Annotated in this window: 29 protein-coding genes, 2 pseudogenes and 1 CRISPR repeat array; of the genes and pseudogenes, 15 read left to right on the forward strand and 16 right to left on the reverse strand. The window is 61.6% G+C overall.

Annotated features, from left to right (window positions below; genetic code table 11):
• Nucleotides 1–436 (forward strand): annotated as a pseudogene (locus B9A12_RS17415) (hypothetical protein); the annotation flags it as partial.
• Nucleotides 437–1,124: 688 nt separating this feature from the next.
• Here the strand turns inward: B9A12_RS17415 and B9A12_RS15425 are convergent.
• Nucleotides 1,125–2,546, reverse strand: a complete 1,422-nt coding sequence (locus B9A12_RS15425) for an alanine/glycine:cation symporter family protein (protein ID WP_084058995.1) — start codon at nt 2,544–2,546, stop codon at nt 1,125–1,127.
• 109 nt (nt 2,547–2,655) lie between these two features.
• Nucleotides 2,656–4,089: a dihydrolipoyl dehydrogenase gene (gene lpdA / locus B9A12_RS15430; RefSeq protein WP_084058996.1), complete on the reverse strand. Its 1,434-nt coding sequence runs from the start codon at nt 4,087–4,089 to the stop codon at nt 2,656–2,658.
• A gap of 353 nt (nt 4,090–4,442) precedes the next feature.
• Here lpdA and B9A12_RS15435 point away from each other — a divergent pair, with 353 nt between their 5' ends.
• The 8 genes from B9A12_RS15435 to ald all read left to right on the forward strand — a co-directional run bounded on the left by B9A12_RS15435 (nt 4,443) and on the right by ald (nt 12,293).
• Nucleotides 4,443–4,886: an Lrp/AsnC family transcriptional regulator gene (locus tag B9A12_RS15435; RefSeq protein WP_084058997.1), complete on the forward strand. Its 444-nt coding sequence runs from the start codon at nt 4,443–4,445 to the stop codon at nt 4,884–4,886.
• A gap of 14 nt (nt 4,887–4,900) precedes the next feature.
• On the forward strand, nt 4,901–6,172 hold the full coding sequence (locus B9A12_RS15440) for an aminomethyl transferase family protein (RefSeq protein WP_084058998.1): 1,272 nt from the start codon (nt 4,901–4,903) through the stop codon (nt 6,170–6,172).
• Between the two features lie 28 nt (nt 6,173–6,200).
• Nucleotides 6,201–6,608 (forward strand): glycine cleavage system protein GcvH, encoded by a 408-nt coding sequence (gcvH, locus tag B9A12_RS15445; protein WP_084058999.1) that lies wholly within the window; start codon nt 6,201–6,203, stop codon nt 6,606–6,608.
• Nucleotides 6,605–7,939, forward strand: a complete 1,335-nt coding sequence (gcvPA, locus tag B9A12_RS15450; protein WP_170920662.1) for an aminomethyl-transferring glycine dehydrogenase subunit GcvPA — start codon at nt 6,605–6,607, stop codon at nt 7,937–7,939. Before gcvH ends, gcvPA begins: the two co-directional genes overlap by 4 nt.
• Nucleotides 7,936–9,390 (forward strand): aminomethyl-transferring glycine dehydrogenase subunit GcvPB, encoded by a 1,455-nt coding sequence (gcvPB, locus tag B9A12_RS15455; RefSeq protein WP_084059001.1) that lies wholly within the window; start codon nt 7,936–7,938, stop codon nt 9,388–9,390. The genes gcvPA and gcvPB overlap by 4 nt, the downstream gene beginning before the upstream one ends.
• A gap of 106 nt (nt 9,391–9,496) precedes the next feature.
• Nucleotides 9,497–10,264, forward strand: coding sequence for a lipoyl(octanoyl) transferase LipB (gene lipB / locus B9A12_RS15460; RefSeq protein WP_084059002.1), 768 nt, complete (start codon nt 9,497–9,499; stop codon nt 10,262–10,264).
• Nucleotides 10,261–11,157, forward strand: coding sequence for a lipoyl synthase (lipA, locus tag B9A12_RS15465; RefSeq protein ID WP_084059003.1), 897 nt, complete (start codon nt 10,261–10,263; stop codon nt 11,155–11,157). Before lipB ends, lipA begins: the two co-directional genes overlap by 4 nt.
• A gap of 23 nt (nt 11,158–11,180) precedes the next feature.
• Nucleotides 11,181–12,293 (forward strand): alanine dehydrogenase, encoded by a 1,113-nt coding sequence (gene ald, locus B9A12_RS15470; RefSeq protein ID WP_084059004.1) that lies wholly within the window; start codon nt 11,181–11,183, stop codon nt 12,291–12,293.
• A gap of 51 nt (nt 12,294–12,344) precedes the next feature.
• On the opposite strand, the gene B9A12_RS15475 is transcribed toward ald, so the two are convergent.
• The 5 genes from B9A12_RS15475 to B9A12_RS15495 form a co-directional block, all read right to left on the reverse strand.
• The gene (locus B9A12_RS15475) at nt 12,345–15,518 is read right to left on the reverse strand and encodes an efflux RND transporter permease subunit (RefSeq protein ID WP_084059005.1); all 3,174 of its coding nucleotides are present in this window, start codon (nt 15,516–15,518) and stop codon (nt 12,345–12,347) included.
• 9 nt (nt 15,519–15,527) lie between these two features.
• Nucleotides 15,528–16,886 carry an efflux RND transporter periplasmic adaptor subunit gene (locus tag B9A12_RS15480; protein ID WP_170920663.1) on the reverse strand — a complete coding sequence of 453 codons (1,359 nt, stop codon included), beginning with the start codon at nt 16,884–16,886 and terminating at the stop codon, nt 15,528–15,530.
• Between the two features lie 271 nt (nt 16,887–17,157).
• Complete coding sequence (locus B9A12_RS15485) at nt 17,158–18,567, reverse strand: TolC family protein (protein ID WP_084059007.1); 1,410 nt, start codon at nt 18,565–18,567, stop codon at nt 17,158–17,160.
• Between the two features lie 529 nt (nt 18,568–19,096).
• A complete protein-coding gene (locus tag B9A12_RS15490) occupies nt 19,097–19,441 on the reverse strand; it encodes a DUF417 family protein (RefSeq protein WP_084059008.1) in 345 nt (114 codons plus the stop codon).
• A gap of 88 nt (nt 19,442–19,529) precedes the next feature.
• Nucleotides 19,530–21,302 carry an aldehyde ferredoxin oxidoreductase family protein gene (locus B9A12_RS15495; RefSeq protein WP_084059021.1) on the reverse strand — a complete coding sequence of 591 codons (1,773 nt, stop codon included), beginning with the start codon at nt 21,300–21,302 and terminating at the stop codon, nt 19,530–19,532.
• A 519-nt stretch (nt 21,303–21,821) separates the two neighbouring features.
• On the opposite strand from B9A12_RS15495, the gene B9A12_RS15500 reads away from it, so the two are divergent.
• The gene (locus B9A12_RS15500; RefSeq protein ID WP_212636974.1) at nt 21,822–22,493 is read left to right on the forward strand and encodes a TIGR01621 family pseudouridine synthase; all 672 of its coding nucleotides are present in this window, start codon (nt 21,822–21,824) and stop codon (nt 22,491–22,493) included.
• A gap of 25 nt (nt 22,494–22,518) precedes the next feature.
• On the opposite strand, the gene ada is transcribed toward B9A12_RS15500, so the two are convergent.
• The 9 genes from ada to B9A12_RS15545 all read right to left on the reverse strand — a co-directional run bounded on the left by ada (nt 22,519) and on the right by B9A12_RS15545 (nt 35,863).
• Nucleotides 22,519–23,688 carry a bifunctional DNA-binding transcriptional regulator/O6-methylguanine-DNA methyltransferase Ada gene (gene ada, locus B9A12_RS15505; RefSeq protein ID WP_084059023.1) on the reverse strand — a complete coding sequence of 390 codons (1,170 nt, stop codon included), beginning with the start codon at nt 23,686–23,688 and terminating at the stop codon, nt 22,519–22,521.
• 534 nt (nt 23,689–24,222) lie between these two features.
• Nucleotides 24,223–24,519 (reverse strand): hypothetical protein, encoded by a 297-nt coding sequence (locus B9A12_RS15510; protein ID WP_084059009.1) that lies wholly within the window; start codon nt 24,517–24,519, stop codon nt 24,223–24,225.
• A 123-nt stretch (nt 24,520–24,642) separates the two neighbouring features.
• A CRISPR array of direct repeats spans nt 24,643–25,413; the repeat unit is 37 nt; unit sequence GCTTCAATGAGGCCGAGGCAGGAAAGCCTCGGAAATC.
• 204 nt (nt 25,414–25,617) lie between these two features.
• Nucleotides 25,618–25,905 carry a CRISPR-associated endonuclease Cas2 gene (gene cas2, locus B9A12_RS15515; RefSeq protein ID WP_084059010.1) on the reverse strand — a complete coding sequence of 96 codons (288 nt, stop codon included), beginning with the start codon at nt 25,903–25,905 and terminating at the stop codon, nt 25,618–25,620.
• A 40-nt stretch (nt 25,906–25,945) separates the two neighbouring features.
• The gene (locus B9A12_RS15520) at nt 25,946–27,661 is read right to left on the reverse strand and encodes a CRISPR-associated endonuclease Cas4/Cas1 (RefSeq protein WP_084059011.1); all 1,716 of its coding nucleotides are present in this window, start codon (nt 27,659–27,661) and stop codon (nt 25,946–25,948) included.
• Between the two features lie 12 nt (nt 27,662–27,673).
• Complete coding sequence (gene csb2 / locus B9A12_RS15525) at nt 27,674–29,185, reverse strand: type I-G CRISPR-associated protein Csb2 (protein WP_084059012.1); 1,512 nt, start codon at nt 29,183–29,185, stop codon at nt 27,674–27,676.
• Between the two features lie 3 nt (nt 29,186–29,188).
• Nucleotides 29,189–30,133 carry a type I-G CRISPR-associated RAMP protein Csb1/Cas7g gene (gene cas7g, locus B9A12_RS15530; RefSeq protein ID WP_084059013.1) on the reverse strand — a complete coding sequence of 315 codons (945 nt, stop codon included), beginning with the start codon at nt 30,131–30,133 and terminating at the stop codon, nt 29,189–29,191.
• Nucleotides 30,134–30,165: 32 nt separating this feature from the next.
• Nucleotides 30,166–32,313 carry a type I-G CRISPR-associated protein Cas8g1/Csx17 gene (gene cas8g1, locus B9A12_RS15535; RefSeq protein WP_084059014.1) on the reverse strand — a complete coding sequence of 716 codons (2,148 nt, stop codon included), beginning with the start codon at nt 32,311–32,313 and terminating at the stop codon, nt 30,166–30,168.
• A 98-nt stretch (nt 32,314–32,411) separates the two neighbouring features.
• Nucleotides 32,412–34,808: a CRISPR-associated helicase/endonuclease Cas3 gene (locus B9A12_RS15540; protein WP_084059015.1), complete on the reverse strand. Its 2,397-nt coding sequence runs from the start codon at nt 34,806–34,808 to the stop codon at nt 32,412–32,414.
• A 116-nt stretch (nt 34,809–34,924) separates the two neighbouring features.
• Nucleotides 34,925–35,863, reverse strand: coding sequence for a helix-turn-helix transcriptional regulator (locus tag B9A12_RS15545; protein WP_084059016.1), 939 nt, complete (start codon nt 35,861–35,863; stop codon nt 34,925–34,927).
• 393 nt (nt 35,864–36,256) lie between these two features.
• Here B9A12_RS15545 and B9A12_RS15550 point away from each other — a divergent pair, with 393 nt between their 5' ends.
• The 5 genes and pseudogenes from B9A12_RS15550 to B9A12_RS17420 form a co-directional block, all read left to right on the forward strand.
• Nucleotides 36,257–36,442: a hypothetical protein gene (locus tag B9A12_RS15550; RefSeq protein WP_084059017.1), complete on the forward strand. Its 186-nt coding sequence runs from the start codon at nt 36,257–36,259 to the stop codon at nt 36,440–36,442.
• A 673-nt stretch (nt 36,443–37,115) separates the two neighbouring features.
• On the forward strand, nt 37,116–38,951 hold the full coding sequence (locus B9A12_RS15555) for a ScoMcrA-related endonuclease (protein WP_139796680.1): 1,836 nt from the start codon (nt 37,116–37,118) through the stop codon (nt 38,949–38,951).
• Between the two features lie 76 nt (nt 38,952–39,027).
• Nucleotides 39,028–40,050 (forward strand): restriction endonuclease, encoded by a 1,023-nt coding sequence (locus tag B9A12_RS15560; protein WP_084059019.1) that lies wholly within the window; start codon nt 39,028–39,030, stop codon nt 40,048–40,050.
• Nucleotides 40,051–40,154: 104 nt separating this feature from the next.
• Nucleotides 40,155–40,619 (forward strand): hypothetical protein, encoded by a 465-nt coding sequence (locus B9A12_RS15565; RefSeq protein WP_212636975.1) that lies wholly within the window; start codon nt 40,155–40,157, stop codon nt 40,617–40,619.
• A gap of 233 nt (nt 40,620–40,852) precedes the next feature.
• Nucleotides 40,853–41,045, forward strand: a pseudogene (locus B9A12_RS17420) (IS1182 family transposase); the annotation flags it as partial.

Consider the following 41,045-nt stretch of genomic DNA (forward strand, 5'->3'; position numbering starts at 1 on the left):
TTCGCCGCCCCCTGGGAGCACCGGGCTCCAGCCCGGTAAAGAGAATCACGCTTACAAAGGCTGGTACAGCCGGGGGTATCTGCCTCATTTGGATGCGCCGGCATTGCTCCAATCTGTTACCTTTCGCCTGGCCGATTCGTTGCCACAGGAGAGATTGCCCCAGTTGGAGCGAGAACTGGCAAACAAGCCTAAAAAGGAGCGGGAGAGGTGGAAGCGTCAGCGCATCGAAGCGTGGCTGGATCTGGGCATGGGCTGCTGCGCCTTGCGCCATCCACGTCTTGCCGCGTTGGTGCGGAATAGCCTCTTGTATTTCGACGGCTCACGCTACCGGCTGCTGGCCTGGTGCATGCCGCCGAGCTGGGGATCAGCGTGCCCGGCAAGCGTTTTTGAGTGCGAGACTATTGGGACCGATACATCCGGGATGAGCGCCACTTGAATGCGGTGATCGTTTACATACACAATAATGCCGTGCTGGGAGTGCCAGGCTCCCGCCCGGCGGTGTTTGCCGAGCTGGAGCTCGGTGCCCCTGAGATCGGGCCGCGCTCGGCTGGTGGATGTGGAGGAAAAGGAATGAGTATCTTGGTTCAGGGTGAAATGGAATTTTCCGGTGCCCAAATAAGCTACTCCTTCGCACTGTGCCGAAGCCGGATGGCATGACTTTAGGGCTCATCGCTTGCCCTGTAAAGTCCCAGAACTGATGGACACCTTTTTATGTAGAGGCCTTTCTAGTGGCCCCTACGGCCAGGCACAAGAATCCTATTTGGCCCTTCGCTCCAGGCCTTGACAACCGACTTTGGCACTGATGGGCGAAAACCGGTTTTGGCGGTTGCCCTGAGGAAAAAGCGATAGGCAAGCGGTGTGTCTGAGAGCCTTCCGATTCAAAAAAAACATTCCAAGAACATTCCGGTGGATGGGGCCGTTTCTGGGGGCATGGACGGCCTTCTCTGGATCTTCGGCAACCCCCGTCCATGGGCGAAAGGTTTCTTCCCTTTGCCGGTAGGCCGCCGGCGGGGACGGGATCATCTCCTTTGTCAAAAAGGCAGGGGCGGTTCGCCAACCGCCCCTGCGTCACCTGCCTACCGTCCCAGGGGATCCCTAGGACCGTGACATTCGGCGATCGTAACCTACTCGGCCGCCGGACTGACCACAGAGGCCGCTCTTGCTTCCACGGCCTCCACTTCTTCGTACTTACGCACCATCCGGAAGATCACCGGACTCAGCGCCAGCAGTGCGATCAGGTTGGGAAGGGCCATGAGGCCGTTGAAGGCGTCGGACAGGTTCCACACGAACTTGAGCGACGTGGTGGCTCCCACGAAAACGAGCACCACCCACATCCACTTGTAGATCTCCACCGCCTTCACCCCGGCGATGTATTCAAAGCACTTGGAGCCGTAGTAGTACCAGCCGAGGATGGTGGAAAAGGCAAAAAAGACCAGGCCGAACGAGACGATGAAGGAACCGATCCCGGGCAGGCTCTGGCCGTAGGCCGCGCTGGAAAGAGCCGCCCCGGAAAGACCGTTTTGGATGGTCATGAGGCCTTCAGGAGACATTTGCACCAGCCCCGAGAGCAGGATGACCAGGGCCGTCATGGAGCAGATGATGAGCGTGTCGATAAAGGATCCCAGCGAGGCGATCAGGCCCTGCACGGCGGGGTCATCGATCTTGGAGGCCGCATGGGCGATGGGAGCCGATCCCAGGCCCGCCTCGTTGGAAAAGATGCCGCGGGCCACTCCGAAGCGGATCACCGTTCCCAGAAGCCCGCCGCCCACCGCTTTGCCGGTGAAGGCGTTGGCAAAGATGAGGCCGAAGGCATCGGGGATGAGCGAGGCCTTCATGATCAGCACGATCAGGGAGCCCAACAAGTAGACCACGGCCATGAAGGGAACGATCTTGGAGGTCACCCGGGCGATGCTCTTGATGCCGCCGATGATCACCAGAGCCGTGGCCACGGCCAGCACGATGCCCGTGATGTAGGTGGGGATGCCCAGGGTGGATCGGACGGCGTCGGCGACCGAATTGGACTGGACCATGTTGCCGATCCCGAAGGAGGCCACGAAACCGAAAAAGGCGAAGGCCCACCCGAGCCAGCCCCAGTTGCCGCCATAGCGCTCCTGCAGGCCGTTTTTGATGTAGTACATGGGACCGCCGGACTTTTCCCCCTTCTCGTTGGTAACCCGATACTTCACCGCCAAAACGGCCTCACCCAACTTGCTGGCACCGCCCACGGAAGCGGTCACCCACATCCAAAAGACGGCCCCGGGACCGCCCGCCGCGATGGCGGTGGCCACGCCGGCGATGTTGCCCGTTCCGATGGTGGCGGAAAGAGAGGTCATGAGAGCCTGGAAAGGCGTGATGTCCCCATCTCCGCTATGCTTTTTGGAAAAGAGCAGCTTGAAAGCAAGACCAAGACGCCGGAACTGAACAAAGCGGGTTCCCAGGGACAAAACCAACCCCGTTCCCACCAACAGGACGATCATCACCGGCCCCCAGGCAAAGGAGCCCAACTTTCCTACCAAGGTTTCAATCGAATGTGCCAAGCCTTCCATGTAAATCCTCCACTGGATTTCGATTTGTCCGCCTCCGAGAGAACCACAGCCGAAGCATCCGTTCGATCGCGGATTCGTTGCCCGCTCCCAACCGGATCCACCCAGGGCCCTATCCGTGCAAGGCGCGATCCGTCGCCTTGAAGGCGGCTTCCGCCATCACCTCCGCCAGGGTGGGATGGGCATGAATGGTCCGGGCCAGGTCTTCGGCCGTCATGGCGTGGCGCACAGCCAGGGTCGCCTCGGCGATGAGCTCCGTGGCGTGGGCTCCCACCAGGTGGGCTCCCACCAGGCGGCCCGATCCCCGTTCGGTCACCAGCTTGGCCATGCCGGCCAATTCTCCCAAAACCTGGGCCTTGCCCATGGTTCTCAGCAACACCGTTTCCGAACGCACCTCCATGCCCCGTTCCAGCGCCTGGGCCTCCGTGAGTCCCACCGTGGCCACTTCCGGCCGGCAAAAGATGGCCCCGGGAACGGCATCGTAGTCCATGCGCTCCCGGCCTCCCAAGGCGCAAGAGGCCGCCACCTGTCCTTCCGCCGAAGCCACGTGAGCCAGCATGACCCGCGCCGGGCCCAGAACGTCCCCGATGGCATAGACTCCATCCACATTGGTCTGCATCGATTCGTCTGCCTTGATCCACCCCCTTTCATCCATGGCGACCCCCAGGCCGGACAGGCCAAGATCGTCCGTGTTGGGCCGGCGCCCCACGCACACGAGGATCTTGTCGCAACCGACGGTCACGGGTTCCGCCTTTTTGCCTTTGGGCGGCTCCACCAGCGGGGACGGCCCCAGCACCACGCGCAGACCGTCCCCGTCCGGACCCCAGTCCTGGACCGTACGGCCCAGGTGAAGCGCCACCTTCCGCTTCTTCATCTCCCGCTCCAGGATCTTGGAGCAGTCCGCATCCACCGACGGCAGGGGCAGCAGCCGATCCAGGGCCTCCACCAACGTCACCTTGGTGCCCAAGGCGCTTAAAATGGTGGCAAACTCACAGCCGATCACCCCCCCGCCCACGATCACCATGGAACGAGGCACCTGCGACATGCTCAGGGCATGATCGCTGGACCAAACCCGCTCCCCGTCGGGCTCCAACCCCGGAAGCCCCATGGGCCGCGTTCCCGGCGCCAGAATGAGTCGATCCCAGGAAAGCTCCTGCACCTGCCCGTCGGCCTGCTCCACGCGGGCCCGCCCCGGCCCCGTTACCCGGGCTCGCCCCGCCATCCACCGGATGTTATGATGGCGAAAAAGCGCCGCGATGCCCTTGCGCTGGTCGTCCACAACCTTCTGTTTGCGAGCCATGAGTCGGGCCAGATCCACGGCGAGAGGATCGGCAAAGATGAGACCAAACGCCGCACCATGGCGGCTCTTTTCCAGAAGTTCTGTGGCGTGCAAAAGGACCTTGGACGGGATGCAGCCCCAGTTGAGGCAGGTACCCCCCAGGTGGTCCCGTTCCACCACCGTGACCCGGGCTCCGGCCTGAGCGGCACGAACCGCCGCCACATAACCGCCGGGACCCGCTCCAATGATGAGGATGTGCTTTTCCATGAACCTCCTTCGTTGAGAATCCACGTGGGGTCGAGATACCCACGGGCGTCGGAATCATGTGCGGGAAATCCCTTGAGGAAACCTGCCGTGCGCAAGACTTCTTTTCCAGGCAGAGCCTGCTTACTCCAGGAACCGTCCAGGGTCAAGGCCTGTTTGCCCAAGATGGCCCGCGTTTTTTCTCACATACGACGTGCTCTCTTGTGCACTCTTGCCATATCGCATGTTTTTGCAATTTGATAGGGAAATTTTTCTGATTATGAAAATTTTGATTGCCTTTTTTGTGTAAATCGTAAATAGTTCCAGAGATGGTCACACGCCGTGCCACACGTGAACCCCAACGGACGCTCGAACCCATGAAAATCGACGAAACCAACCTGGCCATCATCAAGCATCTACGCCAAGGGCGAAGATCGTTTCGCAAGATCGCCGAAGCCCTGGGCCTGACGGAAAACACGGTGCGCAACCGGGTCCAGCGGCTTATGGACGAAAAGGTGTTGAGCATCACGGGCGTGGTGGATCCCGGCGCCCTCCCCGGCCATCGGCTGGTGATCGTGGGAGTCAAGCTCCACGACATGGACATGGTGGGAGCCGCCGAAGCGTTCAAGGCGCTCCGGGGCGTGGTGGCGGTGACCATCGTGACGGGCCGCTACGATCTGATGGTTCTGGTGCTTTTGAACCAGGAGTTCGACCTATTGCAGTTTTACACGGAGGAGGTTTCCAAGGTGAGCAACGTTCAATCGGTGGAAACCTTCGTGGTCTACAAGACCTTCAACATCAAGGTTCCTTACGTTCTCTGAGCAAGGAGTTTGCCATGTCCCTTAAAATCACCCCTCTGCACGACTGGCACGTGGCCCGCGGCGCGCACATGGCCGATTTCGGCGGCTATCACATGCCGGTCTGGTATCCCACGGGCGCCAAGGCGGAACACCTGGCGGTGGTCCAGGCGGCGGGGCTGTTCGACACCAGCCACATGGCGGCTGTGTCGGTGCAGGGCCCGGACGCCCTGGAGCTGTTGCAGTGGACCTTCACCAAGGATCTGGAGCGCTGTGTGGGCGCCTCCCGGGAACCGCTTTCCAAGGGACGGTGCGTGTACGGCGCTTTTCTCAATGAACGGGGCGAGGCCCTGGACGATTCCATCGTCTATCGGCTGGGCGACCAAGAGTTCCTGGTGGTGGTGAACGCCGGCATGGGCGCTCCGGTGGCGGCGCATTTGCGGGACCAGGCGGGATCGCGTTCCGTCACGATCCAAGACCTGACGGACCGAGTGGGCAAGATGGACATCCAGGGCCCCCTGGCCGCCAAGATGCTGGCCCGGCTGCTGAGTGATCCGAAGGAAGCCTTTTCGGGCATGGCCTATTTCTCCTTCAAGGGCCATTACGATCCCGAACATCCGGACGCCGCCGCGGTGACCCTCCAGGACGGCACGCCGATTCTTCTTTCCCGCACGGGATACACGGGCGAATTCGGCTTCGAGATCTTCCTGGCCCCCGAAAGGCTGGAGCCCCTGTGGAGCGCCCTGTTGGAAGCGGGCGAAAAGGAAGGCCTTCTTCCCTGCGGCCTGGCCGCCCGGGATTCGTTGCGGGCCGGGGCCGTCCTTCCCCTGTCTCACCAGGACATCGGCCCCTGGCCTTTCCGGCACCACCCCTGGGAGTTCGCCCTGCCCTACAACGAAGACAAGACCGGCTTTACCAAGGACTTCCTGGGCGCCCGTGCCCTGCTGGAGCTCCGCACCCCCGAATACACCAAGGCCTTTGTGGGCTTCGACCTGAGAAAGCTCACCGACCCCCACGATGCCCAGGTCCTGGACCCGGACGGCAACGTGGTGGGAACGGTGCTCACCTGTGTCACCGACATGGCCATCGGCCGCGACGGCGACCGTATCTATTCCATCACCAGCCCTGACAAGCCGGCGGACTTCCAACCTCGTGGGCTCAGTTGCGGTTTTGTGAAACTCTCCCAGGACCTGCCGGCCGGAACCCCGCTGGTGCTCAAGGATCGCCGCCGCTCCATCCGCGTGGTCTTGACCGACGACATCCGCCCTCACCGCACGGCGCGACGCCCCATCCAACAAATGACCGACTGAACAGGACCCAACAAGAAGGAGGTACGCCATGAAGGAAATCCATGAACTGAACCTGGCTGAAGACGTTCGCTACACACAAGATCACGAATGGGCCCGCTTGGAAGGCGATACGGTGGTGGTGGGCATCTCCGATTTCGCCCAGGATCAGCTGGGGGAAGTGGTCTATGTGGAGCTGCCCCAGGTGGGCGACACCTTCGACAAGGGGGAAGAGTTCGGTTCGGTGGAATCGGTCAAGGCCGTGAGCGAACTCTACATGCCCGTGAGCGGCGAAGTGGTGGCGGTGAATGAGGAACTGGAAGGCGCTCCCGACCTGGTCAACAAGGAGCCTTATGGGGCCGGCTGGATGATCCGGGTCAAGCCCGAGGACCCGGCCCAGATGGATAGCCTTCTGGACAAGGACGCTTACCTGGAACATCTCAAGGGGTTGGAATCATGAGGTATCTTCCGCACACACCCGAAGACGTGGCTTCCATGCTCCAAGCCGTGGGGGCCGACAGTCTGGAGGAGCTCTTTGCGGGCGTTCCCGAAACCTGCCGGAGAAAGGACGCCTGGAACCTTCCGGAGCCCCTCACCGAATGGGAACTGAACGCCCACATGGACCGCCTGGCGGCCCGCGTGGCGTCGAGCCCTTATTGGAAGATCTACCTGGGCGCGGGAAGCTACGAACACCACATCCCTGCCGCGGTTTCCTACCTTTTGGGCCGGTCGGAATTCAGCACGGCCTACACTCCGTATCAGCCGGAAATCAGCCAGGGAACGCTCCAGGGCATCTACGAATACCAGACCCTGACGGCCCGCCTGCTGGGCATGGATGTGGCCAACGCGTCCATGTACGACGGCGCCAGCGCTCTGGCCGAAGCCCTTCTCATGGCCTTTCGCATCACGCGAAAGAAAAAACGCGTGGCCGTCTCCCGGGCCGTCAGCCCGTTTTACCGGCGCGTAGTGGCCACCTACTTTGCGCCCACGGACTACGAAGTGGTGGAGCTTCCCCTGCTTGCCGACGGCACCACGGACCTTTCCGGCCTGGGCGCCATCCAGGACCTGGCCGCCGTGGCGGTGCAGTCGCCCAACTTTTTCGGATGCCTGGAGGACCTGGAGGCGGCCGGACGGGCCATCCATGAGACCGGAGCGGTCTTCGTGGCCTGTTTCAGCGAGCCGCTGGCCTTCGGGATCGTGAAGAGTCCCGGAGCCCAGGGGGCGGACATCGTTTGCGGCGAGGGGCAGAGCTTCGGCAACCCCCAGTCCTTCGGGGGACCGGGTCTGGGCATGTTCGCGACGCGCCAGGACCATGTGCGCAAGATGCCGGGCCGCCTGGTGGGGCGCACCACCGACCTGGAAGGCCGCCCGGGGTTCGTGCTCACCCTGTCCACCCGCGAGCAGCATATCCGGCGGGCAAAGGCCACGTCCAACATCTGTTCCAACCAGGGCCTGTGCGCCATGACGGCGGCCATGTACATGGCCAGCCTGGGTGGAACGGGCATCCGCGAGCTGGCCCAGCTCAACCACGACAAGGCCGAGTACCTGAAAGAGGGGCTCCTGCAAGCGGGCTTTTCGGCGCCCTTGGCCGCACCCACCTTCAATGAGTTCGTTCTCAAGGCCCCGGCCGGCTTTGGGCAGATCTGGAAGCGCCTCCAGCAGGAAAAGATCGTCGCCGGCCTGCCCCTGGCCCCGCTCTACCCCGAGATGGAAGACCACTACCTTTTCTGCGTCACGGAGACCAAGAGCCGCGACGATCTGGACGTTTTGATCAGGGAGGTTTCGTCATGACAGCATCCCAGGGCACAACCGGTCTCATCTTGAACGAGCCGCTGCTGTGGGAACGGGGCAAGCCGGGCCGCACGGCCTTTTCCCTGCCCCGGCGCGATGTGGAACGAAAGGCCCTGGACCCGCGCCACGCGGGACCGGGCCCCGACTTTCCGGACCTGAGCGAGGTGGAGGTGATCCGTCACTACACGCGTCTTTCCCAGTGGAACTTCGGCGTGGATACGGGCCTCTACCCGCTGGGTTCCTGCACCATGAAGTACAACCCCAAGACCAATGAACGGCAGGCGTCCCTGCCCGGTTTTGCCGGCGCCCACCCGCTTCTGCCCGACGAGCTGTGCCAGGGGGCGCTGGAGCTCATGGCGCACCTGCAAGAGCTGCTGGCGGAGGTGACCGGAATGGACGCGGTGAGTCTCCAGCCGGCCGCCGGGGCCCACGGGGAACTGACGGGCATGCTCATCTTCGCCGCCCATTTCCGCAACAAGGGGGAAAAGCGCACCAAGATCCTCATCCCGGACACCGCCCACGGCACCAACCCGGCCAGCTGCGCCCTGTGCGGCTTCCGGCCCGTGGCGCTCAAGTCCAACGAACGGGGTGTGGTGGATCCCGCCGTGGTCCAAGAGCTCATGGATGAAGAGACGGCCGGAATCATGGTGACCAACCCCAACACCCTGGGTCTCTTCGAGGAAAACATCCAGGAAGTGGCGGAGATCGTCCACCGAAACGGGGGCCTGGTCTACTGCGACGGGGCCAACATGAACGCCGTCATGGGGATCGTGAACATGAAGGCCATCGGCGTGGACGTGCTCCACCTCAACCTGCACAAGACCTTTTCCACGCCCCACGGCGGAGGCGGGCCCGGGGCGGGTCCCGTGTGCGTGACCCGGCAACTGGAGCCCTTTCTGCCCGTACCGCGGGTGGTGCAGGAAGGCGGAGCGTACCGGCTTTCCCAGGACTTTCCCCTGAGCATCGGCAAGGTGCATGCCTTCCACGGCAATTTCGGCGTGCTCATCAAGGCCTACAGCTACATCCTGTCCATGGGGGAAGATCTCAAGAAGGTGAGCCAGCTGGCGGTGCTCAACGCCAACTACATCAAGGAACGGCTCAAGGATGTCTTTCACCTTCCTTTCGACCGGCCCTGCATGCACGAATGCGTCTTCACGGACAAAAAGCAGCAGGCCCACAAGGTGACCACCCTGGACATGGCCAAGCGGCTCATGGACTACGGGTTCCATCCGCCCACCATCTACTTTCCGCTGGTGGTGCACGGCGCCATCATGGTGGAACCCACGGAGACGGAAACGAGGGAGGACCTGGACCGCTTCATTGAGGCCATGCGGGCCATCGCTCGGGAGGCCCAAGAGGATCCGGAGCGCGTGCGCCAGGCCCCCACCAAGCCCAAGCTGAGGAGGCTCAACGAGGCGGAGGCGGCGCGCCGGCCCTGTCTGGCGGGCTAAGCACAGATCCCCAAGCGCCACCGGGCCCCTTCACGTGCCGGCCCGGTGGCGTGAGGCTGACTCTCGGTGGGAAGGCGGCACCCCAGACTCGGAAGGAACACCGACCATGACGGCACCGTCCGAAAGGAAACCCCGGCCCTGCCGGCTGCTGGACATCCCGCTCCTGGACTACCGGGAGGCGCTGGAGCTGCAGCGCTCCCTGGTGGACGCCCGGCACACCGGGCGCCTGGACCGGGACGTCTTCATTCTGGTGGAACATCCCCCGGTCTTCACCCTGGGCCGGCGCGGAGGCCTGGAAAACCTGACGGTGTCTCAGGAAATCCTGCAGCGCCGAGGCATCCCGGTGGTTCCCATCGAACGGGGCGGAAACATCACCTACCACGGCCCGGGCCAGGCGGTGGGCTATCCCATCGTGCATCTACCCAGCGCGGGCTGGAAGGTGGTGGCCTTCGTGGAGGCCCTGGAAGAGATCATGATCCGTGCTGCGGCCGATTTCGGGGTGAGCGCCCGCCGCGACGTGCGCAACCGTGGCGTGTGGGTGCAGGACAGAAAGCTGGGAAGCATCGGGATCGCCGTTCGGCACGGGGTGAGTTTCCACGGCTTTGCGCTCAACGCCGTGGTGAACCTGGAACCCTTCGACTGGGTAAACCCTTGCGGCCTGCGGGGCGTACAGATGACATCCCTGGCACGCGAGACGGGAAGAAGGGACCTGGACATGGCGGCGGTGCGCCGCACCGTCCTCGCCCACACCGCCCGCATCCTGGGTCTGGACTTCCAGCCAGCCGATCCGGCCTGGGCACTCCGCCAAGCCCAGCCCACAACGGACACCACCTCCCCCATCATGGACCACTTACCGCAAAGGACCCGATCATGACGGCATCCCATGAGCAACAGCCCATTCGAACGCGCAAACCTTCCTGGCTCCGCCGCCGCCTGCCCTCCGATCCCGCCTACCAGCAGGTGCGCCGGCTGCTCAAACAGGGTCTTTTACACACCGTATGCCAGGAAGCCCGCTGCCCCAACCAGTTCGAATGTTTTTCCCAGCGCACGGCCACCTTCCTCATTCTGGGCGACCGGTGCACCCGTCGCTGCCGTTTCTGTGCGGTGGAACACGGTCCCACCGGCCCACCGGACCCCAGCGAGCCCCAGCGGGTGGCCGACGCCGCCGCACGCCTCGGTTTGCGCTATGTGGTCATCACCTCGGTCACCCGGGACGATCTGCCCGATGGAGGAGCGGACGCCTTCGTCCGCACCATTGGCGCCGTGAAGGAACGCCTGCCCCAAGCCCGGGTGGAGGTGCTCATTCCCGACTTCCAGGGGAGCTGCCGGGCCCTGCATCGGGTTCTGGACGCCGGTCCGGACGTACTCAACCACAATGTGGAGACGGTCCCGCGGCTCTACGAAACGGTGCGCCCCGGCGCACGCTATGAGCGCTCCCTGGAGCTTTTGGACCGATCCCGCCGACATGCCCCCCGCCTCCCCACCAAGTCCGGACTCATGCTGGGCCTGGGGGAGACGGAAGGGGAGATCGAGCGCACCCTCCAGGATCTTTTGGAGGTGGGCTGCAGCATGCTCACCCTGGGCCAATACTTGCAACCGTCGCGCCGGCACCTGCCGGTGGACCGGTTCGTTACGCCCGATGAATTCGACCATTGGAAGCACAAGGCCCTGCAAATGGGCTTTAAGGAGGTGGCCAGCGGTCCGCTGGTTCGCAGCTCCTACCATGCTCAGGAGCTCTATTCGGCCTGTTGCCAGGATGCGGAATAACAACTGAAAAAGAGGAGAAGAAAATGATTGTTGGTGTGCTCAAGGAAATCAAAGCGGAAGAAAATCGCGTGGCCATGACGCCTGCGGGCGTGGAAGTGATGCGCCACAACGGCCACACGGTCCTGGTGGAAAAGGGAGCCGGAGTGGGAAGCGGCTTTCCCGACGAGGCCTATGCGGCCGCCGGGGCCGAGATCGTGGCCACCCCCAAGGAGATCTACGACCGGGCGGACATGGTCATGCACGTCAAGGAACCCCTGCCCCCGGAATACGACCTGATTCGGGAAGGCCAGATCGTCTTCACCTACCTCCATCTGGCGGCCGATGAAGAGCTGACCCAGGCCCTCATGCAGCGCCGGTCGGTGAACATCGCCTACGAAACCATCCAGAAGGCCGACGGATCCCTGCCGTTGCTCACGCCCATGAGTGAGGTGGCGGGGCGCATGGCCATCCAGGAAGCGGCCAAGTACCTGGAAATGACCCAGGGGGGTCAGGGCATCCTGCTGGCGGGCGTGCCGGGCGTCGAACCGGCCACGGTGGTGGTCATCGGCGGCGGCGTGGTGGGAACCAACGCGGCCAAGATGGCCTGCGGCCTGGGGGCCAAGGTTTATCTGCTGGACATGAACCTCCAGAGGCTGCGCTACCTGAGCGACGTCATGCCCGCCAACTGCTTTCTGCTCATGTCCTCTCCGGCCACTATCCGGGAGCTGGCCAAGAAGGCCGACGTGGTCATCGGCGCCGTGCTCATCCCGGGCGCCAAGGCTCCCAAGCTCATCACCCGCGACATGCTGCCCACGATGAAGGAGGGCGCGGTGATCGTGGACGTGGCCATCGACCAGGGAGGCTGCTTCGAAACGTCCAAGCCCACCACGCACAAGAACCCCACCTATGTGGTGGACGGCGTGGTGCACTACTGCGTGGCCAACATGCCCGGCGCCGTGGCCAAAACCTCCACCCTGGCGCTCACCAACGCCACCCTGCCCTACGCGGTACAAATCGCCAACAAGGGCTGGAAGCGGGCCATGCAGGAAAACCAAGAGATCAAGCTGGGAGCCAACGTGGTGGACGGCAAGGTCACCTACAAGGGCGTGGCCGACGCCTTCGGCCTGGAATACGTTCCCATCGACACGTTGCTCTAACCACCCTCCCTCCTCACCCCCAGGGGCGCACCTTCGGGTGCGCCCGCCCGGTCAACGACGGCTCAGGAAGTAGAGGATGGGAACGGTCATCCGGGAAAGGAGCAGGGAAGCGACCTCTCCGGACATGAGCGCCAGGGCCAGGCCCTGAAAGATGGGATCGAACAGGATCACCCCGGCCCCCACGATCACGGCAGCGGCAGTGAGCAGCATGGGCCGGAAACGCACCGCTCCGGCGTCCACCACCGCATCCTCCAAAGGCATGCCCTCCTTCAGGCGCAGCTCCACGAAGTCCACCAGGATGATGGAATTGCGCACCACGATACCTGCCCCGGCGATGAACCCGATCATGGACGTGGCGGTGAAAAAGATCCCGAACAGCCCGTGGGCCGGCAGGATACCCACCAGGGAGAAGGGAATGGCCGCCATGATGGTGAGGGGCGTCACGAAAGACTGGAACCAGCCCACCACCAGGATATAGATGAGCACCAGCACGGCGGCGAAGGCCAGCCCCAGGTCCCGGAAGACCTCGTAGGTGATGTGCCATTCCCCGTCCCATTTCATGGAATAGCGCTCCGTGGAAAGGGGCAGGGCCGCCACGTGCCGCTCCAGCCGGTAGCCCTCGGGAAGGACCAGTTCGTCCAGTTTCTTGTTCATCTTGAGGATCGCATAGACCGGACTTTCCTCTTCACCCGCCACGTCTCCCGTCACATAGACCACGGGAAGCAGGTTCTTGTGGTAGATGCTCTTGTCTTGGATCGTTTGCCGCACCCGCACCAGCTCGCTCAGCGGGATGAGCCTTCCGGAGGCGTTGGCAATCCGCAACGAAAGCACCGGATCCAGCCTCGAGCGCTCCGCCAGGGGCAACCGGACGACGATGGGAACATCCTCCTTTTCTTCCGGCATGTGCGCCAGTCCCACGGGAGATCCGGCCACGGCCGCCGACAGCACCCGGCTCACCTGCGCCACGCTCACCCCGTTCAAGGCCGCCTTTTCCCGGTCCACGGAAAGGACCACCTTGGGCTGGTCGTCTTCCACGAACCAGTCCACATCCACCACGCCGTCCGTCTCCTGGAAGATCTTTTTCACGTGCCGGGCGATCTGGATCTGACGCCCATAGTCGGGCCCGTAGATCTCGGCCACCAGGGTCTGAAGGACCGGCGGCCCGGGCGGGATCTCGGCGATCTTCACGTTGGCGCCGTAGAGGGCGGCGATTTTTTGGATCTGGGGCCGAAGCCGCTTGGCTATGTCGTGGCTTTGCGCCTTGCGCTCCCCCTTGGGAACGAAGTTCACCTGGATGTCCGCCACGTTCGCGCTCCGGCGCAGGAAATAGTGGCGGACCAGGCCGTTGAAGTTGTGGGGCGAGGCGGTTCCCACGTAGATCTGGTAGTGGGTCACCTCGGCAGTGGCCGCCACCGCCCGCGCCATGTGTCTGGCCGCCGCAGCCGTCTCCTCCAGGGTACTTCCCTCCGGCATGTCGATGATCACCTGTAGTTCGCTTTTGTTGTCGAAGGGAAGCATCTTGACGCGCACGGCCTTGAAAGCGACTAGGCTCATGGCCGCCAACAGCAAGATCACCACGAAGACCAGGAACCCGTAGCGCGCCAGGGGCCGGTGAATGAGCGGGCGCATGACCCGGCGATATAAGCGCGTGGACCAGCTCTCTTCTTCATGCTGGGCCTCCTTTTCCCGTTTCAGCAGACGCACGCTCGCCCAGGGGGTCACCAGGAAGGCCACGATGAGAGAAAAAACCATGGCCGCCGAGGCCCCCACGGGAATGGGCCGCATGTAGGGCCCCATGAGGCCTCGCACGAACGCCATGGGAAGGATGGCGGCGATCACGGCAAAGGTGGCCAGGATGGTGGGGTTGCCCACCTCCGCCACCGCCTCCACGGCCACCTCCGACGTGGGCCGGTCCCTGTTTTCGGGCATGCGGTAATGGCGCACGATGTTTTCCACCACCACGATGGCGTCGTCCACCAGGATCCCGATGGAAAAGATGAGCGCAAAAAGGGTGACCCGGTTCAGGGTGTAGCCGCTCAGGTAGAAGACGGTCAGCGTGAGGGCCAACGTCACGGGAATGGCGATGGCCACGATTCCCGATTCCCGAAGCCCCAAGGTGAGCCAGATAAGAAACACCACAGAGACCACGGCGATGGCCATGTGAAACAGGAGTTCGTTGGACTTTTCCTTGGCCGTCTCCCCGTAGTTGCGCGTAACGGTCACATGCACGTCCCGGGGAATGAGTCGCCCCTTGAGGCCCTCCACCTTGTGCAGCACGGTTTCGGCCAGGTCGATGGCGTTGACCCCCTTGCGCTTGGCGACGGCCAGGGTCACGGCAGGCTGCAGGCCCTGGACCGGCGGGCCTGCGTAGCGAGGGCCGGTGCCGAACAGCACATAGTCGGCGGGCTCTTCCGGGCCGTCCTCGATACGGGCCACGTCCCTGAGATAGACGGGACGGCCCCCATAAACGCCCACCACCACCGATCCCACGTCCTCTGCCGTACGGAGAAAGGCACCCGATTCCACCACCACTTCCCGGTTGTCCGCAATCATCCGGCCGGAAGGATCAACCCGGTTGGAGGAAGCCAGGGCCTGGAGAAGGGCGTCGGCCGACACACGGCGGGAGGCCAGCCGGACGGGGTCCAGGAGCACACGGATCCGGCGGCGGCGGCCTCCGATGATCTTGACTTCCGAAACATCGGGCACCTGCTTGATCTGGTCGTGGAGCTGAGCGGCCACACGTCGCAGGTCGTAGTGGTCCAGGCGCTCGCTCCACAGGGTTAGAGCCAAAATGGGCACGTCGTCGATGGAACGGGGCTTGATGAGCGGGCGGGTCGCCCCCGGCGGGATGAGATCGAAATGGGCGAACATCTTCTGATTGAGACGCACGATGCTCTTTTCTTCGTCTTCTCCCACCTTGAAGCGCACCACCACGAAGGACCTTCCCGGCGACGATGTGGAATAGATGTATTCCACCCCCGGAATTTCCCACAAAAGTTTTTCCATGGGCTTGGTGATCCGCTCCTCCACTTCCTTGGCAGAGGCTCCCGGCATGCCCACAAAGATGTCGATCATGGGAACGACGATCTGGGGCTCTTCTTCCCGGGGGAGCAGCATGACAGACCCCAGCCCCAGCAGCAGGGAAGCCGCGATGAGAAGCGGCGTGAGCTTGGAATCCACGAAGGCCTTGGCCAGTCTTCCGGCTATTCCCAGATGCACGTTCATAGATCGCTCTCAGTTCCCAACCAGTCGGGCGCCGTCCACAAGGCCGGGCACGATGCGGGCGGCGATGCGCTCGCCGGCCTCGAGTCCCGAAAGGACCTCCACGGTCCCGTCCAGGTCCCGGCCCAACCGCACCAGCCGCCTGTGGACCGTTTGCTCGTCGTCCACCACGAAAACGCCGGTGAGCTGGCCACGTTCGTAGACCGCCTCACGGGGAACGCGGATAACCGATCGTTTTCCCAGCCGGAACCGGGCCCGGGCGAAGGCGCCGGACCGAAGAAGATCGGAAGGTCCCAGGACCGACGCCGAGCCGTGCGCCCCCTTCGCGGGGCTCCCCTGGCCTTTGTCCCCTTCACCTCTGGCGTTGCCCTGTTTGCCCTCTTCCTCGTCCCCTGGACCCTTGGCCACGTCCCGTTCTGCCAGATCGATCTTGACCCGGGCCGTTCGAGAAGCCGCGTCCACGGCCGGAACGATTTCCGAAACCCGGCCCATGAAGGGTTGGCGGGCCTGGGCAAAGAAGACCGGAACCGGATCGCCCCGATGCACAAAAGGCAGCACGCTTTCCGGCACATCCACCTCCAGCCGGTATCGGCGCGTGTCCTCCACGGTCACCAACGCCACGCCGGGAGCGGCCATCTGGCCCACCTCCGCCAGTTTGGCCGTCACCACCCCGTCCACGGGCGATGCGATCCGGGTGTAGTCCCAAAGGGATTTCGCCGCTTCCAAGGCGGCTTGGGCCGCCTCCTGCGCAGCCACAGCCCGCTCCCTGCCGGCCCGGGCCGCCCGAACGGCGCGCCGGGCCTTTTTCACATGGGCCAGCGCCGCCTTGTGGCGGGCCGCCACCTGGTCGAATTCCTGGGCGCTCACGGATTGGCGGTCAAAAAGCGCCTTGAACCGCTCAAAGGTCACCCGGGCCAATCCCAGGTCCGCTTCGGCCGCCTGAAGATCGGCCTTGGCCACCCGCACCGCCTCCCGGGCTTGCTGTGCGGCGAACCGGGCCTGCTCCAGGCTCGCCTCCGCCTGCCGGATTCCCGCCTCCACCTGCCGGGCATCCACTTCCACCAGCACCTGCCCTTTGCGTACCAAATCCCCTTCCCGCACGTGAACGGCCGTGATCCGGCCCAGGACCTTGGAAGATAGGGTGGAGATCACGACCGCCCGAACCGTTCCGGGAAGATCCACCGTTTCCGGAATCGTCTCCGCCCGGACGGTCACAACAGGCACTCCGGAAACGCGGGGCGGCTCCGGCGCCGTGGGCGCCTGTTCCCCGGAGCAGCCCCACAGAAAAAGCCAAGCCAGTGCACCCGCCCACAGGAGCCTTCTCAGTCGGCCATCCACCGGGCCTGCCTCTTCATGGACCTTGTGAGCCACCCTGTCCACCTCCCGCTCTCTGTCACCTTCCTAAACGCTCTACAGAATCAAAGACTCCATGCCTTCCGTCGCCGCAAAGCTTCGGCCCTGCGGAAGACGACCATCCTAACCCAATGCAATAACAGTCGATACCCAATGCTTCACACAACGTCCAAAGGCTCTCCCGCAGCCCCCAAGGCCTGCGCTACCGCCAATGCGTTCGGCCCCGGCGTTTTCGGGCGGCCGACACCGAAGGGGCTCCAAGCGCCGGCGAAAGCCACGCCCTGCGGCCTCACGGGCGCATAAACACGCTCAGGTCGTCCAGGCGGCCGCTTGTGACCAGCACGGCCGCATAACCGGTCACATACGCATAGCGTGCCTCCAGCGCCTGCAGTCGGGCCTGCAGCTGGGCCGTTTGGGCCCGGAGCAGTTCCGTGATGGTGGTGAGTCCCGCCCCGTAGCGGTCTTCAACGATCCGGAGCGCTTCCTCGGCCTGACGCGCGGCCCTTTGGGCCACATCCAGCCGCTTTTCGGCCGAGGCCAGCGCCTGCCAGGCCCTTGTCACCTCCAGCCCCACTTGATCTTCCGCTTCCTGCAGCCGCGCGCGCACCATCTCCAAGTCGGCCCGGGCCCGTTCCACGGCGGGAGCCCGTCGCCCCTGGAACAGATCCCAGCTCAGGGCCACGCCCACCGTGTAGTCCGAACTGCCGCGGGACGGTTCGTCGCCACTCATTCCGTACGTGGAAAAGGCGTCCAGCCGCGGAAGGTAGAAACCTCGGGCGGCGCGCAGGCGCGCCTGGGCGGCGTCCACCTGGCGGCGCAAGGCCTCCAGATCGGGCCGAACCCGGATCGCCTCCTCCATCACCTCCTCCAGGGCCCCCATGGGAAAGGGACCGGCCGGAAGCTCCCCTTGGACCCGTACCGCTCCTGCGGCGTCGGTCCGGCCCAGCGCGGTGAGAAAGGCCCGGCGTGCGGTTTCGGCGTCTCCTTCCACCTGGATGAGTCGCTGGCGGAAGTCGGCCAACAACACCTGGGCGGCCAGCAGATGGGATCGCACCACCTGGCCGTTTTCAAAAAGATCACGGATCCGGCGCACCTGGGCTTGAGCGCTTCGCACCGCCTGCCGGGCCACCCGCACGCGGGCGTCCGCCACCTGAACCCCGTAAAAGGTCCGGATCACTCCGTAGCGCACCCGCTGGCGGGCCCAGCGATCCAGAAGTGCAGCCCGGGCCTTACCGGCCTCGGCCTCGGAAACCCGGGCGGGGGTCTGCCACTGGTCGAAGAGCGTCCAGCGCACGGTGGCTTCCGAGCGGATATTGGTGAGCGGGTCGGGATCGTTCAAGAATCCGGGGTCGAAGTTGGCCGGACCGAAGCGGCCCTGTTCCAAGAGGGATCCAAAGACGAAGACGGGATGGTTGCTCCGCACCACCTTTTGGGAGAGGCCAACGGTGGGAAGGTAGCCGGAACGAGCTTCACGCAGCCCGGCCTGGGCGGCCTTTCTACCAGCGGCCGTGGCGCGAAGCCGCGGGTGATGTTCCAGGGCCGTGGCCACCGCCCGCTCCAAGGTCCACACCGGCCATGGGCCATGGTCCCGGGGAACGGCCCGCCCCTGGGATCCGGGCGGCTCCCCGCCCGTGCAGGGCAAAGGACCGGTAAGAATCAGCACGAAAACGAGGCAGCCGAACCACGAAAATCTGGCCATCACGTGCCCCCTCACGATTCAATGAACGAAGAGCCGACGGAACCCAGGGCCATCCCACTCCCAGCAGGCATTTTGCCCATTGGCTGCTCAGCTTATCTAAAAGCAGACAGGAAAGCAAACAAGGCCATGGCGGTGCTTCAACGCCGTTCCCCGTGGTGCCCAAAGGCACCCCCACGGAAGCCAACCGCACCGCTCTCGCACAGGAACGAACGGATAGGCCATTCCAGCAAGGGGAGGAAGGGACAGCTCACCTTGCAGGCTGTCTCACAATGGCATCCCGGCCTTCTGAGCAGTTGAAATGCCACCGTCGTGGTGCTTTTTGAGCTCTCAGAAAGCCTTGTCGAGGCCGGTTCAGATCCCGCCCCGACTGCGAAAAGATCAGGCCGGCGGCACGGCTCCGGCGGGTGGCCCCAAGCTTCCGTCCGCACAACAGGCGAGCGATCTGGGCGTTCTGGGGTGGCTTCCCAGCCAGACACCCCATGGGTTACTGTTGCGGAAAGCAAGCCACGCGAACGCACCTGCTTTTACTTCAATCCACCACTTCCTTGAGCACCGGATGGCGCTGTTTCAGCCGATGGACGATCCGGTCGTAGTGATGGATCCGCACGATGGACCGCACGACCAGGTAGCCCCCGAGGCCGGCCAACAGCACGCAAAGGACCAACAAAGGCGCCAGAAACGGCCACACGTCCTTCACCACGTAGTAGCGCGACGTGGTGATGAGCAGACTGAGAACGGACAGGGGCAGAACGAAAATGGCGATTCCCGTGCGGAGCGCCGCCAGGGACGTGCGCTTTTCGGCCAGAAGGAGCTGGACCTCGTTGAAGACCACCGTGGTCTCGCTGCGCTCCCGATCTTCTTCCGAACGGCTCATGACCTCCTCCTTGCACAGCCCGCACCCGCGTCTCACCGGGGGCGGACGTTGGCCCAAAGGGCCGGTGGATCGAACGCCCCCTTGCGCATCACGGCGCGGGCGGCACGCCGTTTTCGTCCCAGCCCCGTTCCCGGTAGTATTCTTGAAGCATGTTCTCCATCTGCTCGGGGCTGATCACCTTGCCCGTTTCGGGAAGCGGTTCCGTGTGGAAGCGCACCGGCAGCCGGTCGTCTTGGGCCGTGAGGCCTTCTCGGATGTTGAACCTTCGGATCTGGTCCTTGATCCGGCCCGCCACCCGCCGCATGCCTTCCGTGTCCAGGTCCAAGCCCACGGTGCCCCGGAGGATTTCGGCCAGGCTGTCCCACTGGTAAAGGTCCCGGTAGAAGCGGCACAGGATCAGGGTATCGAAGAGGGTGAGCCGGTCTTCCCACTCACAGAAGACCTTGGCCTTGCCCCGGATCATCTCCGGGTCCACCAGGCCGCTCAATTCCGGCTTGTAGAAGGTGGCCCTTAGATGGCACGCCCCGCGATCCGAAGTGCCGTAGGCCAGGCCCATGCCCTTGAGCAGCCGCGGGTCGTAGCCCGCAGGCTCCATGCCCTTCACGTGGACGGCCAGGTCCTCCAGGCCCCATTGGGCCGCCGCATGGCGGATGCCCCGGGCCAAAACGTCGCCGATACCGCGCCGGGAGGCCATGTCTTCCAGAAGGGCGGCCATGCGGTCCACCTGTCCGTAATCGATGACGTAGTCCACGACACCGCGGCGCACCGCCTCGATGGTGAAGCCCACCAGGTTGCCGGCCGTGATGGTGTCCAGGCCCAGCCGGTCGCACAGATCATTCAAGTAGGCGATCTCTTCGATGTGGGCCACCTCGCACAGGCCGCCGAAGGCATAGATGGTCTCGAATTCAGGCCCTTCCACCACCAGACCCTTGTGACGGCCCGCCTTGACGGTGCTCAGGCGCCCGCAGGCCATGAAGCACTTGAGGCATGCGTGGGGCTTCACGTCGCAGCGCTCGTGGAGGGCCGCCGCGTTGATGCCTTCCCGGTGGTTCGCCCGCCCCTGGTGCCAATAGCGGGTGGGAAATCCCCCCGCTTCGTTCAAGACGTCCACCAGCATGGAGGTGCCCATGGTCTTGTAGGCCTTGACCCCTGGATTTTCCCGTCCTTCCCGGGCCACCTCCTTGGCGAAGCGCTTGAGAAGATCCGGATCCGCAAACTCCTTGGCCCGATGTCCCCAGAAGGCCACCGCCTTCACTTTCTTGGCCCCCAGCACGGCGCCCGTTCCCGTGCGGCCGGCGCTTCGCCAGTAATCGTTTTCCACCACGGCGAAGGCCACGCCCTTTTCCCCCGCGGGGCCGATGGTGAGTACCCCCGGCCGGGAGGCGTCCGGCCGGTTCTTGGCAATCCATGTCTTCACCCGGTCTTCGGTCTCGAAGGTATCCCGGCCCCAGAGATCGGAGGCGTCGTGGACGAACACCCCGGCCTCGCCGATCTCGATCCACACGGGCTTTTGCGCACGGCCCTGGATGAGCACCGCGTCCACACCGGCTCCGGCCAACCGCTCGGCCACCGTGCCTCCCGAATAGGATTCAGCGAAAAGCCCCGTCAGGGGACTCTTGGCATAGATCCCGTGCCGGCAGGACCCCCACACCGGGCTCCCCGTGGCCGCTCCTCCGGCGATCACCACGCAGTTGTCCGGTCCCAGGGGATCCGCCCCTGGCGGGATGTGACGAAGAAGCAGTTCCACCGCCAGCCCCCTGCCGCCGAGAGTCCTTTGCAGCAGCTCGTCGGGAAGAGCCTCTCGCCGGTGTGTTTCCTCCGACAGGTCCACTCGGATCAGGGTTCCGTGAAAGCCGTCCACGTTTTCCACCTCCCCGGGGCGTCCGCCCCCTCCCGTTGGTTCCCGTACCGGTACCGGCCGTTTGGAAAGAGCCGAGACACGACGGAAGAGTCCCGGCGAACTTAGGGATCATCACTTCCCTTCGCCCTTCCTCCGCCCTTGTCCCGGCACCGTGATGGCCCTTTTATAGCACGAAGGAAAGGGACTCGCCCACTTTCCGGCCGGGCCCGGCACGCCGCGGCCCAGGAAGTGACCAGGAAGGGAGCGGCCCATAGCGCGGGAGACTTTCGCTCTATCTTCCGATACGATGGACGCTTGCCGGCTCATGGGGCGCTTCCCATGAACCGGATCCAAAGGGGAAGGGACGGGCCTTGATCATGCCGCCGTCTCTGACGCGGGAGGGGTTTTCACCGCCGGAAGGCCTTTGCAAAACGACGACCCCGTGGGAAAAGACGCAGGCCGGTGAACGCCTTGGAAAGTCTCGTCAGTCGGGCTCCGGGGCCCTCCCCGGGGATGCGGGAAAGAAAAGGAGGTGTGCCGTTGGGCCCCATTCCCGTTTTGCATGAAGACGACCATCTGCTGGTGGTCCACAAGCCGGCCGGAATCTCCTTCCACGGCACTTCGGGAGGCCAGGGCCTTCCCGGCCTCTTGCGGCGCCAGACGGGCCTTGAACCGCTGATCGCCGTCCACCGGCTGGACCGGATCACCTCCGGGGTGCTGGTACTGGCCCGCAGCCAAGAGGCCGCCCGGGAGCTGGGCCGGATCTTTCGAGAAAGGGAAATTGCCAAGTATTATCTGGCCATCTCCGATCGAAAGCCCAAGAAGAAGCAGGGAACGGTGGCGGGCGACATGGCCCGCAGTCGGCGTGGCACCTGGAAGCTTCTTCGAACCCGCGTCCATCCCGCCGTCACCCACTTCACCAGTCTTTCCATGGCACCCGGCCTCAGGCTCTTCTTGTTGAAGCCCGAAACGGGCCGTACCCACCAGGTGCGGGTGGCCCTCAAGGCCCTGGGCTCCCCCGTGCTGGGCGATCCGCTCTACTGGAGTCCGGGGCCCGCCATTCCGGAACCGGACCGGGCCTATCTGCACGCCTACCGCATCCGCTTCCGCCTTTTCGGCACGCCTTACGATATCTTGGCCCCGCCCGTCCAAGGGCGCCTCTTTGCGGCCGATGCCTTCCGGAAGGCCCTGTCCCGGATCCGTGCACCATGATCCGAAAGGCGACAGGAAAAAGCGCTCAGCGACGGAGTGGGATCCGGGGCCCTTGGGGTGCGCCACCCTGGGACCTTTCCACGGTGCCCTCGCCTTGCGCGGGGCATGGCTCCGCCTGCTCGTTTTTACGCTCCAGTCTCTCGGCCCCTTGACGCTCCAACTGGAGCAGCCGCTCCTTGCGTTCCAGGCCCCAGCGGTATCCGGCGAGCCCTCCGTCGGAACGCACCACCCGGTGGCAGGGAATAACGACGGCCGCCGGATTGGAGGCACAGGCCCGGGCCACGGCGCGGGCGGCGGAAGGCTTTTCGATCTTGCGCGCGATTTCGGCGTAGGTGGCCGTGGTCCCCGGGGGAATGTGGCGGAGCGCCTCCCACACCCGCTGCTCAAAGGCCGTGGCCTGAATGTCCAGGGGTAGATCCGGGGGACTTTGCCAGGGCGCTTCCAGATGGGCCACCACCTTCTGCACCAGAACCTGCTGGTCCGGTTCCGCCGGGAGGATCCGGGCCCGAGGAAAGCGTTCCAGGAGTTCCCCTTCCAGGGATTTGGCGTCATCGCCCAGCCACACGGCACACACCCCCCGGGCCGTGGCCGCCACCAGCACCCAGCCCAGCCCACAGGGCGCCACGGCAAAACGGATCTCCTGGTGTGGCGCGCCTTTACGGTAGATCTTGGGGGCCATGCCCAACGCCTTGGCGTCTTTTTCGTAAAAGCGACTGGAAGACCCGTAGCCCGCCCGGTGGATGGCTTCCGTAACGGAGCCGGCTCGACCCAGCTGGACCTGGATCCGGGCACGACGCACCTGAAGGGCGTATTGGCGCGGCGTGAGTCCCAAAAGGCGCTTGAAGGTCCGCTGCAGGTGGGACGGGCTGCAGCCGGCCAGCGCAGCCAAGTCCTTCAGGATCGGAAGGTCCTCGCACTGCTCCAGGACGCGGCAGATCCGTCGGACCCGTTCCGCCGCCGGGTCGGCGCCCGTGCGGTCCGGCCGACACTTTTTACAGGCCCGAAAACCGGCCCGCTTCGCGTCCTGCCACGAATCAAAAAACCGCACGTTTTCCCGTTTGGGCCGACGGGACGCACAGGAAGGCCGACAGCGCACCCCGGTGGTTAGCACGCCATAGACGAACACCCCATCTCCGCGCACGTCCCGAGCTGCGACCGCCTTCCACTTGGCCTCGTCCGTCGAAAATGCCTGCATGCCGTCTTCCCCCGTCTGGCCGTCCCCCCGGGTGCCCCATGGCCGGCACTCCATCGCGGCGCTTCCCCTTATTTTGCCCTCACACACTCCCTCTTTACACCACCCGGCCCGAACGATCACTCCGAATCACGGCCCCCAATTTCCTTTCTTCTGGCCGTGCAAGACCAGGCAAAGACCGCGCCCCTTGCCGGCACCGGAGAAATCGGCCCCTTCGCCGCTTTGTGTGGTAGGAGCAAAGCCAGGCAAAGGTCGATCTACAGATTCAAACGAGGATGTGGGCAACAAAAAATGGGCTTGACACTAGGGCCATTTAAGTGGCACCCATCGGGGCCAATCGCAACGCACCGGTCGGCAAATCCATTGCGCTCCATGGCCCCCGTGAACTGAGTCGTTATGCCCGAGGAAGAATCGGATGGATATCGCCACAACCATTAAATCGCTTCCTTAATCCGTGAAATTTCGCCTATGCATAAAACTATCTTACAACAGATATCTCAATGAATTTACATCTCATTTATGCTATAGGGTCTCCCGTCACATTTTCACCCGGCAGGTGCACTCATAAAGAAAATTGAGATCGAACAATCTTCGAAGGCCTTCTGCGGCGGACACGCTGGCCTGGCCCTTGTGGGCAATCTGATCAACGCCACCACGAACCTGTGGGGGCAGTTGGAAAAGGAAGTTCCAGTGCGGCCGATGATCTCGCACGCGGATGTGCTCAAGGCCTGCTTGGGGCTTCTGTGTCTGGGCAAGAGTGACTTTGAAGCCGCTGCGGAGTTTGCCGGCGATGACCTGAAAAAGTGGCTGAATCAGGGCGTCGGTGACCCCCAATATGGGTTCCTATTCCATGCTGCTCGATCCACTCAATCACACTTCACTGATTCAGGAAGAGGTAAGCATCTCAACTGCATTGGCACAGAGGGTAGCGAACCGGTGTGAGTGATTCCAGTTTATGCTTCAATGAGGCCGAGGCGGGAAAGCCTCGGAAATCATGCAAGCCCAAAGGGCCGCTCTGAGGGAGCAGAAGCTTCAATGAGGCCGAGGCAGGAAAGCCTCGGAAATCTTGGCGCGGCGTCCGCTGCCTGGGGTCAGGGCAATATAGCTTCAATGAGGCCGAGGCAGGAAAGCCTCGGAAATCCAGCTCCCATGATGTGAGAAACACCCTGCTGCTCTTGCTTCAATGAGGCCGAGGCAGGAAAGCCTCGGAAATCGCCCAAGAGCATCGAGGAACTCAAGCGATATGGCATGCTTCAATGAGGCCGAGGCAGGAAAGCCTCGGAAATCTCCCCTTGGCATTGTGGGCAAGCGTCCAGCGTCTTATCGCTTCAATGAGGCCGAGGCAGGAAAGCCTCGGAAATCCCTCAAGGCAGGGAGCATGCTTGCCATAACATCTGGGCTTCAATGAGGCCGAGGCAGGAAAGCCTCGGAAATCCTGGCCCTTGGCGCAATGGCTACGTGGCTCTATAAAGAGCTTCAATGAGGCCGAGGCAGGAAAGCCTCGGAAATCTTGACGGCTATTCCAATATCGAATAAGACACTATTGCTTCAATGAGGCCGAGGCAGGAAAGCCTCGGAAATCCTATGAAAGCCAGAATTGTTATCACCACTCAATTTGCTTCAATGAGGCCGAGGCAGGAAAGCCTCGGAAATCTGGGCATCCAGGACCTGGTCAACCGTGGCCTCGTCTAGCTTCAATGAGGCCGAGGCAGGAAAGCCTCGGAAATCACCACCTCCACCGGCCCTGTGGCTGCAAGACATTGCGGGGGCCGGTTCGAGTGGTTCTTGTTTGGTTCCCCAATCCATTGCCAGGATCCATGTCCATGGTCAAGCCTCACCCGTTAAATCTTTTGTTTTCAAAGAGCTATGAACTTCGAGCGCTCCCCGGGCTTTCGTCGGCACCGGAGCGCTCGCCCGTCTCCGGCAGCCTCTTCACACAATCACCGGCCGCCTTTCCACCACACGATATTCCTTGCCAAGGCTCTGGACCTTCATCTGAACCCCCTCGGCGGGTCCCAAGTCCATGATGAGAACATGATCTTCGTCCTGGTTCACAATGGTTCGAAGGGTCTCCTCCATGCGAAGCCGCCTGATGCGGTCCAGACGGCATTGAAACACGGAAAGCTGCAGCCATTCTCCGTAGCCCTTCATGGCCTTGTACAGACGGCGCCATCGCTTGTCATCTCGAATGTCGTAGCAGACCAGGTACAAATGCTCCATAACCACTTTCTCCCGCGCTACTGGAGCCCCGAAGCTCGCTTCAACGGGTGACGAAGTTGGGATAGCGTGAAATTTCTCCCGCCAGGTAGCGAACCAGAAGACGCGCCTGTACTTCCAGGAGCCTCCGATAACTCAGCCTGTAGTGGAAAATGGGATGTGTCACCTCCTGGGCCAGCCGTCTTTCCAAGGCGGCGATGAACTTCTTGCGGCCACTGGCTGTCAGCGCGCAGGAGCCGGCCGCGTGTACGAAGTCTTCCGGTTGGACCTCCCCGTTGTTGACCGCCGTGAGGACCGCGGAATCCGCCAGCAGAGGCCGAAAGGGTTCCATCATGTCCAGCGCCAGTGCTGGGCGGCCAAACCGGGGCTGGTGATAGAAGCCGCGGTAGGAATCCAGCCCCACGGTGGAAAGAGCCACCGTCCATTCCTTGACCAAAAGGGCGTAGGCGAAGGAGAGCATGGCGTTGATGGGGTCTCGGGGCGGGCGGCGATTGCGCGATCGGAAATCGAAGGCGTGTCCCGCACCTTCCGTCGCTTTGAGCATGCGGGAAAAGTGCTGAAAGTAACGGGTGGCCGCCGCCCCCTCCACGCCCAAAAGGGATTCCAGCGTCTCGGCCCGCGCTGCGGCGCGCATATCCGCCTTCATGAGGGCCATGAGGCGGGCGGGCGCCTTGGCCTCGTTACCTTCGCCTCTCCAGTTTCGCCGGAGCAGCGTGCGGCAGTTGGCGATCTTGGCCACCACCCAGCTCCGAGCCAGATCCAGACACCTGTCCGGGTCGAAGCTGGCCCGATACTGGTGGGTGCGCGTTTCCACGTTGCGGTTTCCGGTGCCCACCGTGTGGCCCAGAAACCAGCCACCGTAGCTTAGGTATGTGACCGGTATCTGCCGCCGGAAACATTCGTGCAAGGCCGGAGTGCTCATGGCCGCCGGTCCGAAGAGAACCACTTGAGAAATCTCCTCCAATCGTACCTGGGCGACCTTTTCCCGGTTCTCCTGGACAACGAGACATTGCCCGTCCTTTCGAACGTAGCTTCCCGGGGACTGCACATAGAGAGGAAGGGCGGAATCCAGGGCAGGGAAAAGAGGCCTCGGTTCCAGATCGGCCCCGTTGATGAAGCGCAATTCATCGGGAAGACAGATGCCCACCAGGGAGCATTTGGCGCACTTGGGGCTGTCCTCCAACGGAGGCGGTATCTTGCCGCTTTCGGCCACGGCCCGGAGCTCCCGGATGGCCCGCAGCGTTTCCGAAATGAGCTCATCGTCGAATGGGACCGGCACCCGCTCCTTGGACGCCACGTAATAAAGGATGCCCTCGTCGGAGCGGTAGCCATGTTCGCGAAGCAGCAATCCCTGAACGCAGAGCTGAACCCTTTCCGGAAGATAGGCGCCCTTGGACACATGGGGACGCTTGCCCCGCTTGTAGTCCACCGGCCGCACTTGATCGCCCCAACCTTCCACCAGGTCTGTCTTGGCAATGACCCCCAGCCGTTCCGAGGCCAAGTCCACCGACCGGGCATGGATCGCCGCGGACTCCTCTCCCGCCTCCGGCAGCCGACCGCCTTTTTGATCCACCCGCCGGTGCTTGATCTTCCCATCCACGGTGTACTCGTTGTGGGCGAACTCGCCCTGCACCCATTCGAGATAGGCCAGCCGCGGACAATAGACGTATTCATTGACCATGCGCGCCGGCAGCAGGGGCGGTTCGTCGGAGCGCCGTGGCGAGCGGGATGCACGATCCCTCTGGGATGTGATTTCCATGGGCACAAGACCTCATGCCGCGGAAACTCTCCTGCGGGTCATCTTTTCCGGCCTGAACAGCCCGAGCCCAAAGTGACAACTGAAGCCCAAGGCCAGGGGACCAAGGACCGGCTCGGGGAAGGTCAGTCTCCAGAAACTGCCCAGCCGGTCGGGCTGGCCCAATCCGCGCCGGCGACGGAAACGGTGAAAATGGATGGGCCGTCCCTGGCGGCCCCTGCCGATATCCACGTGGGGCAGGTGTTCCAACGTCAATGGCTCCGGCAGACCGCGATGGCGGCATTCGCGCCGAATCTGATCTTCTACGGAAAAGCGCTTCTTGACGTGCCACGGATGGAGATAGGGGGTGATCGTCTGCCACACGGTGCTGGGACCAGTCAATTCCGATGCCACGGTTTCCAGACCCAGACCCTCCAGAGCCACCTGCCACTCCGTTCCATCATGGGTCCATATGCGCGTCAAAGCTTCCAGGACCCTTTGCTGGTCGGCGTCCATGCCGAGCGGCACATGCACCAGCAGACGGTCGATCCAACCGTCGCCGTTGCTGTCATAAGCCAGATAAAAGGCATGCCCATGCCGGTTGTCTCTCGGCATGCCGTGTCCGGAAAAGATGGAAGGGATGCTGTCCTTTCCGTATCGAATCTTGGCTTGGCTCATGACGGCGCTTCGCAGCAACTCGCCAATGCGCAGGGTATCTTCGACGCGCGGCAGGGGTTTGCCAGAGAGAACAAAGCGGGCGGTGGTCGCCCTGGGAGCACGATATGGATGAAACCTTGGTTGAACCGAGAAGGCATCGGCGGGACGCACATAGCGCACTTTGCGGGCCGCAGGCGGCTGGCTCCAACCCACCTTGCGAAGATCAGCGGTGTCCACGCACAGGGCATCAAGGAGGTTGTCCGGCAGGGTTTTGCCGAGTTTTTTGGCTGTCTTCTTGTCTGCCAGAAAGGCCGAGCGGCGCTCTGCGTATCTTTCCGGAGCCAAAGGGGCAAGCAATGTGATGATTTCGTGGCTCGCTTCCGTGGCCACACTATCCGGATTCGCCTGCACCGGCAAGCAATTGGTTTCAGGTGCCTGGCTCGCTCGCCGCGCCTCGACCCAGGATTCGGCGCGGCCCAGATACCCCATCACGGCCAGAAGATCATCGAGCAGAGCGACTTGATCAGGAGACAAATCCAGCGTGGGCCAGACGACCGTCAAAGGCTTGTCGCGCTCCACGGCCGCGAAGGCATCCAGTACCAAGGCCGTTTTGCCTGGTGCGGATTGGGGCATGTAGTGGCGGGCATGGCTGTGGCTGGCCGGAGGCAACCGGTATTCAGGCAATTCCTGCGCCAGGGATTCAATCAATTCCCGCAGGGTGGCTTCACGGTGCTTTCCGGTGTGCTTGATCTTGTGGTGCCAGGCGGCGACCAGAGCCCGCAAGATGCGCCACGGCTCCGGGGGCCAGGCCACGGCGCCCTCGTTGACATGCCGGTCCCATGGCGTCGCATGATAGCGTCCGGCAAGAAAGGTGAAAGTGACCGCAAGCATGGCTCATTTCCTATATATCACAGTGATCTGTTGGAAGTCGGCATGGGCCTCCGCAGCCCGAATGAGCCCGGGCAGCGCCTCTTCCAGCTTTGCCAGCGCGGGCAACTCGAAGCCACTGGGTCGCTCCACCTCCACCTGATCGCATTCCAGGTCACAGGCGGTGCGAAGGCGCAGGCCACGTTCCAAAAAAGCTTGAATCTTGAACAAGGCGATGGCCACCAGCAGGTCATAGACGGGTTGCGAAAAACCGTAGCCCCGAAGCTGTGCCAGGTCCAGATTGAAGTAGGCTGTGATCTCAGGCGAGACGAATTCATCGCGGGCGAAGGGCACGTTGCCGAAACCTTTCGATGTATCGCCGGAAGGGTTGACTGCGTCGTTTTTTACGCCGCCGCTGGCGGCGATGGTGACCCGCCTTGCTTCGATGAAGGCCGATAGGGCACGAGGCAGACGCAGACGCCCACCCGCCAGGTCCTTCTTGGCGAGAAAGACGCCATGGAGCAAGGCGTTGATGTCCAGCGCCAAGAGAACCTTGGCGAGTTTGCGCAGATCGACCATTCCCTCCGCCATATCGGCCAGCTCCTGCTTGAGCCGGTCATGGATGGTCTTGTCCTTTCCTTCCAGGATGTATGGCGAATTGATGCGGTGCGCTTCCAGCACTGAATTGGTGAGAGGCTTGCCGTCCTTGTCCTGGACCCGCACCACAGAAAGGCCCTTGAGAGGCGGAACCCAGTCGTCGTTAACCACATCCCAGCACACGGCTTCCATCCGGTTGGCCATACTTTGGGCCGATTCCACAAGCAGGGTGGGGGTGCCGTCTGGGCCTTCGTAGAGGGCTGGTCCGATTTCTGGAAAACCGGTGGGCTGAAAGCGCGTGCCCTGAAGCGGCTTCAGACGGGCATGAAGCAACAAGCGGGGGGCGTCATTGAGTTGGGATAGATCCAGGTTCATCGCTTTTCTCCTTTCTTACATGGTGGGTCGATTCAGGCCACATCGGCTTTCATTTCACCAGGTTCCAGAACCTGCCGTGCCAGCCGGCCGACGGCTCCAAAGCGTAGCGGTATGAGCAATGCGGCGGCCGCGCGGCGGGGATCGATCCCGGCGGGATCGGGTAGATCCCTCCTGGAAAACACCGGGGTGAGGCCCGAGGCGTGGAGGCGCCGCCAGGCCATCTGCACAGCCCGGTTGCCTCGGTTGCCCACTGCAAGTTGGGCCACCATGCCGCCGGGAACCGGCACGTGGTCCTGCTCCCCCAGAAGGCCGAGGCTGCGCAGGATTCCATCTGGGATGAGTGCGAGCTTGAGCAATGCAAATGCGGCGGGCAGAGTGCCGTCACCCACCGATTTGTCATGATCTTCTGGGATGTTGCAGATGCAGAGACCGGCGACCAAGTTCTGGATGCGAGCGTCCATTGCATCGTCGCGCAAGAAGGCCACCAGATCGTCCGGGGTGACCCCGGCCGGCGATTTCAGCGGTTTCTCGGGTAGATTGAGAGCCTGGACGCAGAGCAGCCGCCTCTCCAGGAAATGGATCAGCACATCGGGCAAACGCCCTCGGCGTCCGGTATAAAATCGGATGCGTTCTCCCGCATCCGCTGTCATCCAACGGTTATACCGGCGCCGTACGGGAAAGAGCTGCACGCGCAACGGCAAGGGCTCGTCGCCCACACCGCCGATCCCTGCCAGGGCCTTGGCGATACGGAAGGCGGGCGTTCCGTCGTCGGCGGCCGTTACCCAACGTTCGGACAGCCGCGGCACAGGGGGCACAACTTCCCGAGCCTTCTCGCTCTGCGCCAGGGCCGCCTGGATCTGGCCCAGTAGGATCATAAGGGCCTGGGCTTCCTCTCGGCGCGGCTCCCGTCCCGAAAGGTCGAATAACGCATCTTCCAGGCGCTTGCGCAGTACATGAAAACGATTGGCGGCACGGTCTCCCCGGGCGAAGTGGCGAAATCGGTCCAACCAACCATGTTTATCCAATTCATCGAGCCAGCGCGCCTTCGGCTGCTCACGGACCTGGATACGCTTTAAGGGAATGGCCAGATAGGCCTTGCCGGAACGCATTAGCAAGCCGAAACGCTGAAACCCGTGGATCCCGCGATAGGAACCGAGGCGGTGGACGGCCCGGACGAAATCCAGTGCATCGCGCGCCGGTTTGCGGCCCAGCACAACCCGGCCTTCGGCCATCAACGTGCGAACCTCCGCATAGGTCGCCGGCCCCGACCACAGGGGCATCCATAGGTCACCGCGTGCGTTTGCTTCATCCCCTTGGCCCACTGCTCCTGAACCTGCGCCTACGGCTCTTACGGTGAACGGGTAGCTCAGTACGCCGGCGGGATCATTGGCATGCCGCCTTACGACGGCAGCCGCGAAGGTGAGCGCCCCCTCGATCATCAGCACAAAATCCCAGGGGTTGATCAGCGAATCGGCCTCAAGGCCCGTGGTCGCATTGGGACCGCCGACCTGCCCGGGAGAAAACTGGCCGATGGCGGACTTGACCAGTCCTGGTGCTGGCACCGCATATAAGGCCGTGGCAAGCCAGGATCTTGGGTTTGAACCGGATGATTTGGGTCCGAGACCCAACACGTCTAGCAGGCGCTGCATGAAGTTGTTCGTGAAGTCCAGGCGCCCGTCATTGCCGCCGGTACCCAAAAGGGGCGGATATTGCGCCGTGCCACTGGTTAACGATACTGCGGCATCGAACCAGGGCAAGACGGCATCGGGCATCCGCGCACGTATGTCCATCAGCAGAGCTGCTTTCGCTTCGCCCTTAGGGCTGGCGCTTCGGTTCATTCCTTGCAAAGCGTCCTCGGCGATTTCCAGGCATTCGCGATACAAGCATAAGCGTGAATCGCTGCTGTTGCGAATGGCCGTGAGCGCAGCCTTGTTGTCCTTTTGGTAAAACCCGCTCCCTCCGTTCCACGGCGCCATGACCGGTGTCGGCGCGTAGTCATGAAGAAAGAAGTCTTCGATGTCTTTGCGTTCAAGTGCGGTGCGCAGCACGAAAGCGTCGTTCTGCCAGTAGCCGCGGATTGAGGAGTCCTTTTGTTCTGCGAGCAGGCGCAGCACTCCCAGCGCCTTCAAGTAGCCGGCAAGCGGCGTCGCCCGGCAACCTTCCAAGGCAATGTCATGCATGGTGATCTCCTATAAGTAGTGTGGGTCGCCCGGACGTATGGACCAGGCGGTTTGTGGTTGGTTAAGTTGTCCGGGCCACGGCGTCGGGGACCAGGTCGTCATGGTCCGTGCGCTCCTTGCTGTTCGGCGGCAGAGGCGCGCCAGTCGGCGATGCGCACGAGGGTCTCCAGCCAAGCGAGCCGAAAGGGTCCGTGTTCATGGAGCAGCCTCAAAGTGCGCTCGATCCACGAGGGGCCCTGCTCTCCCTTGCCGATCTCCATCAGGGCAAGCTTCAATGTCGTTTCCTCGCTGTGCTCGCCGTCGAAATGGAGCGCGGGCAATCTGTCGCCTTCCCATACACCGCGGGCGAAACGCGTGACATGGGCCGGCGCTTCCTCAGCGGGCATGGCGCGCAAGCTCATGCGCACCTTGCCGTGGTGGGCCGCTATGAGATAAGCGATGAGGTCGGCATTGGGTTGGCCGTTGTGCTGCGCCAGCCAACCCAGCATGGAGGCAAGTTCGTGGCGGAAATATGGGCGCTCATGCTTGGCTTTGCAGGGCGACTTGGCAAGAAACCCGGGTGGCGCCTCCTCGCAGGCGTGGAGCGTGGCTTGGAAGATCGGATGTGACTTGCCCAGATCGTGCCAGCGACCGGCCCGAACCACGTAATCTCTATAATCCGTCTCACCAACGGCACTGCACAGGCTGCCGACTTGGACCGCCACATTCTCCAGGTGTTGGGCCAGCTCCACGGGTCGGTCCTGGCGCGAGAACGCGTCATCGGTATACCCCTCCTCAACCGCCGCTTCATCGGTTGGAGGGATGCTCACGGGGCCCTTGAGTGTTGGATCGAAACCGATCTTCTCCTCGTAGCCCCCGTCCGCGCTTCGCAACAGCAAGGTCATTCCCGGGCGGGGGTCGCGTTCCAGCCGTGTCCATCGACTGTCCAGCGTATCCCAGTACCAGAGCACCGTGTCCTTGCGTCTGGAAAACTCAAGTATCTGCCCCAGGGACACCGGGCACAATTCTTCCCGAGAAGGGGAGCTCTGGGGCTCGGGCAGGTTCGGATCGTCCGGAAAGTCGCGCCAAAACACCTGTAAGCCGGGAGGCCCACTATCCCGGATGTAGTCGGACACATCCACGTCGAAGCCTGAAAGATCCGGATCCGTGTTGAAAAGTTCAAGCAGGTCCTTGCGGCGCAGCACGGCGGAGACCGGACGCGGTTCTTCTGTAGCGGGCAGATCCCGCGAGCTGGCACTTGTTAGGCCTGTGAGCTTGGCGCGTGCGGCTGCAAGGGCCTCGACGCTATAGGGCAGCGGATCTGCATCGTCCTCGATATCCACCCACAGCACGCTTGCCCCCTCGCCTTGGTGTTCGCCGTAGCGGTTGCACCGTCCGAAGCGTTGCACCAAAGAGGCCCAGGGTGCCAATTCGGTGATCAAGCACTTGGATGAGATGTCCACGCCCGCCTCAATGGCCTGAGTGGCCACAATGATGCGGTCCCGATCGTCTTCTTCACGTAGACGCCGGGCCTGTTCCGCGCGTTCGGCGGCACGGAACCGTGCATGGATCAGCAAGTCGCCGCTTCCCTCACGCCGCCGGTTGCGAAGCAGACGATACAAGCGTTGGGCGCGTTCCACGCGATTGAGAATCACGAGGGTTTGTGCGCCGGTATCGTGTTGCTTCAAAACCAGATCGCATAGGGCTTCGATGTAGTCTTGGAGTCCTTGCTGCTTGCGGGTCTCTTTGGTCAGAGACACCGGGGCTTGGCCGAGATGCTTGACGGCCTGGAGTCGGTCACCTGCCTGCTCACGGTCCCCGTGGTCGATGGATAGGGATTGGAGCGTGTCCAGGTGGGGGCGCAGATCCACCGTGTTCAGCCAGTCCTTGTTCAACGTGGCGGAGATCCACATGGAACGGCTTTTCCGGGAGAGCGGGAAACGGCGGCGGAAGCCTTCGAGCTGGGCGGATGTGGGCAGGCCGGCGCCCATTAGCTGGACTTCATCGAACGCCCACAGACAATCGTTGTGGAGCAGGGCGAAGTGTATCGGCCACTGGTAACGGCTCATGCCATAGCCTCGCATGAGCGCTCGGGAGAGTAGCATATCCTGAGTACCTACGAGGATCATGTCTTCTTCCGGATACTCGACCCAGGTTTTCAGGTCACCCTCGCCGCCCATGAGCACGTGCACCGAGACCTTGCTCTGCCCTGCTTCCTCGCCGAAGATGTGGAGCCGCCGCAGCCACGCACGGATATTTTCAGCGGTCTGCTCAACCAGTACACGCATCGGCAGACACCAGATCAGTCGACGCGGGGTCGCCTCATCGGGTTCTGTCTCTCTGCGCCCGGACCTCCAGCCCCGCTTGTAGAGCCAAGCCAGCGTGACCCCAGCGGTCTTTCCAAGGCCGGTGGGGACATCGAGCAGATCCGGCCAGTCCTCAACCGCCAATCGCTGCTGGTAGGGGTAGGGGCCTCCAAAGCCGGTAGCCTTTTGAAAAAATGTGGAATAATCCATTCCAAATCTTCTCCCACGTGAGAGCTTTTTCGCTCTCCGTTACCTTGAAAACCACGACCGGTTGTGTCCTTATCACTTCCGGTGGCTCAAATAGTGAGCCAGTGTCGAAAAATTTTTCAAAAATAACGTGCCAGGATTTGCGCTGCTTCTTCCCGGACCTGGCGACGCAGTTCCTCGGGTTCCAGGACCTCCACATCGGCGCCGTATTGGAGGGCATGCCGGCGGATTTCGGTGAGATCCGCCACCGGGACGGTGAGGACGAGGGACCCGTCCGGTTCCAGGAGCATCTCCTGGTCCTGGTGCCAGATCTGGTCACGAATGATGCGGGCGATGGCGGGTGAAAAGCGCAGCACCGCCTTCTGGAGCGATCCGCCCCGGTAGATACCGAAAGCGGTGTCCAAAAATGCAGCCACATCGAACCGAGGCCGATCGAAGCCATCCGTCAGCAGATGCGCCTCCTCCATGCGGCTCAACATGAAGATCCGGGGCTCGTTCCGATAATGGCAAAAGGCCACCAGGTGCCAGGTGCCCCGGTAGTTGTGCAGCCGGTAGGGTTCCACCTCCCTTCGTGCCGTCTTGCCGGAATAGCCTGTATGGTAGAGGATGCAGAGGCGGCGTCTTTTCAGGATGGCTTCCACTAGGGTTTCCAAAATGTGGGTGTCACAGCGCGACCATTCCACGTTTTCGAAGGAGACGGCCTGCAGGATGCGGGGACCGAAATGCATGGCGAGAAGGGCCTCCACCCGACGGCGGAAATCGAGGATTTCGCGGGGCAGAGGGTGGACGGCGCGCGTCATCTGACGGCAAAGGCCCAGGACGAACAAGAGCTGGTGGGCATTGAACCAGAAGGGGGGGAGCTCAAAGGAGGCGTCGGTCAAAAAGTAGCCCCGTCGGTGCCGGTCGTATTCGATGGGGGCGCCCAGGCGATCCCGCAGGAAGGCGAGATCGCGCTTGAAAGTACTCATGGATATCTCGAAGCGCTCCCGGTACCGGGCCGCCGTGGGATAGGCGTTCTTTTTGAGCTGGCCATAGAACCAGAAGATCCGTTCCAGCATGGGCCGTGTACTCAATCTGGTTCGGGGCAAAAGGGCGATGAATTGCAACAAATTCCCAGCAGAATAGTAGATATTTACTGGTATGCGCAAATAATCACAAAAAAGAGCGTAACAGTCCCCCCTTTTGCTGTCAAGGAACGGATTCGGCTGCTATGGGCCGAAGGCGAAGAGCGCATAAGGGATCGGAAAAGCTCTTACAGTCCTCTCCCGGATCCGGGATTTTTCATCGGCCAGGCAGGTAAAAACGGGCTCTGAACCCGTCCCTACCTGCTTCAATGGGATCGGGGCAAAGCAGCCTCGTAAATTCGATTTTAGACCTTCCCTCTGTGCCAATGAAGGTGAGTCACCTATCCCTTGTTAAATTTGAGTTGGGCGGGTAGGAAAGAGGATCAGATGACATCAGTTCAGAATCGGCAAACAGGCGGCGGACAGGTGCGGGTGACCACCACCATGATCAACAACAAGGGACAAATGATCCACATCCGAAATACTTCGGAGCCGAAGCCGATCCATGTGGAAATTTACAATGCCCTCGGACTTCCCCGCAGCCCCTTGAAAAGGATCCTGAGCATCGATTGAAAATTTGTAGTGAAGCATGAAAAACCACATTCTAAGAATAACAACACGTTACGCAAAAGAGTGACAAACTTGGGCTACGGCCTGGCCGAAGGAAAATCCCGCGTGGTGTTGAAGGCATGGCATCCCGAAAAGAAAAGGGCCCCCATCCGTTGCGGATGAAGGCCCTGTAAGGTCCACCTGGTGCCGAAGCGGGGATTCTAATAGCGCCTTGAATTTGCTGCATTTACCGACCATCCTGCCAAGCCTTTTTTCGTACAATATCAAGGCGTTATTCCTGGGATGCACATGGCAACATGAAAAATCTCGTTGGTCGTCGTGATCTGGCTTTGGCACGGTCCTTTACACATTGCCAAAAGCGCCGTTTGATTTCCCAGAATGCTCGCACGGATTTTTCTGGCGTAGGGGTAGAAAACCCCAACACCTTTGTGGCCGAGGCATGGTAGGTGGAAACCTAATGCCGGTCAAGTGTTCTTTTTATGACATTTCCTTGCCTTGTGGGATAGTAGCATGCTAATTGACCAATAGGACTGTCCAGAGCCCTTCCTGATAAGCCATACCGCCAAGGAGGCGACTTGATGTCTGAGCAAACTTATGCCTGGCTCGTTCAACCGGGCCACGCCACATGCGAAAGACATTAGTATCCCGGTGTTCAATCTCTTTCAGGAACATGGTCGTGATTCCGAAAACCATCACGAGGAAGCACATCCTCCAGGCCCTGCTTGATATTGACGAGCACGGGGTACCTCCCCGGCGCGCCGCAACGAAATACGCCCTGGAGTACGAGGGCCGTCTATACCCCCCTAAGTTCGTGGTTTCAATTGCCGCCCGACACGCGCTCGGCTCGGACCTTGATCCCGCCACCTTTTCGGGGGGCCAGGAGACGAACCAATTCCTTGTCCAGCGGGGCTTCTGCATCACCGAGGTGCGGCTCGAGGCGCGAAACGATGCCGACGACCCTTTGACTCCGGCCGTGCTCACTGAGCGGCGGGCACGGCACGCGGGAGAAAGGTGCCCAGCCTGCAAAGTGCGTATCCGCGAACTGTTAGAGGCGTTGTTCGGTCGGGTCGAAGAGCGCTACTCGCTCGGTCTGGGAACCCTGCCGAGCCACTACAACGGCAACCCCTACCACGATGCGCTCGAGGCGATCTACTCTCGGCTTATCGCCTACCGGGGCCACGCAGACTTCGTCCGAACGCGTCAGTTGCCGCTATGCGATTACTTCGTCCCGGAGCCGGGATTCATCCTCGAGTTCGACGAATCCCAACATTTCACAACGCCTCGGAGCATCGCCCTGCAGTCGTACCCGAGCGCGCTTCCAATCGGGTTCGATCGCGACCGCTGGCGGGCGCTTTGCCAGAAAATTTGCGCCCGCGATCCCAATCCCCCCTACCGAGACGAACAGCGGGCTTGGTACGACACCCTCCGGGACTTCGCCCCTGCCAGTCTCGGGCTACGACCGACGGTGCGCCTTTACGCGAAGCAAATCGACTGGTGCAGGCTTGATCCTCAACGGCAGGCTGACCTCGAAATGTTCCGACAGCTTCTCAGCGTTCCAGTCGTAGAAGCCAGACCGACGCCCAACCGCGTTGCCCAGAAGCACATCAGCGTGCGAGAGGACCCGGGCGCTATCATCGCTCGCCTCATCCTCACGCAAGAATGGCCTGGTCATCCAGGGCACGCTCGCGCGCTGCTTGAAGCGATTGTAGAGGAGTGGCCCGCGGCTCCCCGGGTGGACTTCTTGATCACCTGCGGTGGGTTCGTCCAGTTTCCCCTCTCTGAGGCCGTACCGATCCAAGCCCTCAATAGCGGCAGCGACGAGGCACTGACGCACATCCTAAAGCGGGCGGTAAAGGTCGCCCACGAGGTCGTTCCAGCCGATCTTCGCGCCCGGCTGTCTAAGCACGCACGGCACATCACCTTAGGCATTGATACGCACAAGAACCTAATCTCTACCACCCAGAACCGGATTCGCGAACCCCACGCTGAGACGGTCATCGTGCTTGACCTCGACACCGGCGAGCATCACGCAACCGCGAAGTCGTATCCCACAACAGCACAGCAACAGGGCCTCATCCGATCGCGGGATATCAAGAGTCATTTTTTGACCCTAAAGAACGGCACCAGCGTGATGGTTCTCGGTTGCCACGACCTCAGCGTCTGGAACCCACGCTCAACCAATGCACGAGGGTGGCGTGCCCAGCTGAACGCCGAGTTCCGGGACCTGGCCCGAGACAAGAAGCCGACGCTCGTCCTTCATCATCCTCACACGGCGGACTCTAAGATGACGTGGCGTGCCGCCTGGACGTCTCTCGAACGTGAACTGCCTTCCGTAAAGTTCTACGCAGGTTCGGGGCGGTACTGGCACCGGGACGGTCCGAGGTCACCCCTTCACGAGATCCTGACCCTTACGAAGAAGGGTCCGACTCTTGACTTCATCATCAACGCTCGCTCCACCTCTCCCAGTGGTGGTAAGCGACAGCGCAATAAAGATGAGGCACGGTCCGGCTAACACGTCGTTCCACCCGATCGCTCGGCTTCGCCTCGCGCCGGTTGAACCCAAGCGTTAGCGATAGAGGAGGAATAATATGGCCCTGTGGCTGATTCGTGCAGGAAAACATGGAGAAGATGAAAACGAGGCCCTTGACAAAGGGCTTGCTATCATCGGATGGCACGAAATGCCTGATGTCTCCAATATTCTAAGCTACGAAGAAATGAAACAAAAGCATTCTGAAATCTATCCTAATATGCCTGCTAAAGCCGTAATGAACAATGCCGCACAACTATGGGCCTTTGCAAAAAAGATTGAAAAAGGTGATTTAGTTGTACTTCCACTAAAAACTCGATCTACAATAGCAATTGGAGAAATAGTTGGCGAGTATCAATTCCTACAGGGGCGCCATGTAAGGAAAGTGGAATGGCTAAAAGAGGACATCCCCAGAAATGTATTCGGTCAAGATCTTTTGTACTCGTTTGGAGCATTTATGACCGTGTGCCAAATTAAGCGAAATAATGCTGAGGAAAGGGTCAGAGAAATACTGGCAGGCAAACCCGACCCGCATTTCATCGACAAAGGGCTTAAAAATCTTGATGAGCTTACAGAGTCAGACGAAAGCAAAGGACGGGTGTTTATCGATCTGGAAGAACAGTCATTTGACCAAATACGTCGTCTCATTGAAACGAAGTTTAGGGGCCATAATCTTAAACGACTTGTCGAGGCAATACTAAATGTGCATGGTTATCAAACATATCGTGCACCTGAAGGCCCTGATGGTGGTGTCGATATACTGGCAGGTTTTGGCCCAATGGGTTTCGATAAGCCAAGGCTTTGTGTTCAGGTTAAATCCGGTGGAGTTCAAAATGATTCAGCTATCCGCGAACTTGAAGGTGTCATGAGCCGAGTTGGTGCAGAACAAGGTCTTTTTGTTTCATGGGGTGGGTTTAACAAGACCGCTATGGGAAATGTCAGAGATTTGTTTTTTAAGGTTCGGCTGTGGGATGATAAGAAGTTGATTGCCAATCTCTTAAACAGCTATGAAAAACTTCCTGATGAAATTCAGGCAGAACTCCCCATGAAAAGAATTTGGATAGTAGTACCTGAAGAAGATTGAAATAATCACTAACCAGTCGCTTCACCTGAGCGCTATTCCGCTGGCGCTCCAAAGCGGCAGGTGAGCTCAATCGGTGAGTAGCGAAAGATTTGCTACAGGGAAAGATGATGGAGAAATACAACTGGAATCGTTTGAACAATCTGCAGTTGGGGAGGTATGCGGAATATCTCGCCAAGATGGAGTTTACCTTGTATGGCTTCGATGTATACACAGCCGAGGTAGACGATAAAGGGATTGACTTCATTGTCCGCCTCAGCAGTAATCGCTACTATGACATACAGGTCAAATCCATCCGAGGCCTGAATTACATTTTCTTCCCCAAAGATAAATTCTATTTGCGATATAATCTTCTTGCCGTAATTGTTATTTTTATTGAAGGCAAAGCGCCTAATTTGTACTTGATCCCATCAACGGCGTGGCGTGAAACAGACGCTCTCTTGGTAAGCCATGACTACGAGGGCAAGAAGAGCAAACCCGAATGGGGTTTGAACCTGTCTCAGAAGAACCTGCCGCTGTTGGACGAATTCTTGTTTGATAAAGCAGTTCAACGACTTTTGGACCATAGATAGCTTTGCAGTAGATCGCCCCACAACACTTACTCGCACCTAACGCCGCTCCGCTGCCCCTCGCTGCGCAGTTGAAGCACAAGGCGTTGGAAGCACGAAACCCCCTAGGAGCTTGTCCGAGAATTCATGTCAACTGTATTTGCATGTGATCTATAAAGTCCATATTCATTTGACAGATCCATGCCGTTGTGATAAGAATTCACCTAATCTAGCATGCGCGCATGGGGGAATCTGTCATGGCTCGTTTCAAATACGACCCAACTCAGTTTCGCCAACGACAATTGTTTCCAAGTTCCGTATTTGATCTTTTGCCGAAGGATCACGCCTGTTTCGTTTTTGACGAAATCCTGGAACAACTCGACGTATCCAGTGCGGAAGAGGGCTACAGCTTTATTGGGCAGAGAGCTTATCCTCCCAAAAGGTTGCTTG

Origin of the sequence: Desulfacinum hydrothermale DSM 13146, assembly GCF_900176285.1 — a bacterium.
Taxonomy (GTDB): domain Bacteria; phylum Desulfobacterota; class Syntrophobacteria; order Syntrophobacterales; family DSM-9756; genus Desulfacinum; species Desulfacinum hydrothermale.

Bases quoted from the DNA above. Each gene is read 5' to 3' on its own strand.
- gcvH (WP_084058999.1), top strand. From the start codon at position 6,201: ATGAAGGAAATCCATGAACTGAACCTGGCTGAAGACGTTCGCTACACA.
- B9A12_RS15520 (WP_084059011.1), bottom strand. From the start codon at position 27,661: ATGGAAATCACATCCCAGAGGGATCGTGCATCCCGCTCGCCACGGCGC.
- ada (WP_084059023.1), bottom strand. From the start codon at position 23,688: ATGCAGGCATTTTCGACGGACGAGGCCAAGTGGAAGGCGGTCGCAGCT.
- cas2 (WP_084059010.1), bottom strand. From the start codon at position 25,905: ATGGAGCATTTGTACCTGGTCTGCTACGACATTCGAGATGACAAGCGA.
- B9A12_RS15550 (WP_084059017.1), top strand. From the start codon at position 36,257: ATGACATCAGTTCAGAATCGGCAAACAGGCGGCGGACAGGTGCGGGTG.
- B9A12_RS15545 (WP_084059016.1), bottom strand. From the start codon at position 35,863: ATGCTGGAACGGATCTTCTGGTTCTATGGCCAGCTCAAAAAGAACGCC.
- B9A12_RS15425 (WP_084058995.1), bottom strand. From the start codon at position 2,546: ATGGAAGGCTTGGCACATTCGATTGAAACCTTGGTAGGAAAGTTGGGC.
- csb2 (WP_084059012.1), bottom strand. From the start codon at position 29,185: ATGCTTGCGGTCACTTTCACCTTTCTTGCCGGACGCTATCATGCGACG.
- B9A12_RS15540 (WP_084059015.1), bottom strand. From the start codon at position 34,808: ATGGATTATTCCACATTTTTTCAAAAGGCTACCGGCTTTGGAGGCCCC.
- gcvPB (WP_084059001.1), top strand. From the start codon at position 7,936: ATGACAGCATCCCAGGGCACAACCGGTCTCATCTTGAACGAGCCGCTG.
- B9A12_RS15440 (WP_084058998.1), top strand. From the start codon at position 4,901: ATGTCCCTTAAAATCACCCCTCTGCACGACTGGCACGTGGCCCGCGGC.
- B9A12_RS15485 (WP_084059007.1), bottom strand. From the start codon at position 18,567: ATGGCCAGATTTTCGTGGTTCGGCTGCCTCGTTTTCGTGCTGATTCTT.
- B9A12_RS15565 (WP_212636975.1), top strand. From the start codon at position 40,155: ATGATGGAGAAATACAACTGGAATCGTTTGAACAATCTGCAGTTGGGG.
- lipB (WP_084059002.1), top strand. From the start codon at position 9,497: ATGACGGCACCGTCCGAAAGGAAACCCCGGCCCTGCCGGCTGCTGGAC.
- ald (WP_084059004.1), top strand. From the start codon at position 11,181: ATGATTGTTGGTGTGCTCAAGGAAATCAAAGCGGAAGAAAATCGCGTG.
- lipA (WP_084059003.1), top strand. From the start codon at position 10,261: ATGACGGCATCCCATGAGCAACAGCCCATTCGAACGCGCAAACCTTCC.
- B9A12_RS15490 (WP_084059008.1), bottom strand. From the start codon at position 19,441: ATGAGCCGTTCGGAAGAAGATCGGGAGCGCAGCGAGACCACGGTGGTC.
- B9A12_RS15475 (WP_084059005.1), bottom strand. From the start codon at position 15,518: ATGAACGTGCATCTGGGAATAGCCGGAAGACTGGCCAAGGCCTTCGTG.
- B9A12_RS15435 (WP_084058997.1), top strand. From the start codon at position 4,443: ATGAAAATCGACGAAACCAACCTGGCCATCATCAAGCATCTACGCCAA.
- cas8g1 (WP_084059014.1), bottom strand. From the start codon at position 32,313: ATGCATGACATTGCCTTGGAAGGTTGCCGGGCGACGCCGCTTGCCGGC.
- B9A12_RS15560 (WP_084059019.1), top strand. From the start codon at position 39,028: ATGGCCCTGTGGCTGATTCGTGCAGGAAAACATGGAGAAGATGAAAAC.
- lpdA (WP_084058996.1), bottom strand. From the start codon at position 4,089: ATGGAAAAGCACATCCTCATCATTGGAGCGGGTCCCGGCGGTTATGTG.
- gcvPA (WP_170920662.1), top strand. From the start codon at position 6,605: ATGAGGTATCTTCCGCACACACCCGAAGACGTGGCTTCCATGCTCCAA.
- cas7g (WP_084059013.1), bottom strand. From the start codon at position 30,133: ATGAACCTGGATCTATCCCAACTCAATGACGCCCCCCGCTTGTTGCTT.